Source organism: Erwinia sp. S38, from assembly GCF_016624545.1.
Classification (GTDB): domain Bacteria; phylum Pseudomonadota; class Gammaproteobacteria; order Enterobacterales; family Enterobacteriaceae; genus Erwinia; species Erwinia coffeiphila.
On record NZ_JACVTS010000023.1, the window covers coordinates 55,519 to 103,467 of the forward strand.

At 53.8% G+C, this 47,949-nt stretch carries 42 protein-coding genes and 7 tRNA genes (1 of these 49 only partly in view); 19 read left to right on the top strand and 30 right to left on the bottom strand.

Features of this window, described 5'->3' with window-relative positions; genetic code table 11:
• Positions 1-336, bottom strand: partial view of an LPS assembly lipoprotein LptE gene (gene lptE / locus IBT46_RS21605; protein WP_200547368.1) — the 5' portion only. 261 nt of this gene lie to the left of the window's left edge; only the first 336 of its 597 coding nucleotides appear in the window; the start codon lies at positions 334-336; its stop codon lies off the left edge, out of view.
• Positions 337-350: 14 nt separating this feature from the next.
• A complete protein-coding gene (leuS, locus tag IBT46_RS21610; RefSeq protein ID WP_200547369.1) occupies positions 351-2,933 on the bottom strand; it encodes a leucine--tRNA ligase in 2,583 nt (860 codons plus the stop codon).
• Positions 2,934-3,161: 228 nt separating this feature from the next.
• Between leuS and IBT46_RS21615 the strand changes: the two genes are divergently transcribed.
• A complete protein-coding gene (locus IBT46_RS21615) occupies positions 3,162-3,644 on the top strand; it encodes a zinc ribbon-containing protein (RefSeq protein WP_105591040.1) in 483 nt (160 codons plus the stop codon).
• A gap of 91 nt (positions 3,645-3,735) precedes the next feature.
• Here IBT46_RS21615 and IBT46_RS21620 read toward each other — a convergent pair whose 3' ends face one another.
• From IBT46_RS21620 to miaB, 9 genes are all read right to left on the bottom strand, one after another.
• Positions 3,736-4,461: an amino acid ABC transporter ATP-binding protein gene (locus IBT46_RS21620; RefSeq protein ID WP_105591041.1), complete on the bottom strand. Its 726-nt coding sequence runs from the start codon at positions 4,459-4,461 to the stop codon at positions 3,736-3,738.
• Positions 4,462-5,139 carry a glutamate/aspartate ABC transporter permease GltK gene (gene gltK / locus IBT46_RS21625; RefSeq protein WP_200547370.1) on the bottom strand — a complete coding sequence of 226 codons (678 nt, stop codon included), beginning with the start codon at positions 5,137-5,139 and terminating at the stop codon, positions 4,462-4,464.
• A complete protein-coding gene (locus tag IBT46_RS21630) occupies positions 5,139-5,879 on the bottom strand; it encodes an amino acid ABC transporter permease (protein WP_123336620.1) in 741 nt (246 codons plus the stop codon). The genes gltK and IBT46_RS21630 overlap by 1 nt, the downstream gene beginning before the upstream one ends.
• 193 nt (positions 5,880-6,072) lie before the next feature.
• Positions 6,073-6,993, bottom strand: a complete 921-nt coding sequence (locus IBT46_RS21635) for an amino acid ABC transporter substrate-binding protein (protein WP_105591044.1) — start codon at positions 6,991-6,993, stop codon at positions 6,073-6,075.
• A 589-nt stretch (positions 6,994-7,582) separates the two neighbouring features.
• On the bottom strand, positions 7,583-9,124 hold the full coding sequence (gene lnt, locus IBT46_RS21640; protein WP_200547371.1) for an apolipoprotein N-acyltransferase: 1,542 nt from the start codon (positions 9,122-9,124) through the stop codon (positions 7,583-7,585).
• A gap of 7 nt (positions 9,125-9,131) precedes the next feature.
• Positions 9,132-10,010 carry a CNNM family magnesium/cobalt transport protein CorC gene (gene corC / locus IBT46_RS21645; RefSeq protein ID WP_105591046.1) on the bottom strand — a complete coding sequence of 293 codons (879 nt, stop codon included), beginning with the start codon at positions 10,008-10,010 and terminating at the stop codon, positions 9,132-9,134.
• A gap of 83 nt (positions 10,011-10,093) precedes the next feature.
• Complete coding sequence (ybeY, locus tag IBT46_RS21650; protein WP_200547372.1) at positions 10,094-10,561, bottom strand: rRNA maturation RNase YbeY; 468 nt, start codon at positions 10,559-10,561, stop codon at positions 10,094-10,096.
• Positions 10,558-11,622, bottom strand: a complete 1,065-nt coding sequence (locus tag IBT46_RS21655) for a PhoH family protein (RefSeq protein WP_105591048.1) — start codon at positions 11,620-11,622, stop codon at positions 10,558-10,560. Before IBT46_RS21655 ends, ybeY begins: the two co-directional genes overlap by 4 nt.
• A gap of 203 nt (positions 11,623-11,825) precedes the next feature.
• Positions 11,826-13,250, bottom strand: a complete 1,425-nt coding sequence (miaB, locus tag IBT46_RS21660; protein WP_200547373.1) for a tRNA (N6-isopentenyl adenosine(37)-C2)-methylthiotransferase MiaB — start codon at positions 13,248-13,250, stop codon at positions 11,826-11,828.
• A gap of 179 nt (positions 13,251-13,429) precedes the next feature.
• Between miaB and ubiF the strand changes: the two genes are divergently transcribed.
• Positions 13,430-14,608 carry a 3-demethoxyubiquinol 3-hydroxylase gene (ubiF, locus tag IBT46_RS21665; RefSeq protein ID WP_200547374.1) on the top strand — a complete coding sequence of 393 codons (1,179 nt, stop codon included), beginning with the start codon at positions 13,430-13,432 and terminating at the stop codon, positions 14,606-14,608.
• A gap of 131 nt (positions 14,609-14,739) precedes the next feature.
• Here the strand turns inward: ubiF and IBT46_RS21670 are convergent.
• The 12 genes from IBT46_RS21670 to nagB form a co-directional block, all read right to left on the bottom strand.
• Positions 14,740-14,814 (bottom strand) — tRNA-Gln (locus IBT46_RS21670).
• Between the two features lie 68 nt (positions 14,815-14,882).
• Positions 14,883-14,957 (bottom strand) — tRNA-Gln (locus tag IBT46_RS21675).
• A gap of 6 nt (positions 14,958-14,963) precedes the next feature.
• A tRNA-Met gene (locus IBT46_RS21680) sits at positions 14,964-15,040 on the bottom strand.
• Between the two features lie 28 nt (positions 15,041-15,068).
• Positions 15,069-15,143 (bottom strand) — tRNA-Gln (locus IBT46_RS21685).
• A 55-nt stretch (positions 15,144-15,198) separates the two neighbouring features.
• Positions 15,199-15,273, bottom strand: a tRNA-Gln gene (locus IBT46_RS21690).
• Positions 15,274-15,299: 26 nt separating this feature from the next.
• Positions 15,300-15,384 (bottom strand) — tRNA-Leu (locus tag IBT46_RS21695).
• A gap of 11 nt (positions 15,385-15,395) precedes the next feature.
• Positions 15,396-15,472, bottom strand: a tRNA-Met gene (locus IBT46_RS21700).
• Positions 15,473-15,690: 218 nt separating this feature from the next.
• A complete protein-coding gene (gene asnB, locus IBT46_RS21705; protein ID WP_105591051.1) occupies positions 15,691-17,355 on the bottom strand; it encodes an asparagine synthase B in 1,665 nt (554 codons plus the stop codon).
• Positions 17,356-17,621: 266 nt separating this feature from the next.
• Positions 17,622-18,374: an HAD-IIA family hydrolase gene (locus IBT46_RS21710; RefSeq protein WP_105591052.1), complete on the bottom strand. Its 753-nt coding sequence runs from the start codon at positions 18,372-18,374 to the stop codon at positions 17,622-17,624.
• A 17-nt stretch (positions 18,375-18,391) separates the two neighbouring features.
• A complete protein-coding gene (locus IBT46_RS21715; RefSeq protein WP_200547375.1) occupies positions 18,392-19,612 on the bottom strand; it encodes an N-acetylglucosamine repressor in 1,221 nt (406 codons plus the stop codon).
• A gap of 7 nt (positions 19,613-19,619) precedes the next feature.
• Positions 19,620-20,768 carry an N-acetylglucosamine-6-phosphate deacetylase gene (gene nagA / locus IBT46_RS21720; protein WP_200547376.1) on the bottom strand — a complete coding sequence of 383 codons (1,149 nt, stop codon included), beginning with the start codon at positions 20,766-20,768 and terminating at the stop codon, positions 19,620-19,622.
• Between the two features lie 100 nt (positions 20,769-20,868).
• Positions 20,869-21,669 (bottom strand): glucosamine-6-phosphate deaminase, encoded by an 801-nt coding sequence (gene nagB, locus IBT46_RS21725; protein WP_200547377.1) that lies wholly within the window; start codon positions 21,667-21,669, stop codon positions 20,869-20,871.
• A gap of 332 nt (positions 21,670-22,001) precedes the next feature.
• On the opposite strand from nagB, the gene nagE reads away from it, so the two are divergent.
• The 4 genes from nagE to IBT46_RS21745 all read left to right on the top strand — a co-directional run bounded on the left by nagE (position 22,002) and on the right by IBT46_RS21745 (position 30,146).
• Entirely contained in the window at positions 22,002-23,957 is a 1,956-nt protein-coding gene (nagE, locus tag IBT46_RS21730; protein WP_200547378.1) for a PTS N-acetyl glucosamine transporter subunit IIABC, read from the top strand.
• 157 nt (positions 23,958-24,114) lie between these two features.
• Entirely contained in the window at positions 24,115-25,782 is a 1,668-nt protein-coding gene (gene glnS / locus IBT46_RS21735; RefSeq protein ID WP_200547379.1) for a glutamine--tRNA ligase, read from the top strand.
• Between the two features lie 254 nt (positions 25,783-26,036).
• Positions 26,037-27,440 carry an OprD family outer membrane porin gene (locus IBT46_RS21740; protein ID WP_200547380.1) on the top strand — a complete coding sequence of 468 codons (1,404 nt, stop codon included), beginning with the start codon at positions 26,037-26,039 and terminating at the stop codon, positions 27,438-27,440.
• Positions 27,441-27,485: 45 nt separating this feature from the next.
• Entirely contained in the window at positions 27,486-30,146 is a 2,661-nt protein-coding gene (locus IBT46_RS21745) for a beta-N-acetylhexosaminidase (protein ID WP_200547381.1), read from the top strand.
• Positions 30,147-30,153: 7 nt separating this feature from the next.
• Here IBT46_RS21745 and IBT46_RS21750 read toward each other — a convergent pair whose 3' ends face one another.
• The gene (locus IBT46_RS21750; protein WP_200547382.1) at positions 30,154-31,050 is read right to left on the bottom strand and encodes a LysR family transcriptional regulator; all 897 of its coding nucleotides are present in this window, start codon (positions 31,048-31,050) and stop codon (positions 30,154-30,156) included.
• A gap of 92 nt (positions 31,051-31,142) precedes the next feature.
• On the opposite strand from IBT46_RS21750, the gene IBT46_RS21755 reads away from it, so the two are divergent.
• From IBT46_RS21755 to mtr, 3 genes are all read left to right on the top strand, one after another.
• A complete protein-coding gene (locus IBT46_RS21755) occupies positions 31,143-32,492 on the top strand; it encodes an MFS transporter (RefSeq protein ID WP_200547397.1) in 1,350 nt (449 codons plus the stop codon).
• Entirely contained in the window at positions 32,489-32,878 is a 390-nt protein-coding gene (locus tag IBT46_RS21760; protein ID WP_200547383.1) for a hypothetical protein, read from the top strand. The genes IBT46_RS21755 and IBT46_RS21760 overlap by 4 nt, the downstream gene beginning before the upstream one ends.
• A 116-nt stretch (positions 32,879-32,994) precedes the next feature.
• Positions 32,995-34,242, top strand: coding sequence for a tryptophan permease (gene mtr / locus IBT46_RS21765; protein ID WP_105591063.1), 1,248 nt, complete (start codon positions 32,995-32,997; stop codon positions 34,240-34,242).
• A 55-nt stretch (positions 34,243-34,297) separates the two neighbouring features.
• Here mtr and fur read toward each other — a convergent pair whose 3' ends face one another.
• The 4 genes from fur to ybfF all read right to left on the bottom strand — a co-directional run bounded on the left by fur (position 34,298) and on the right by ybfF (position 37,004).
• Positions 34,298-34,741, bottom strand: coding sequence for a ferric iron uptake transcriptional regulator (gene fur / locus IBT46_RS21770; RefSeq protein WP_105591064.1), 444 nt, complete (start codon positions 34,739-34,741; stop codon positions 34,298-34,300).
• Between the two features lie 394 nt (positions 34,742-35,135).
• Entirely contained in the window at positions 35,136-35,666 is a 531-nt protein-coding gene (gene fldA, locus IBT46_RS21775; RefSeq protein ID WP_123336569.1) for a flavodoxin FldA, read from the bottom strand.
• Between the two features lie 145 nt (positions 35,667-35,811).
• Entirely contained in the window at positions 35,812-36,093 is a 282-nt protein-coding gene (gene ybfE / locus IBT46_RS21780) for a LexA regulated protein (protein ID WP_105591066.1), read from the bottom strand.
• Positions 36,094-36,239: 146 nt separating this feature from the next.
• Entirely contained in the window at positions 36,240-37,004 is a 765-nt protein-coding gene (gene ybfF / locus IBT46_RS21785) for an esterase (protein ID WP_200547384.1), read from the bottom strand.
• 261 nt (positions 37,005-37,265) lie between these two features.
• Between ybfF and seqA the strand changes: the two genes are divergently transcribed.
• Together seqA and pgm are read left to right on the top strand one after the other, a co-directional pair.
• On the top strand, positions 37,266-37,802 hold the full coding sequence (seqA, locus tag IBT46_RS21790; RefSeq protein ID WP_200547385.1) for a replication initiation negative regulator SeqA: 537 nt from the start codon (positions 37,266-37,268) through the stop codon (positions 37,800-37,802).
• A 24-nt stretch (positions 37,803-37,826) separates the two neighbouring features.
• On the top strand, positions 37,827-39,467 hold the full coding sequence (pgm, locus tag IBT46_RS21795; protein WP_105591069.1) for a phosphoglucomutase (alpha-D-glucose-1,6-bisphosphate-dependent): 1,641 nt from the start codon (positions 37,827-37,829) through the stop codon (positions 39,465-39,467).
• A gap of 69 nt (positions 39,468-39,536) precedes the next feature.
• On the opposite strand, the gene kdpE is transcribed toward pgm, so the two are convergent.
• Complete coding sequence (kdpE, locus tag IBT46_RS21800) at positions 39,537-40,220, bottom strand: two-component system response regulator KdpE (RefSeq protein ID WP_200547386.1); 684 nt, start codon at positions 40,218-40,220, stop codon at positions 39,537-39,539.
• A 300-nt stretch (positions 40,221-40,520) separates the two neighbouring features.
• Between kdpE and IBT46_RS21805 the strand changes: the two genes are divergently transcribed.
• The 8 genes from IBT46_RS21805 (at position 40,521) to nei (ending at position 47,449) form a co-directional block, all read left to right on the top strand.
• Positions 40,521-40,727 carry a YbfA family protein gene (locus IBT46_RS21805; protein WP_105591071.1) on the top strand — a complete coding sequence of 69 codons (207 nt, stop codon included), beginning with the start codon at positions 40,521-40,523 and terminating at the stop codon, positions 40,725-40,727.
• A 184-nt stretch (positions 40,728-40,911) separates the two neighbouring features.
• Positions 40,912-41,889 carry a 2-thiouracil desulfurase family protein gene (locus IBT46_RS21810; RefSeq protein ID WP_200547387.1) on the top strand — a complete coding sequence of 326 codons (978 nt, stop codon included), beginning with the start codon at positions 40,912-40,914 and terminating at the stop codon, positions 41,887-41,889.
• 18 nt (positions 41,890-41,907) lie between these two features.
• Positions 41,908-43,338, top strand: a complete 1,431-nt coding sequence (gene phrB, locus IBT46_RS21815) for a deoxyribodipyrimidine photo-lyase (RefSeq protein ID WP_200547388.1) — start codon at positions 41,908-41,910, stop codon at positions 43,336-43,338.
• A 2-nt stretch (positions 43,339-43,340) separates the two neighbouring features.
• Positions 43,341-44,084 carry a type 2 GTP cyclohydrolase I gene (locus IBT46_RS21820; protein ID WP_105591074.1) on the top strand — a complete coding sequence of 248 codons (744 nt, stop codon included), beginning with the start codon at positions 43,341-43,343 and terminating at the stop codon, positions 44,082-44,084.
• Between the two features lie 122 nt (positions 44,085-44,206).
• Complete coding sequence (gene pxpB / locus IBT46_RS21825) at positions 44,207-44,863, top strand: 5-oxoprolinase subunit PxpB (RefSeq protein ID WP_200547389.1); 657 nt, start codon at positions 44,207-44,209, stop codon at positions 44,861-44,863.
• Positions 44,857-45,783 carry a 5-oxoprolinase subunit PxpC gene (gene pxpC, locus IBT46_RS21830; protein ID WP_200547390.1) on the top strand — a complete coding sequence of 309 codons (927 nt, stop codon included), beginning with the start codon at positions 44,857-44,859 and terminating at the stop codon, positions 45,781-45,783. Before pxpB ends, pxpC begins: the two co-directional genes overlap by 7 nt.
• Positions 45,780-46,532, top strand: a complete 753-nt coding sequence (pxpA, locus tag IBT46_RS21835; protein ID WP_200547391.1) for a 5-oxoprolinase subunit PxpA — start codon at positions 45,780-45,782, stop codon at positions 46,530-46,532. The genes pxpC and pxpA overlap by 4 nt, the downstream gene beginning before the upstream one ends.
• A gap of 128 nt (positions 46,533-46,660) precedes the next feature.
• Positions 46,661-47,449, top strand: coding sequence for an endonuclease VIII (nei, locus tag IBT46_RS21840; RefSeq protein ID WP_200547392.1), 789 nt, complete (start codon positions 46,661-46,663; stop codon positions 47,447-47,449).
• Here the strand turns inward: nei and IBT46_RS21845 are convergent.
• A partial coding sequence (locus IBT46_RS21845) for an IS3 family transposase (RefSeq protein ID WP_200547393.1) occupies positions 47,450-47,949 on the bottom strand: 500 nt, incomplete at its 5' end.

Sequence of the window (47,949 nt, forward strand, 5' to 3'; positions counted from 1 at the left end):
CGGCACCAGTACCTGAGCGCTGACGACCATCATCATTGAGTATTCAGCCGTTTTACCATCCTGGAAGATCGACGCGGTATCGCGATTGATACGCTCGCCCTGAAGACGTAACGATGGCACCTCGGTATTTTTATCCGTGCTATCCAGAATCTTCACATCATTCAGGCGCAGCTGTTCACGCACCGAACGAGCCAGCGGACCATAAGGATCGGACGAATCCAACACCAGCGTTTTCATCTCAGCAGGTACAGAGGTCGTACCGCGAAGATGGTAGCCACAACCAGCGGTGATCAACACCGCCAGGCCAACAAGCAGAGAGACTATCGGATGTCGCACAATTCCTCCTGACATCAACCCACAACCAGGTTAAGCAGTTTACCCGGCACGTAAATAACTTTACGAATGGTAACGCCGTCGAGATATTTCGCCACCAGATGCTCCTGTGCTGCGCGAGCCTGCACCTGCTCCTGAGTCGCGTCTGCTGCAACGGTCACTTTACCGCGAACTTTACCATTAACCTGAACAACCACCAGCAGCGAGTCTTCAACCATCGCTGATTCATCAGCCTGCGGCCATGGTGCATTATCTACTTCGCCTTTACCGCCCAGCGCCTGCCACAGCACGAAGCTGGCGTGCGGGGTAAACGGATACAGCATACGGACAACGGCCAGCAACGCTTCCTGCATCAGCGCGCGGTCCTGGGCGGTTTCCTGCGGCGCACGGAGCAGTTTGTTCATCAACTCCATAATCGCAGCGATAGCGGTGTTGAAGGTCTGACGACGGCCAATATCATCGCTGACTTTGCTGATGGTTTTGTGCAGGTCGCGGCGCAGCGATTTCTGCTCGTCGTTCAGTGAAGCGATATCCAGCGCTTCGGTTGCGCCTTTTTCACTGTGCTCAAAGGCCAGTTTCCATACGCGCTTGAGGAAGCGGTTCGCCCCTTCAACGCCGGATTCCTGCCATTCCAGAGTCATATCTGCCGGAGAAGCAAACATCATAAACAGACGAACGGTATCTGCACCGTAGCGCTCAACCATCACCTGCGGGTCGATGCCGTTGTTTTTCGACTTCGACATTTTGCTCATGCCCGCGTAAATCAGCTCATGGCCAGCGGCATCGGATGCTTTGGTGATACGGCCTTTCTCGTCGCGCTCAACGGTCACATCAACCGGAGAGACCCAGTTACGTTCGCCGTTGTTACCGGTGTAGTAGAACGCATCGGCCAGAACCATCCCCTGGCACAGCAGGCGTTTAGCCGGTTCGTCGGACGTCACCAGACCTGCATCGCGCAGCAGTTTGTGGAAGAAGCGGAAATAGAGCAGGTGCATGATTGCGTGCTCAATCCCACCGACGTACTGATCGACCGGCAGCCAGTAGTTGGCCGCGGCCGGGTCCAGCATGCCTTTATCATAGTCCGGGCAGGTGTAGCGCGCGTAGTACCAGGATGACTCCATAAAGGTGTCAAACGTATCGGTTTCACGCAGCGCAGGCTGGCCGTTAACCGTGGTTTTAGCCCACTCAGGATCGGCTTTAATCGGGCTGGTAATGCCATCCATCACCACGTCTTCCGGCAGGATAACCGGCAGCTGATCTTCCGGGGTTGGCATCACGGTGCCGTCTTCCAGCGTCACCATTGGAATTGGTGCACCCCAGTAACGCTGACGGGAAACCCCCCAGTCGCGTAGACGGTAGTTGACTTTACGCTCGCCGACGCCTTTCTCAGCCAGCTTATTGGCAATCGCGTTAAAGCCGTCTTCAAACGACAGGCCGTCAAACTCACCGGAGTTGAACAGCGTACCTTTTTCGGTCATTGCCGAAGCGCTCAGGTCCGGCGCCGTGCCGTCTGCGGCCAGAATAACCGGCTTAACGGTCAGACCGTATTTGGTAGCAAATTCCCAGTCGCGCTGGTCGTGGCCAGGCACTGCCATCACTGCACCTGTGCCGTACTCCATCAGTACAAAGTTAGCGACCCATACAGGAACCTGCTCGCCGGTCAGCGGGTGTACCGCAAAGCGGCCGGTGGCCATGCCTTTTTTCTCCATGGTGGCCATATCCGCTTCGGCAACCTTGGTATTCCGGCATTCAGCAATGAAGTCAGCCAGCGCCGGGTTCGATGCGGCAGCGGCAGCAGCCAGCGGATGACCTGCGGCCACGGCCAGGTAGGTTACACCCATGAAGGTATCAGGGCGGGTGGTATAAACGCTGAGTTTTTCTTCGCTGTCCGCAACGTTGAACTCGATTTCCACGCCTTCAGAGCGGCCAATCCAGTTACGCTGCATGGTTTTAACCTGCTCAGGCCAGCTTTCCAGCGTGTCGAGGTCGTTCAGCAGTTCGTCAGCGTAGGCGGTGATTTTCACAAACCACTGCGGGATCTCTTTACGCTCAACTTTGGTGTCACAGCGCCAGCAGCAGCCGTCGATCACCTGCTCGTTGGCCAGCACGGTCAGATCGTTCGGGCACCAGTTCACCGCGGAAGTCTTTTTATAGACCAGGCCTTTTTCGTACAGCTTGGTGAAGAACCACTGTTCCCAGCGATAGTACTCAGGCTGACAGGTCGCCAGTTCGCGGCTCCAGTCGTAGCCAAAGCCGAGCAGCTTCAGCTGGTTCTTCATGTAGTCGATATTGGAGTAGGTCCACGGAGCCGGAGCGGTATTGTTTTTTACCGCCGCGCCTTCCGCAGGCAGACCGAATGCATCCCAGCCGATAGGCTGCAGCACGTTTTTACCCAGCATGCGCTGGTAGCGAGAAATCACATCACCGATGGTGTAGTTTCGCACATGGCCCATATGTAGGCGGCCAGAAGGATAGGGTAGCATTGAGAGGCAGTAATACTTCTCTTTACCTTCCTCTTCGGTCACTTTGAACGTTTGCTTCTCATCCCAGTGTTTCTGGACGTGGGATTCTATCTCTTCCGGGCGGTATTGCTCTTGCATGGCTGCCAGTGGTCCTTTTTGAATAGCGCTAAGCTTATTTCTGATTTCATTTAAGATCCGCATAGCATAGCTGATCCCCCCCCAACGCAACAACAGTAAGCGAGCGGCGAGGCGGCATTTCTCTTTAAGCTGGAAGCGCTGCGGCAAATTTGTGCAATGAAAAGCCGGATTTTTTGTACAGGAACTAGAATGATAGGGAAATGCTTTCGTTATCAATAAGGAGAGTCCATGAACAAGGTTGCTCAGTACTATCGCGAGTTTATTTCATCCTTAACGAAGCGCCTGGAGCAGGGCGAGCGTGACATTGATGCGTTGGTAGAAAGCGCACGGCAGCGGATGAATAACCGTGGCGAACTGACCCGCAGCGAAATTGATGACGTTACGCGAGCGGTTCGCCGCGATCTGGAAGAGTTCGCGCGCAGCTATGCTGAAAACGAACAGGAACTCGGCGACAGCGTGTTTATGCGCGTTATTCGCCAGAGCCTGTGGAAAGAACTGGCTGATATTACAGATAAAAGCCAGCTTGAGTGGCGTGAAGTGTTTCAGGATCTGAATCATCACGGTGTGTATCAAAGCGGTGAAGTGGTGGGGTTGGGAAATCTGGTATGTGAGAAATGCCAGTACACTCGCGCCATATATACGCCGGAGGTATTAACCCGCTGCTCAGAGTGTGGGCACGATCAGTTTCAGCGTCAGCCGTTTGAACCGTAGGCTGCGAGCCTGAAAAGGGTGAAATCGGTATCCGGATAAAGTGAAAATATCATTCTCCGGATACCGTTTTTTCAGCTATGAAAAGCCCGTCTTAATGCAGGATTTTCGCCAGGAACTCTTTTGCGCGCTCCGACTGTGGGTTGTTGAAGAAGTCATCCTTCGGTGAATCTTCCACAATTTTACCTTCGTCCATAAAGATCACCCGGTTAGCCACTTTGCGGGCAAAGCCCATTTCGTGCGTCACCACCATCATGGTCATTCCTTCATTCGCCAGCTCGACCATCACATCCAGCACTTCGTTGATCATTTCCGGGTCCAGCGCTGAGGTGGGTTCATCAAACAGCATGGCGATCGGGTCCATGCACAACGCGCGCGCAATGGCCACGCGCTGCTGCTGGCCGCCGGAAAGCTGCCCCGGGAACTTGTTTGCGTGTGCTCCCAGCCCGACGCGCTCCAGCAGCTTCAGTCCTTTCTGACGCGCCTCATCTTTATTACGTTTAAGAACCTTGACCTGGGCCAGCGTCAGGTTTTCAACGATGGAAAGATGGGGAAACAGCTCAAAGTGCTGGAACACCATGCCAACGCGTGAACGCAATTGTGCAAGATTGGTACGTTTATCATTCACCGCAGTGCCGTTCACTTCAATCACGCCCTGCTGGATAGGTTCCAGACCGTTGACGGTTTTAATCAGCGTGGATTTACCGGAGCCGGAAGGGCCGCAGACCACCACCACTTCACCTTTCGTCACTTCCGTTGAGCAGTCGGTCAGCACCTGAAATTGACCATACCACTTAGAAACATTTTTCAGGGTAATCATTTAAACAGTCCTTTTTTTCTTTAAGTAGCTGACCAACAGCGAAGCACTGAGGCTGATAACAAAATAAACCGCGCCGGCAAACAGCACCATCTCAATTTCCGTACCGTTGTTGATTCCAATGGTATCGGCAGTTCGGAAGAAATCGGCGAGGCTCAGAACGTAAACCAGTGAGGTATCCTGGAACAAAACGATACCCTGGGTGAGCAGCAGCGGCACCATCGCGCGAAACGCCTGCGGCAGTATGATCAGCTGCATTGACTGCCACTTGGTCATCCCCAACGCCAGCGCTGCGTTGCCCTGACCACGAGCAATACTCAGTATCCCGGCGCGGATAATTTCGGAGTAGTATGCGGCTTCAAACAGTGAGAAGGCCACCATGGCTGAAATCAGGCGGATATCCGTTTTGGGCGACAGCCCCAGGACCTGCTGAAGGAAGCTCGGTACCACCAGATAGAACCACAGCAGTACCATCACCAGCGGCACTGAGCGGAACAGGTTGACGTACAGGCGGGCAAACCAGCTGACAACGGTAATCGACGACAGCCGCATTACCGCCAGCAGGGTGCCCCAGATGATGCCAAAAATCACCGCCGTAATTGTGATTTTCAGGGTAACAACCATACCGTTCCACAGGAACGGCAGGTTGGGCACGATGGTGCTCCAGTCAAATTCGTACATTATTTTCCTCCCGTATTGCCGGGCAGGCGCACTTTACGTTCAACCAGGCTCATCAGCAGCATAATCACCGCATTGATGGCGATATAGGCCAGCGTAATAGCCGTAAATGATTCATAGGCGTGCGCGGAGTAATCCAGCAGTTTGCCCGCCTGCGCCGCCATATCCACCAGACCAATGGTTGACGCGATCGCCGAGTTTTTCACCAGGTTCAGCATTTCAGAGGTCATTGGCGGCACGATAACGCGATAGGCATTAGGCAGCAGGACGTAACGGTAGGTTTGTGGCAGCGTCAGCCCCATCGCCAGACCGGCGTTTTTCTGCCCGGACGGCAGAGACTGAATGGCGGCACGGACCTGCTCGCACACGCGCGCGGCGGTAAACAGCCCCAGGCAGAGTACCGAACAGGTGAAGAACTGAATATTCGGGTCCAGCTCTGATTTAAACCACATACCGATGCTTTCGGGCAGCAGCTCCGGGATAACCAGATACCAGATAAAGAACTGGACGATCAGCGGTACGTTGCGGAAAAGCTCAACGTAGCAGGTGCCCAGCGTAGACAGCCATCGGTTAGGAACGGTGCGCAAAATGCCAAACAGCGATCCAACCAGCAGAGCGATAATCCAGGCGCAGACTGAGACGGCAACGGTGACCTGGAAACCAGACCATAGCCAGCCAAGGTAGGTGGTATTACCGAACGGGGCCTGTTGCAGGAAGATACCCCAGTTCCAATCAATTGACATAAACGACTCCGGTAAAAAAAGGGTAGCGGCTGCTACCCTGAAGATTGATGAGAGGCCCTGATGTACGCTACGGGGAACGACCGCTTAATACCTTAGCCAGGCTGCGTGACTGAGTGCCACATCAGCCAGGCCGTGTCTGTCCGGGCCTGTGTTCAACAATCGTAGGGCAGCAGACTGCCCTTTATTTTCGTTATTAATTCATTGCCTTGTCGTTAGGAGACTTGAACAGCGCTTTCATATCGTCAGACAGATCGAAGTCCATGGTCATGTTTTTCGGTGGGATTGGCTGTTTAAACCATTTATCAAACCATTTTGCCGCTTCGCCGGACGTCTGTGCCTGCGCGATGGTGTCATCCATCAGCTTCTTAAATTCGCCATCGCCCTTACGCAGCATACAGCCGTAGGCTTCGTGTGACTGTGGCGTGCCGAGGATTTCCCAGTTAGACGGTTTCTTCGCTTTTGCGCGTTCGCCGGCCAGCAGTGCGTCATCCATCATAAAGGCCACCGCGCGGCCGCTTTCCAGGGTACGGAAGGAGTCACCGTGGTCTTTCGCGCTGATAATGCGCATGTCCATTTTCTGCTCATCATTCAGCTTGTTCAGCAGAATTTCAGACGTTGTACCCGAAGTCACTACGACACTTTTCCCTTTCAGGTCAGCGAAGTCTTTAATCGGGCCACCTTTTTTCACCAGCAGGCGGGTACCCACAACGAAGATGCTGTCAGAGAACGCGGCCTGTTTCTGGCGTTCCAGGTTGTTGGTGGTGGAACCGCACTCGAAATCGTAGGTGCCGTTTTGCAGCAGCGGGATGCGGTTCTGTGACGTGATTGGCAGCAGTTTAACCTGCAGGTCAGGCTTGTTGAGTTTCTTTTTGATAGCTTCAACGATGGCGTCGGAGTATGCCTGAGAATAACCCACCACTTTTTGCTGATTATCGTAGTAGGAGAACGGGACGGATGATTCACGGTGGCCCACGACGATGACGCCGTTTTTAGCAATTTTTTCCAGGGTCTGAGTTTGTGCATCAGCGGCCTGTGGTGCAGCGTCTTCCGCATGTGCAATACCGGAGGCAAAACCAGCCAGTGCAAGGCAAAGCCCCAGTTTCCGTAATTTCATGTTCCAACTCCTTTGCAGTTGTGGCGTTAATTAAACTACGCCGACGTGATGTTGTGTGTATTTCCAGCTGTTTATCTGTTTTATGTACAGCGGTTAACGTGGTCTTTCTCAAATAACATAGCCGAATGTTAACGGCAGGATACGAAAAAGTTTCCTTTTTGCGAGTTATGCCGCACCAATCTGGCGCCTGACGGTTCGGGTTGCCTCATGGTGGTGCGCTAAATGCCCTGTTTTAGTGCGCTCGGCGTTTCATCGTGACTTTATTGAGGGCGACACACGTTTTCACGGAAATATTTTGCAATCATCGTGCCAACGGCGGTTTTTTAACAAAAGTGCAGCATAAACGGCGAGCAGGATGATGCATGCGATCGAGAGGGCTACGGCCAGCCAGAAAGCGGAAGGCAGATCGTTGGTGAAGAGGATATATGCGTTTGAAGAACAGAATGTGAAAATCGCAGAGATGGAAAGTAAGAAGTGGTTAAGGCAAAAAAGATCTGGCGAGGGAAAATGTCGCGAAGGTAACAGTAGGAGAGTAATGTGAGTAAGGCACAAAATATGGAGCCAGCGTTGAAGACTGGCTCCGTAAGATTTAACGTTGAGACCCGCGCGAGCGCCAGCAGCGCAGCCCACCCACCGCTGCGAAGAGCAGCGTGATAAACCACACGCCCCAGTTACCGATACGCGCGTAAGGCGTCAGGCCCGTAGTCGGCGTGACTTTTGCGGAGAGTACCTCGGCAGTGAACTGAGGGATAATCTGGCTGATATCCCCTTTGGCGTCCACGATAGCCGTTACACCATTATTGGTGCTGCGCAGCAGAGGACGACCCAACTCCAGCGCGCGCATCTGCGCCATTTGCAGATGCTGCCATGGGCCAATGGAATGGCCAAACCAGGCATCGTTTGAGATTGTAAGCAGGAAGTTAGTATCCGGCTGGAAGTTATCCCGCACCTGCTGGCCCAGTACGATTTCGTAGCAAATCGCGGCGGTCAGATTAAAGCCCGCCACTTTGAGCTGCGGCTGAACGTAGCTGCCACGGCTGAAAGAGGACATCGGCAGATCGAAGAACGGCGCCAGCGGACGCAGCAGCGATTCCAGCGGAACGAATTCACCAAAAGGCACCAGGTGATTCTTCTGGTAGCGGTTGCCGCTGAAGTAGTTGTAAGGCTCTGGACCACCCAGCACGATAATCGAGTTGTAATCGTGGTAGCGATTATTTTCGAGGCGTGAGTCAACAATACCGGTAATCAAGCTGCTGCCGCCGTTGCGAAGCTGCTCATCAACTTCTTTCAGGAACGGCTGTTGGCGCGTTTCCAGATCGGGAATGGCTGACTCAGGCCAGATAATAATCGGCGCTTTACCAACGTATGGACGGCTGAGCGCGGTATAGGTTTTTAGCGTATTAACCAGCTGGTTAGGGTCCCATTTCATCGATTGTGCGATGTTGCCCTGTACCAGCGCCACGTCAACGGTGCGTTCCGGCAGCGGCTGGAACCAGTTGATCAGGCGCAGCGGCCACGGCAGTAAAAGCAGGGCCAGGGCGATGATACCCGCACTCAAGCGCCGCTGATTGGCGGCGAAGACCAACAGACCCGCTATTATCATCAGCAGGAAAGTGATGCCTTCCACACCGAGCAGCGGTGCCAGCCCTTTTAAAGGGCCGTTAATCTGGCTGTAGCCGAACTGCAGCCACGGGAAGCCGGTTAAGATCCAGCCGCGTAAAAACTCTGTTACCTGCCAGAGCACCGGCGCTGCCAGCACCAGGCGCAGCAGCGTGGTTTTTGGGAACAGGCGGTTTAGCAGGGTGGTAAACAGCATCGGATACAGCGACAAATAGGCCGCCAGCAGAACCACAAGGAAGATATTCACCGGCCCTGGCATACCGCCAAAAGTGGCGATACTGACATAGACCCAGTTAATACCGCTGCCGAACAGGCCGAAGCCCCATGCGAAGCCAATTGCGCAGGCCTGCCGCGTTGTGCGGTTCAGCGTCAGCGCCTGGAGCCCGATTAGAGAAACAAGGGCGGCAGGCCAGAAATCATAGGGTGAGAAAGAAAGGGTGCCAGCGGCACCCGTTAACAGCGCGAGCAGCAGGCGAACCCGCTGGCGCTGGCAAATTGAGGCAATTGCCATAAGGTAATTACTCTTCCAGAGTGGGCTGTGGCGAGTTTTCCGGAACCCTGACATGGACCTGGATGATACGGCGGCTGTCGGCCATGGCGACTTTAAACTGGTAGCCGTCGATTTCGATGCTCTCTCCGCGTGCCGGGAGGTGGCCGAAGCCCTGCATCACCAGTCCACCAATGGTATCCACCTCTTCATCGCTGAAGTGGGTGCCGAATACCTCATTAAAGTCTTCAATCGGGGCTAACGCACGCACGGTATAGGTATGACGGCTCAGCTGACGGATATCACGATCTTCCTCATCGTCATATTCATCTTCAATTTCACCGACGATCAATTCGAGAATATCTTCGATGGTCACCAGACCGGAAACGCCACCAAACTCATCAATGACGATCGCCATGTGGTAGCGCTGCGAGCGGAACTCTTTTAGCATGCGGTCAACACGCTTACTTTCCGGCACCACAACGGCCTGGCGGAGAACTTTTTCTATACTGAACGGCTCGGAACTGCTGCTCATAAACGGCAGCAGATCTTTCGCCATCAGGATGCCTTCAACATGGTCCTTGTCTTCACTGATCACCGGGAAGCGCGAGTGGGCAGAGTCAATGATCACCGCCAGGCACTCTTCCAGCGTTTGATTACGCTTGAGCGTGATCATCTGCGAGCGGGGGATCATAATATCGCGTACACGCTGTTCGGCGATGTCCATCACCCCTTCCAGCATATCCCGTGTATCCGGATCGATCAGTTCGTTCTGCTCGGAATCACGGATTAGCTCAAGCAGGTCATCACGGTTTTTAGGCTCACCGTGGAAAAGCTGGTTGAGGATCAGGCTAAAAAATCCCTTTTTACTACTGGGACTGTCGTTATTCTGTGAATGGTCATCGCTCATGGCGTTTTTGAGTTAGTCTCTCTGTTAAGGGATCGGCTGCCCCCGCAGGGGCAAGGCGTACAGCAAGCTGGATACGCCAGTACTTATTCTTTCTCCGAAATGTACGGATCGGGATAGCCAAGAGCAAGCATTATCTCGGTCTCCAGCGATTCCATCTCTTCGGCTTCGTCATCTTCGATGTGATCATAACCTAATAAATGCAGGCTACCGTGGATCACCATGTGCGCCCAGTGCGCCTCCAGCGCTTTTTCCTGCTCCAGCGCTTCCTGTTCTACAACCTGACGGCAGATAATCAGATCGCCCAGCAGGGGCAGCTCTATCCCCGGCGGTGCTTCAAACGGGAAAGAGAGCACGTTGGTAGGCTTGTCCTTGCCGCGATAGGTATGGTTTAACTCATGGCTTTCGGCTTCATCCACCACGCGAATGGTGACTTCACTTTCCGGCTGAAACTGCGGCAGCACCGCTTCCAGCCAGCGGCGGAAATCGGCTTCCGGTGGCAGCCCCTGCTCACTTTCACAGGCTAACTGCAGGTCAAGAATGACTGTACTCATTTGGGCTCCTGTGAAGCAGCCTGCTGTAGGGCGAGCGCTTCACGTTTACGTTCTTCTGCCAGGGCATCGCGCCGTTTTTGATCGGCACTTTCCCAGGCTTCATAGGCAATAACAATTCGGGCAACGACCGGGTGGCGCACGACGTCTTCACTGTGGAAGAAGTTGAAGCTCAGTTCCGGTACGTCAGATAACACTTCAATCGCGTGGCGCAGGCCGGATTTCAGGTTGCGCGGCAGATCGATCTGGGTCACGTCACCGGTAATCACCGCTCTTGAGTTGAAGCCAATACGCGTCAGGAACATCTTCATCTGTTCGATGGTGGTATTCTGACTTTCGTCCAGAATGATAAACGCGTCATTCAGGGTACGCCCGCGCATATAGGCCAGCGGAGCCACTTCGATTACGTTGCGCTCAATCAGTTTCTCTACGCGCTCAAAGCCCAGCATCTCAAACAGGGCGTCATACAGCGGACGCAGATAAGGATCGACCTTCTGGCTGAGATCGCCGGGCAGGAAACCCAGCTTCTCGCCGGCTTCCACTGCCGGGCGGGTCAGCAGGATACGGCGTATTTCCTGTCGCTCAAGGGCGTCTACTGCTGCGGCCACAGCAAGGTAGGTTTTACCGGTACCCGCAGGTCCGATGCCAAAAGTAACGTCGTGGTCGAGAATATTGGCAATATACTGCGCCTGATTAGGCGTACGTGGCTTGATGACGCCGCGCTTGGTCTTAATGTGAATCGCTTTACCAAAGTCAGGCACGCTCTCAGCGGTCTGCTCCAGTACCCGGCTCTCTTTGATTGCCAGGTGGATCTGCTCCGGGTCGATATCCGGGATATGGCCACGTACGGGGGCCGTATCCACGTAGAGATCGCGCAGGATATCCACGGCGGCATTAACGCAGAGCGCACGGCCTACCAGCTTAAACGCATTATCGCGGCGATTTATTTCAATCCCAAGACGGCGCTCCAGCTGCTTAATGTTGTCGTCGAACGGACCACAGAGGCTCAACAGCCGGGTGTTATCGGCCGGTTCTAAAGTAATTTCACGTGTTTCAATATTCAAACTAATCCTTTGGGTCACTCAGGGCCAGGTTGAGAAAATGGGCTTCACCGACTTAAGCGCCAGTGCCATAAGGGAATTATTTATGGCGTGGCGCAAAGGTGCAAGCGTCTCAAGCGATATTTGGGCTGAGATTTCAGAAACCAACCGTTGTTACATGAAATAATGCGGCGAACTGGAAGCCTCGCCGCATTTAAAAGGCGGGATCAGGGCTGGAATGACCCTACGCCCAGCTCGTTTTCCTTACGGGTACGAGCAATCACCGAGGCAGGGGATTCAATACTGCGCAGGCCCATCTGTTCTTCGCTGCGCACCAGCACGCCGCGCAGTGAGTTGGTGTAAACATCCACGATTTCGACATCAACGAATTTGCCGATATGCTCAGGTGTACCTTCAAAGTTGACCACGCGATTATTTTCCGTGCGGCCTGAAAGCTCCATCACATTCTTACGCGAGGTGCCTTCGACCAAAATTCGCTGGACGGTACCGAGCATGCGGCGGCTCCACGCCATCGCCTGCTGGTTAATGCGGTCCTGCAAAATGTACAGGCGCTGCTTCTTCTCTTCTTCTGACACATCGTCAGGGAGGTCGGCGGCAGGCGTACCGGGGCGCGCGGAGTAAATAAAGCTGAAACTGACGTCGAAGTTGATATCGCCAACCAGCTTCATGGTCTGTTCAAAGTCGGCCTGCGTTTCACCAGGGAAGCCGATGATAAAGTCGGAGCTCATCTGAATATCGGGTCGTGCGGCCAACAGCTTACGGATAATTGCCTTATATTCCAGCGCGGTATGTGAACGCTTCATCAGTGTGAGTATGCGGTCGGCACCGCTTTGTACCGGCAGATGCAGGAAGCTGACCAGTTCAGGCGTATCGCGATAGACGTCAATAATGTCGTCAGTAAATTCAATCGGATGACTGGTGGTGAAACGAATGCGGTCAATACCGTCAATGGCGGCGACCAGGCGCAGCAGTTCGGCGAACGTGCAGATTCCGCCGTCGTAAGTTTCGCCCCGATAAGCGTTAACGTTTTGACCCAACAGGTTGACTTCACGCACGCCCTGGGCGGCGAGCTGAGCAATTTCAAACAGAATGTCATCGGAAGGTCGGCTGACCTCTTCACCACGCGTATAGGGCACCACGCAGAACGTACAGTACTTATTGCAGCCTTCCATGATAGAAACAAAAGCGGTTGGACCGTCCGCGCGCGGTTCTGGCATGCGGTCGAATTTTTCAATTTCCGGGAAGCTGATATCCACCACCGGGCTTTTGGTGCCGCGAACGGTGTTGATCATCTCCGGCAGGCGATGCAGGGTTTGCGGGCCAAAAACAATATCCACGCAGCTGGCGCGCTGACGAATATGTTCACCCTCCTGCGATGCCACACAGCCACCCACGCCGATAATGACGTCCGGTCGCGCTTCTTTCAGTTTTCGCCAACGGCCAAGCAGATTGAAAACCTTTTCCTGGGCCTTTTCACGAATTGAGCAGGTGTTGAGCAGCAGTACGTCAGCGTCTTCCGCTTCTTCGGTCAGCGTATAGCCGTGGGTGCTGTTTAACAGGTCAGCCATTTTGGATGAGTCATACTCATTCATCTGGCAGCCCCAGGTTTTAATATGCAGTTTTTTTGTCATCGACTTGCCATTTGTCATGCAGAAAAGAGTGCAGGGCGCGTATCCTAGTGTTTCGCGACCAGTGAAACTGAGGTAACGGGGTTAAAATCCGGTACACTTACTAACTATCAGGATAACAGAATTCGCCCGGCGAGGTGTAGCTGTAGAGCATATTTGGCAACGCCGGTGAAGGAAAAACAATGACAGAAAATGAGCAGAAGATAGATGTGGCCATTGTGGGCGGTGGCATGGTTGGCGCCGCGCTGGCAAGTGGTCTGGCACAGCATGGGTTTGAGGTAGCGGTTCTGGAGCAGGAAGCCCCGGTGGAATTTGATCCGGCCAGTCCTCCCGATGTGCGTATCTCAGCTATTGGTGCTGCATCCGTCGCTTTACTCAAACAGCTTGATGTCTGGCCAGCGGTTACCGCGATGCGCTGTGTGCCCTATCGTCGGCTGGAAACCTGGGAGTGGCAGACGGCTCAGGTGTCCTTTGATGCCGCCTCGCTTGGACTGCCGGAACTCGGCTATATGGTGGAGAACAGCGTGCTGCAGCGGGCGCTGTGGCAGCGCTTGCAACAGCAGCCCGTGCGGATAATCTGCCCCACGCGGTTGCAGAGTTTACAACCGGTCAACGGTGGCTGGCAGCTAACGCTGGACGGCGGCCAGCGGCTGAATACCCGTCTGGTGATCGGTGCTGACGGGGCTAATTCTCAGGTGCGCCAGATGGCTGGTATTGGTATTCGCGGCTGGAATTATGCTCAGTCCTGTATGTTAATCAGCGTGCGCTGTGAGCATGATGCGGGAGATACCACCTGGCAGCAGTTTACTCCGCAGGGGCCACGTGCTTTTCTGCCGTTGTTTGATAACTGGGCATCACTGGTCTGGTATGACAGCCCGGCGCGCATTCGCCAGCTACAGGCGATGCCGATCCCTCAGCTGCAAAAAGAAATTGCTGCACATTTCCCGGCGCGGTTAGGCAAAGTGACTGCCGTAGCGGCCGGATCGTTCCCGCTGGTGCGCCGCCATGCCATTGATTACGTCAAGCCAGGCCTTGCACTGGTGGGGGATGCGGCGCACACCATTAATCCGCTGGCAGGGCAGGGTGTAAATCTTGGCTATCGCGACGTGGATGCGTTGATTAACGTGCTGAGTGAATCACGTTTGCGTGCTGAAGACTGGGCTTCTGAAGCGGTTCTGCTGCGCTATCAGCGTCAGCGTCAGAAAGATAATCAGCTGATGCAGAGCGGCATGGATCTGTTCTATTTCGCCTTCAGCAACCAGCTGGGCCCGTTGAAGCTTGTGCGTAACCTGGGATTGATGGCGGCACAGCATTCCGGCGGGCTGAAGCGACAGGCGTTGCGGTACGCGCTGGGACTGTAGTTTTACTCCGGGTAGGTTAACCGCCTGCCCGTTAATCCATAGCGCGGTCTGTTTTAAGAGTGCTGTATGCGATTGGAATTTCATGATCGACAGACGTAAAAAAGCCCGCTTGCGCGGGCTTCTTTACTTTATGGCTGGGGTGCAGGGATTCGAACCCCGGAATGCTGGTATCAGAAACCAGAGCCTTACCACTTGGCGACACCCCAATTTTTACTGCGACTGGCGAACCAGGCGACTTTTACTTTGCGACTTAATACAACCAGCCGTCTTTATATGGCTGGGGTGCAGGGATTCGAACCCCGGAATGCTGGTATCAGAAACCAGAGCCTTACCACTTGGCGACACCCCAATAATTTGGTGGCTACTACGGGAATCGAACCTGTGACCCCAGCATTATGAGTGCTGTGCTCTAACCAGCTGAGCTAAGTAGCCGTACATTATTGCTTTACAACTTTCTGACTGGCTGGGATACCTGGATTCGAACCAGGGAATGCCGGTATCAAAAACCGGTGCCTTACCGCTTGGCGATATCCCAATGTCCGCATCGTGATAACACGACAGTCAGAACTACACATTCTACTACAAAAAACTGGCTGGGGTACCTGGATTCGAACCAGGGAATGCCGGTATCAAAAACCGGTGCCTTACCGCTTGGCGATACCCCATCCTTGCTGCAAACCTCTGTCGGAAATGGTGCGGGAGGCGAGACTTGAACTCGCACACCTTGCGGCGCCAGAACCTAAATCTGGTGCGTCTACCAATTTCGCCACTCCCGCGCAAAAAGAAGTGGTGGCTACTACGGGAATCGAACCTGTGACCCCAGCATTATGAGTGCTGTGCTCTAACCAGCTGAGCTAAGTAGCCTTCTTTTTTTGCGTAACCTTCATCGGCGTTGCGGGGCGCATTATGCGGAGTTGGCCCAAAAGCGTCAACTAGTTTTTTCCCGTTTTTTGCCATAAACGTGTTGTTTGCATGGCTTGTGACCATTATGTCGATAAAATCGACGAATTCTGAGTCTAAACAGCGTTATGGCAAAAAAAACGGGCCATAAAGGCCCGTAAGTATTTGTGAAACGGTGAGGATTAGTAGGCTGCCTGATGCACGCCAACCGCACGTCCTGACGGATCGTCCATGGTTTTGAACGCTTCGTCCCATTCGATGGCTTTAGCCGACGAGCAGGCCACGGATGGACCGCCTGGAACGCACTCAGCCGCGCTCGGTACCGGGAACAGCTCTTCAAAGATTTCACGGTACAGATACGCCTCTTTTGAGGTTGGCGTGTTGTACGGGAAGCGGAAGTGCGCGGTTTGCAGCTGCTGGTCGCTAATCTGCTCTGCCGCAACTTCTTTCAGGGTATCAATCCAGCTGTAGCCAACGCCGTCAGAGAACTGCTCTTTCTGGCGCCATGCTACGCTTGCCGGCAGGTAGGATTCAAAACACTCACGCAGGATGTGTTTTTCCATTTTACCGTTGCTGCCGCACATTTTATCTTCCGGGTTGATGCGCATTGCCACATCAAGGAATTTTTTGTCCAGGAACGGTACGCGAGCTTCCACGCCCCAGGCTGACATCGCCTTGTTGGCACGCGCACAGTCAAACATGTGCAGCGCATGCAGCTTACGCACGTTCTCCTCGTGGAACTCCTGCGCGTTTGGTGCCTTATGGAAGTACAGGTAGCCGCCGAAGACTTCGTCCGCACCTTCGCCGGACAGCACCATCTTGATGCCCATCGCTTTGATCTTACGTGACATCAGATACATCGGGGTGGATGCACGAATGGTGGTCACGTCATAGGTTTCAATGTGATAAATCACATCGCGAATCGCATCCAGACCTTCCTGCACGGTGAAGTGAATCTCATGATGCACGGTACCCAGATGCTCAGCCACGGCTTTTGCGGCTTTGAGGTCCGGTGAACCTTCCAGGCCCACAGCGAAGGAGTGCAGCTGTGGCCACCAGGCTTCGCTCTTGTCGTGATCTTCTACTCGCTTGGCAGCAAATTTTTTGGTCACCGCGGAAATGATGGAGGAATCCAGACCGCCGGACAGCAGAACGCCGTAAGGCACATCTGACATCAGGTGGCTTTTTACTGACTCTTCCAGCGCGCCTTTCAGAGCCGCTGCATCGGTGGTGTTGTTAGCCACTGCGGCATAGTCGAACCAGTCACGCTGCCAGTAGCGTTTGATTTCACCGTCGGTGCTGGACATATAGCTGCCCGCCGGGAACTCTTTGATCGTGCGGCAAACCGGCACCAGCGCCTTCATTTCAGAAGCGACGTACAGGTTACCGTGCTCGTCGTTGCCCATATACAGCGGAATGATGCCGATATGGTCACGGCCGATCAGCCAGGTTTTCTTCTCTGTGTCATACAGAATAAAGGCGAACATGCCCTGCAGATCGTCGAGGAAGTCGATGCCTTTTTCCTGATACAGCGCGAGGATCACTTCGCAGTCGGAATCCGTCTGGAATTCATAGCGATCGCTCAGTTCAGCGCGCAGTGCCTGATGGTTGTAAATCTCGCCGTTAACCGCCAGAACGTGGGTGTGCGCAGCGTTGTACAGTGGCTGTGCGCCATTGTTCACGTCAACGATCGACAGACGCTCGTGTGCCAGGATGGCATAGTCATCGGCATAAATGCCAGACCAGTCCGGGCCACGGTGGCGCATCAGTCGAGAAAGCTCCAGCGCTTTCTTACGCAGTTCAGTAGGATCGGTTTTCAGATCGAGTACACCAAAAATAGAACACATACACAGCTCCCTAAACGACTACCTTGCGGTATTGATATTGGTTTGAGGCGAGAGTTGCCGCCTGATGTATAAGAAAATGCGCTAACAGAGCAGACTATGCAAGCAATTTAGCCAATACCTGAAAAATAGCCCGTTGACCTGGCCTTATCTTTGATGATTATTCAATTAATGGGTGTTTTTATTGTTGAATCAGCAAAAGATGGCAAAAAGCGGATGAATTTTGCGCGATATGAAAATATAAAGCCCGGCGTGAACCGGGCTGGGGATTAAAATATGTCGATATCCGCGACGGAGGGATAAACCCATGTCGGTCGGAAGGGCATGGCGTCAATATCGCTGAGGCTGGAAACACCGCTAAGCACCAGTATGGTTTCCAGTCCGGCCTGGAATCCGGCCAGAATATCGGTGCGCAGGTTATCGCCAACGATAACCGTTTCCTCTGAATGGGCCTGCATCTTATTTAGTGCGGCACGCATAATCCACGGGCTGGGCTTACCGACGTAGAAAGGCTGCCGGCCGGAGATGCGTTCAATCCCGGCGCAAAGTGCGCCGCAGGCAGGGGAGTGCCCGTGACCATGGCTGTCGGGGTTGGTGGCAATAAAGCGCGCACCGTTAGCCACAAAGAAGGCGGCTTTGTGCATCATGTCCCAGTTAAAGGAACGCGTCTCGCCGACGATCACAAAATCCGGGTTGATATCAGTAATCGTAAACCCGGCTTTATACAGCTCATGAATCAGTGCGCCTTCGCCGACGACATAGGCTTTTTTCCCTTCCTGGCGCTTAAGAAAATCGGCGGTAGCCATCGCGGAGGTATAAAACACGCTGTCCGGAAGATCGATACCCGCGGAGGCAAAGCGGTTGGCCAGATCCATAGCGGTTTGTGATGGGTAGTTGGTCAGTACCACCAGCGGCATATTATTTCCCATGATCCGCTGCAGGAACTCGCGAGCCCCGGGTACGGCAGTATTGTCATGCATTAATACGCCATCAATATCGCAAATTACGTTCTTAATCGTCATGCACTTACTGTCCTTGATTACGCTTCCAGAAGTCGCTGCAGCAGGATGCCGTTAAGCATCGCCCGTTTTGCCAGCGCAAAGGCACCGATAGCCGAGCGATGATCGATCTCAGAGCGAACTACCGGCAGATTTTTTCGGAACGCTTTTAGCGCCTGAGTATTGATGCAGCTTTCTATCGCAGGTAGCAGGACCTTATCGGCCTCGGTTATTTCACCGGCGATAACAATTTTCTGCGGGTTAAACAGGTTAATCGCAATCGCAATCGCTTTACCCAGATGGCGGCCCACATGTTCGATAACCTCGGCGGCCAGCGCATCGCCGCGATTGGCGGCACTGCAAATATGCTGGATCTGGCAATTATCCAGACTCAGAGTGCTTGGGTAGCCCTGCGTCAGCAGATGCCGTACGCGGTTTTCAATTGCGCTATTCGCGGCAATGGTTTCCAGGCAGCCAAAGTTGCCGCAGTGGCAGCGCTCTCCCAGCGGATCGACCTGAATATGCCCCAGCTCACCAACGTTGCCGTTACTGCCAAGGAAAATATGACCGTTGGCGATGATCCCCGCCCCCGTTCCACGATGAACACGCACCAGAATGGAATCTGCGCAGTCGCGCGAGGCACCAAAATAGTGCTCCGCCAGCGCCAGGCTACGGATATCGTGGCCGACAAAACTGGTGACGTTAAAGCGTTTTTCGAGGTTGGCGACCAGCGGCCAGTGACTGACGCTGATATGCGGCATATAGCGGATCACGCCGTTCTTCGGATCGACCAGGCCGGGAAGAATCACGGAGATCGCGATGAGTTCGCGCAGCTTGCGCTGATGCTGCTCATGGAAGGCGGCGATGGCATTAAACAGCGCATTTTCCAGCGTTTCCTGGCTGCGCTCTGGCAGAGGGTAGTGCTCTTCCGCCAGCGATTTGCCGCTGAGATCGAACAGGGTCAACGTGGCATCGTTGCGGCCAAGGCGAACGCCGATAGTGTTGAAGCCACGGGTTTCGCTGATAATCGATATTGCCCGGCGGCCGCCGGTTGAGGCCTGTTGCTCAACTTCTTTGATCAGCCCGCGTTCAATGAGCTGTCGGGTGATCTTGGTAACGCTGGCGGGTGCAAGCTGGCTGTGTTCGGCAATCTGAATGCGCGATATCGGCCCTTGCTGATCGATGAGCCGGTATACGGCTGCGCTATTCAGTTGTTTAACAAGATCAACATTTCCAATTTGGGCCTGGCCGCCAGTGGTCATTAAATATCTACTCGCTAAAGACCTCGTTACCATTAACGATGGTCCGGGTGATTTTATAGTCGCGGGTGAATACCGTCAGGTTCGCCACTTTTCCGGCTTCAATTGACCCTAACTGATTATCAACCCCCATTGCACGGGCTGGATAAAGCGTTGCCATACGGAGCGTTTCATCCAGAGCGATACCAACATGTTCGACGCTGTTCTCGACAGCTTCAATCATAGTCAATGCAGAACCGCTCAGTGTACCGTTCTCATCAACGCACAGCCCGTTACGATAGTATATTGTTTTGCCAGCAAAAATGAACTGGTCAATATTAGCGCCTGCCGGTGCGGTGGCATCGGTTACCAGTACCAGCTTGTCGCCTTTGATACGTTTTGCATTCCGAATGTTGGCGAAATGAACGTGTAAACCGTCGGCAATCACGCCACACCAGACGTCCGGTGAATCAAACAGTGCACCGATCAAACCCGGCTCACGGCCGGTGGTGGTTGGCATTGCGTTGTAAAGGTGGGTCGCAAAACTGACGCCCGCGGAGATGCCGCTGCGCGCTTCGTCATACGTGGCGTGCGAATGCCCGGCGGAAATCACGATTCCGGCCGCGCGCAGCTGGCGGATCACTTCCGTGCCCACTTTTTCAGGGGCGAGGGTGATCTTGGTAATGACATCCGCATTGTCACACAGGAAGTCGACCAGCGCTTTATCCGGTGCACGAATCAGGGCCGGATTGTGCGTACCTTTCTTCAGCGGATTCAGCCACGGACCTTCCAGGTGCAGACCCAACGCCTGATGACTGTTTTGTGCCAGCCAGGCCCGCATCACTTCAACCGCACGCTTCATCAGCTCGTCCGTGCTGGTGATAAGCGTTGGCAGGAAACTGGTGCAGCCTGATTTTTCATTCGCTTTCTGCATAATATTCAGCGTTTCAACGCTGATTGCAGCAGGATCATCATTGAACTGCACGCCGCCACAGCCGTTAAGCTGCAGGTCGATAAAGCCAGGGGCAATAATGGCACCGTTGACGTCACGGATTTCAATACCGGCAGGCACTTCGCCCTGCGGGCAAACACGGTCGATCAGGCCGTCAGCGATCACCACTGCGTGCCCGTCGAGGACTTCATGGCCGGTATAAATGCGACCCTGAGTTAAAGCGTACATAGTCATTCTCCTGACTTTTAATGCTGGTACGATCCGGCCAGCGTTAAGAAACTGCGTTTGGCCGGATGCGATCGGTGAAGGGGAGGCTTACCTCCCGGCATCACAGACCGGTGATATTTTCCGCTTCCATTTCGCGGAAGTACTTCACGGTCTTCACTTTCAATTCCATGGTCGCTGGCTCATCGCAGACGACAACGGATTTCGCATGCAGCTGCAGGCAGCTGATGGTCCACATATGATTCACGTTGCCTTCGACAGCCGCTTTCAGTGCATGAGCCTTCAGGTGCCCGGTAACCAGAATCATCACTTCCTCTGCATCAAGCAGCGTACCGACGCCCACGGTCAGCGCGTATTTAGGTACCTGATCCACATCGCCACCGAAGAAACGCGAGTTGGCGATACGGGTATCGTGGGTCAGCGTTTTTATGCGGGTACGTGAAGCCAGAGAGGAAGCGGGTTCGTTAAAGGCGATGTGTCCGTCGTTGCCTACGCCACCCATAAACAGATGGATTTTGCCGTAAGCACGAATTTTTTCCTCATACTGACGACATTCTGCGTCAATATCAGGCGCATTACCATTGAGAAGGTTGATGTTTTCACTTTGAATATCAACATGATCGAAAAAGTTACGGTGCATAAAGCTGTGATAGCTTTCAGGGTGCTCTTTTGGCAGACCCACATATTCGTCCATATTGAACGTAATAACATGCTTGAAGCTAACCTGGCCCGCTTTATGCATATCAATAAGGTGTTTGTAGGCTTCCAGCGGGGTGCCACCGGTCGGCAGGCCGAGAACGAAAGGGCGCTCTGCGGTAGGCTTAAAGTTATTAATGCGGTTAACAATGTGGCGTGCTGCCCACTTGCCGACCTGAGGAGATGTTGCCAGTGGAATCAGTCTCATGATGAACCTCGTCAATTGCGCAATATGAAATAGGTCTGAAAACGCTGCTCTGCTAGTTAAGAATTATCGTAACGTGATTACGAACAGATAACAGAGGGATAAGTCCGTTTTGATTTTTCGTATCATAAAATAAGTTTGTTCTGTTGACCAGTGTAATGGTTGCAAAAATGCTGTTTTTGGTGATTTTAGTCACATAAGCAGCGATATAATTTGCGAAGCGAATTAATTTTTTTTTACACTTATGGCTGTGGTGTATACTGTCACTCAGACTGCAGAAGACCGTAAAAAAATAAACGATTTCTGGCACCTTAACGGGTTCAAAGGGGGAAAAGGTGAATATTTTAGGATTCTTTCAACGATTGGGGCGCTCGCTTCAGCTGCCGATAGCCGTACTACCGGTTGCTGCACTGATGCTGCGCTTTGGTCAGCCTGATTTACTGAATATGCCGTTCATCGCGCAGGGCGGCGGTGCAATCTTCGATAACCTGGCGCTAATCTTCGCTATCGGGGTGGCGTCAACCTGGTCAAAAGATAATGCCGGTGCGGCAGCACTGGCTGGTGCAGTGGGTTATTTCATCCTGACTAAAGCGATGGTCACCATCAATCCCGCGATTAATATGGGCGTGCTGGCCGGTATCATCACCGGTCTGGTCGCGGGCGCAACCTATAACCGCTGGGCCGACATCAAACTGCCTGACTTCCTCAGTTTCTTCGGCGGCAAGCGCTTTGTGCCAATCGCGACGGGCTTCTTTTGTCTGGTGCTGGCAGCCATTTTTGGCTATGTCTGGCCGCCGGTTCAGAACGCGATTCACGCCGGTGGTGAGTGGATTGTGGCTGAAGGTGCATTCGGGGCAGGCGTGTTCGGCTTCGTTAACCGTCTGTTGATCCCTACCGGTCTGCATCAGGTGCTGAATACCATTGCCTGGTTCCAGATTGGTGAATTCACCAACGCAGCAGGCACCGTCTTCCACGGCGATATCAACCGTTTCTACGCCGGTGATGGCACCGCAGGGATGTTTATGTCGGGCTTCTTCCCGATCATGATGTTCGGTCTGCCGGGCGCTGCGCTGGCGATGTATATGGCCGCGCCAAAAGAGCGTCGTCCAATGGTTGGCGGTATGCTGCTGTCCGTTGCGGTAACCGCTTTCCTGACCGGTGTAACCGAGCCGCTTGAATTCCTGTTCATGTTCCTGGCACCAATGCTGTATCTGATCCACGCATTGCTAACCGGCATCAGCCTGTTTGTCGCCACGCTGCTGGGTATTCATGCCGGTTTCTCCTTCTCTGCGGGTGCCATCGACTATGCGTTAATGTACAACCTGCCTGCCGCCAGTAAGAACGTTTGGATGCTGCTGGTGATGGGTGTTGTTGCCTTTGTGGTCTACTTTGTGCTGTTCAGCGCCGTCATTCGCATGATGAACTTGAAAACGCCTGGGCGCGAGGATGCATCTGACCTGGTGGTAGAAGAAGAGGCAAACAGCAATACCGAAGAGGGTATGGATCAGCTTTCCCGTCAGTACATTGCTGCGATCGGTGGCTCTGATAACCTCAACGTGATTGATGCCTGTATTACCCGTCTGCGCCTTTCCGTTAAAGATGCCGGGCTGGTTAACGATGCCGCCTGTAAGCGTCTGGGCGCATCCGGTATTGTTCGGCTGAACAAACAGACGATTCAGGTGATTGTCGGCGCGAAAGCGGAATCCATTGCAGAAAGTATGAAAAAGCTGATTGCTAAAGGACCTATCGCGGCGGCAGCGGCTACCGCTACGCCAGTCGCACCTGCGGCACCTGCTGCTGCGCCACAGGCCGTGCCAAACGCCAGCAAAGGGATTGTTGGTACCCTGGTGGCACCGGTGAGCGGTACCGTTGTAGCCATTGACCAGGTGCCTGATGAGGCCTTTGCGAGTAAAGCGGTAGGTGACGGTCTGGCGATCAAACCGACCAGCAGCACCGTTGTTGCGCCGGTCAGCGGTACGCTGGTGAAAATCTTTAACACCAATCATGCCTTCTGTCTTGAAACGGTAAAAGGGGCGGAAATTGTGGTGCACATGGGACTGGATACCGTTGCGCTACAGGGTAAAGGCTTTACCCGCCTGGTGGAAGAGGGTGCTCAGGTCGTTGCCGGTCAGCCAGTGCTGGAGATGGATCTGGCCTTCCTTGAGGCGAATGCCCGCTCGATGATAAGCCCGGTCGTGGTCAGCAACATCGAGGACTTCTCCGGATTAACGCTGCTGGCAGGCGATACCGTGGTTGCCGGTGAGAGCCGTATCTACGAGATTAATGGCTAAAATTCGATACTAGCGTAAGCAGAAAGGGCGGCGAGCAATTCCCGCCCTTTTTTTATTGGATTTCCGTAACAAACGGTTGTCTCTGTCCCCCGCTTTGTGGATCATACTCCGTTATTTCGTAGCGAATTTATTCCAGGCATTAATTGAGGAAATTGAGATGAGTGAGGCTGAAGCCCGCCCAACGAACTTTATTCGTCAGATTATCGACGAAGATCTGGCGTCCGGTAAGCACAAGAGCGTGCATACCCGCTTCCCGCCTGAGCCAAACGGCTACCTGCATATTGGCCACGCTAAGTCGATCTGCCTGAACTTTGGTATCGCCAATGATTACCAGGGCCAGTGCAATCTGCGTTTTGATGATACTAACCCGGTGAAGGAAGACCTGGAGTTCGTTGAGTCAATTAAACGTGACGTGCAGTGGCTCGGCTTCGAGTGGAGCGGCGAGGTGCGTTACTCATCTGACTATTTCGACCAGCTGCACAACTATGCGGTAGAACTGATAGAAAAAGGGCTGGCGTATGTGGATGAGCTCTCACCGGAGCAGATCCGTGAATACCGCGGCAGTCTGACCGCACCGGGCAAAAACAGCCCTTATCGCGATCGCAGCGTAGAAGAGAACCTGGCGCTGTTCGAGAAAATGCGCAGTGGCGGTTTTGAAGAAGGGAAAGCCTGCCTGCGTGCCAAAATCGATATGGCGTCAAACTTTATCGTAATGCGCGACCCGGTGCTGTACCGCATTAAATTCGCTGAGCACCATCAGACCGGCTCAAAGTGGTGCATCTATCCGATGTACGACTTCACGCACTGTATTTCCGATGCGCTGGAAGGGATCACCCACTCCCTGTGCACCCTGGAATTCCAGGACAACCGCCGCCTTTATGACTGGGTGCTGGATAACATCACTATCCCGGTTCACCCGCGCCAGTACGAGTTCTCTCGTCTGAATCTTGAATACGCCATTATGTCGAAGCGCAAGCTGAGCCAGCTGGTGAGCGAGAACGTGGTTGAAGGCTGGGACGATCCGCGCATGCTGACTGTTTCCGGTCTGCGCCGTCGTGGTTATAGCGCGGAGTCAATCCGTGAGTTCTGCCGCCGTATCGGCGTGACCAAGCAGGATAACAATGTTGAGATGGCCGCTCTCGAATCCTGTATTCGTGACGATCTCAACGAAAACGCCCCGCGCGCGATGGCGGTGCTGGACCCGGTTAAACTGGTGATTGAAAACCTGCCTGCTCATCATGAAGAGATGATTAGCATGCCGAACCACCCGAGCAAGCCGGAAATGGGCACCCGTGAAGTCCCGTTCAGCCGTGAGATCTATATCGATCGCGCCGATTTCCGTGAGGAAGCGAACAAGCAGTATAAGCGTCTGGTGCTGGGTAAAGAAGTTCGCCTGCGTAACGCTTATGTGATTAAAGCCGAGCGCGTGGCGAAGGATGAAGACGGCAATATTACCTGCCTGTTCTGCACCTGCGATGTTGATACCCTGAGCAAAGATCCCGCCGATGGCCGTAAAGTAAAAGGCGTGATCCACTGGGTTTCCGCCGTGCATGCGCTACCGGCAGAGTTCCGCCTGTACGATCGCCTGTTCAGTGTGCCAAACCCGGCGGCAGCGGAAGATTTCCTTGCCAGCATCAACCCGGAATCTCTGGTGATCCGTCACGGTTTCGTCGAGCCGGGTATGCAGAACGCGGAAGCTTCAGCGGCGTATCAGTTTGAGCGTGAAGGCTATTTCTGTGCCGACAGCGTTTATTCTTCAGCCAATAATCTGGTATTTAACCGTACCGTAGGCCTGCGTGATACCTGGGCTAAAATCGGCGACTAACCGATTCTGTTTTAATAAAAGGGCGATGATTCGCCCTTTTTTTTCGCCTTAACATCCCCATCATTGATTTACATTCATTAAATGTGCTGTCGATCATACTTTGCACTTTTTGCTGTTTTAATCGATTGATAATTCGCGATGCGAAAAATATCCTAATCCAATAATTAGCCGGTTCTGGATTCAGCTGGCTGAGATTTAACTTGTTGTAATTCACTGACGTAAATGGATTTTTTCTGGGATAAAAGGATTTTTCAATGCAGCGCAAAGCCGTGCTTACTAAAGCACTAAGTACTATTTTAGCTATTATCTCTGGTTCCAGCGGCATTTTGCTGAATTCGCCTGCCCTTGCCAGTGGTTTCATTGATGACTCTTCGCTGGCTGGCGGCGTTTATTACTGGCAGCGCCATCGCGAACGCAAAGATCTTCAGCCCGATAGCGAAAAATATAAACAGTACACCTCAAATCTTCATCATTCGACAATTAACGCCAACCTCGATTTTTCTTCAGGCTTTGCCGCAGACTGGATCGGTATTGATCTGGCGGCATTTACCGCTGTAGAGCTTTCTAACAAAGGGCCAGGTGCACCGAACGAAATCGGTTTCAGCGACGGTGACAGCCGTTGGGATGAGCCGTGGAGCGGTGACAGAAACGGCGTAAGCCTCTATAAAGCTGCGGTAAAAATGAAATACAACGATAGCTGGCTGCGTACCGGATATCTGCAGCCCAGTGGGCAAACGCTAATGTCGCCGCACTGGAGCCTGCTGCCGGGTACCTATCGCGGGATAGAAGTAGGGACAGCAAGCCACTTTGCTTCTTTGGGCAATCTGTCCGTTTCCTATATGTGGTCCGATAAATATAAGGCGCCGTGGTATCAGCATATGTATGACTTCCGCAAGGCGGACGGCACAACGAAACTGAACTACATGCATTCGCTGGGTGCTAAATTTTCTTCGGAAAATAAGTGGCAGCTGGAAGCTGCTGTTGGCCAGGCCGATGGCTATATGGAGCAGTTCTTTACTAAAGCCAGTTATGCCGTTCCGCTGCTGGGTAACGATCTGGAAACCAGCTGGCAGTTTTATGGTGCACACGATCGGGAGCACGGCGGTGCAGCAAACGTTAACGATGTCTATTCCGGTCTTGCCTGGCTGCAGGCGCTCACCTTGGGTTATCGCACCGGTCCGTTTAAATTCCGCCTGGAAGGCACCTGGGTCAAAGCTGACGGTAATCAGGGGTATTTTCTTCAGCGTATGACCCCATCCTATGCCAGTTCGAATGGTCGCCTGGATGTCTGGTGGGATTCGCGTTCTGACTGGAATGCCAACGGTGAAAAAGCGGTGTTCGCCGGCGTGATGGTCGAGCTGGATGGCCTTCACCTGCCTGGATGGGAAACGGGGACTTCATTTGCCTGGGGATGGGATGCCAAACCCAGCAGCAACCCGGCATTTGACCAAAATCAACGCGTACGCGAATCGGCGTGGAATCTGGATTTACTCTATACGCTTCAGCAGGGCTGGGGCAAAGGGACCCAGTTCAGGTTGCACTACACCCACTACGATAATCACAGCAGTATTCCGAGCTACGAAGGGGGCTACGGCAATATGTTTCAGGATGAAAAGGACGTGAAGTTTATCGTCACCGCGCCGTTTACCATTTTTTAAGCGGAGCCTGGGTTAATGGAAATCAGAACATCAAAGGGGAACAGGATGAGATTTATTGCAACAACGATCGCGGTAGCAACGCTGGGGCTGGCAGGGTGTAGTCACGGCGTTAACGATCAGCAAACCGTCCACCGCATCAGCCAGTTTGGCGTCAGCTATCAGGTAACGCAAAATGATGCGGCGGCACACGGTGTGGACTGCGCTTTGCTGGGAGCGGACTGGGCGGCCTGTAACCGCGCCACCATCAGATTGACCAACCCCGGACCGGCAGTGAACAGTAAAAACTGGGCTATCTGGATGAGCAACGTCCACCAGACGATCAAAGTAGACAGTGACCAGTTCCGTATCGTGCATATTGTCGGCGATCTCAGCCGCCTGGAGCCGACCAGTAAGTTCAAAGGATTTGCCGCCGGGGAATCCGTTGAGATACCGATTATTAACGAATACTGGCAGCTGTTTATTACCGATATCATGCCTCGCTGGTACGTTACTGCCGGTAAGGCGGAACCGGAGATTATGGTCAGTACCAATACGGAAGATCTGACGACGTTTGTTGAGCCGTTTGGCGATAACTGGAAGCGTTTCGCCGGGGATAAAAATGTCCTGATGACGGCCGAAAGCCGCTTTGCCAAAAATGCGGACGTGAGTTTGCTGCCTGCTGCGGCGCTACAGGCTGAAATTTTTCCGACTCCGTTGAAAGTAAGCCGCTTAAACGGGAATGCCGATCTCAGCCGGGGTGTGTTGCTCAATTTGTCTGGATTAAACACCGATGAGGCTCGCGCCGCCGAGCAGCGTTTTGCGCTGATGGGCATTAAGGTTAATTCTCGCGGTTATCCTGTTTCTACTCGCATCGATTCGCGTGGATTTAGCGACAGCATGGCGGTATCCGGTGCCTATCGTCTGGAAGTCCTGCCGGGGGGCGCCACCATCGTGGGCTATGACAGTGCGGGCATTTACTACGGTCTGATGTCTGTGCTGTCTCTGGTCCCCGCTTCTGGCCCGCAAACAATCACTGCGCTGCGGGTGGAAGATGCGCCGCGCTTTGCGTATCGCGGAATGTTCCTGGACGTTGCGCGTAACTTCCACAGCAAGCAGGTGGTGCTGAGGCTGCTGGATCAAATGGCGGCGATGAAAATGAATAAGTTCCACTTCCACCTGTCCGACGATGAAGGCTGGCGTATTGAAATCCCTGGTCTACCGGAGCTGACGGAAACCGGGGCAAAGCGCTGCCACGATCTTACCGAGCAACAGTGTCTGCTGCCGCAGTTGGGGTCCGGCCCGTTCAGCGACAACAATGGCAGCGGCTATTTCACACGTGCCGATTACATCGAAATCCTGAAATATGCCAGCGCAAGAAATATTGAAGTGATCCCGGAAATTGATATGCCTGCCCATGCGCGTGCGGCGGTGATCTCTATGGAAGCCCGTTATCAGAGGCTGATGCGGGAAGGCAAGCCGGATGAGGCCGGTGAGTATCGTTTGCGCGATCCCAGCGATACTTCAAATACCACATCGGTACAGTTTTACAACCGCACCAGCTACCTGAATCCGTGCCTGGATTCATCGCTGCGTTTTGCCGATAAGGTCATCACCGAAGTCGATTTGATGCACCAACAGGCTGGCGTGCCGCTGACCACCTGGCATTTTGGTGGCGATGAGGCGAAAAATATCTATTTTGGAGCGGGTTACACCGATATCAGACATCCTGAGGCCGGAAAGGGCATTAAGGATATGAGCCACGAAGACAAGCCATGGGCAAAATCTAAAGTCTGCCAGCGTATTATTAAGGAGGGCAAGGTTGAGGATCTGTCACATCTGCCCAGCTATTTTGGCCTGAAGGTCAGCCGGATCGTTGCCGAAAAAGGTATTGGTGATATGCAGGCCTGGCAGGACGGCCTAAAGGATGCTAAAACCGCGAGCGATTTTGCCACTCAGCACGTTCGTGTGAACTTCTGGGATACGCTGTTCTGGGGTGGAGCTTCCAGCGTCAACGACTGGGCCAATAAGGGATACCAGGTGGTAATTTCCAACCCGGACTATGTCTACCTCGATTTCCCTGCAGAGGTTAACCCGCTGGAGCGCGGTTACTACTGGGGCACTCGCTATAACGATGAACGTAAGGTCTTTAGCTTCGCGCCGGATAACCTGCCGCAGAATGCTGAAACCTCGGTTGACCGCGACGGCAATACCTTTGATACCAAATCGGAACAGCCGTGGCCGGGTGCTTACGGTCTGTCGGCGCAGCTGTGGAGCGAAACGGTTCGTACCGACGGTCAGGTTGAATCGATGATTTTTCCACGGGTGTTGGCGGTAGCCGAACGCAGTTGGCACCGCGCCGCGTGGGAGCAGGATTACCAGCAGGGCAGGGAGTATCAGGGGGGGAAAACGCATCAAGTTGACCAGCGGGCTCTGCATCGCGACTGGCAGCGTTTTGCTAACCTGCTGGGGCAGCGCGAACTGGCCAGGCTCGACAAGGCCGGTATTGCCTGGCGCCTGCCGCAGCCGGGTGCGGTAATTGTCGATAGCTATCTGCAGGCAAATACCGCGCTACCGGGGATTCTGGTGGAATATTCCATCGATGAGGGGCGTAGCTGGCAGCGCTACAGCGACAGCCATCGCCCACTTATTAACGGTGAAGTCTGGGTGCGCACCAGTAGCACTGACGGCAAGCGCTTCAGCCGTACAGAACACGTTATGCCTCTGTAGGTCTGATCTAACCCGGCTGTATCGACAGTTTCTGAGAAAGAAAATCGATAAACAGCCGGGTTTTTCGCTGCATTTCCCCCTGCCCGGAAAATACGGCACTGACAGGTTGATCCGGCAGCTGCCACGCCTTAAACAGATGCTGTAGCCTACCCGCGGCAATATCTTCGCGCACCAGCCATTCCGGCAGTACCGCGACGCCCATCCCGGCCAGTACCATCTGGCGGACGATTTGCGCGGAGTTGGCGGTATAAGCAGCATCGGACTTCAACTCGGACAAACGATTATCCGCTCCACGAAACGTCCAGCGGCCGGGATGAGCCAGGTTGCTGTTGTGTATCCAGGGCAGGGCGGAAACCTCCTGCAGATCCTGCGGGTGATAGCGATTTACCAGAGCAGGTGAAGCCACCAGTAAAATGGCATAGTCTGCCAGCCTGCGGCTTTTTAATGATGAGTCGCGCAGTGCACCCAGTCTTATCGCCACATCCAGTTTATTACTGACCAAATCATCCAGTGACGCCCCCACGCTGTAGTTCAGTTTCAGCAACGGGTGGCGCTGGCAAAATTCGCTGACCAGCGGCATCAGGAACTGTTGGCCGTACTCCCACGTGGAGGTGATGCGCAGTTCCCCTGAGAGGGAGTGATGCTCTGTGGCGACTCGCGAGACCGCCCGGTCAATATCAGCGAAAATCAGCTTAAAATCCTGATAAAACTGCCGTCCGTGGCCGGTGAGGGCGAGGCTACGGGTATTGCGTACCAGCAGTGTGACGCCAAGCAGCTGTTCCAGGTTTTTGATATGCAGGCTGACCATCGCGCGGCTCAAGCCGAGATTACTGGCGGCCCGGGTAAAGCTGCCGCTGTCGACAATGGCAAAGAAGGTGTGGATCTTATCAAGATGGGCGTGCATGGGATTATTCAGTTTAATCAAACAATCATTTAAATTTATGCGTCTTTATTTGTCAGGTCAACCATCGCTATGCTGCGCGTGGAGGTATGACAATGCACTATGGGTATCGGGTTGCAGCGATCTTTCTGCTCGGCTTTTTCATTGATTGTATTAATATTTTTATGTCAGCCATTGCGCTGCCGTCGATTGCGGCGCAGATGTCCGTGGCGACGGAATCCCTCAGTTGGGTGGCTAATAGTTATATTTTGGGGTTGACGCTGATCGTGCCGTTGAGCGGCTGGCTGGCTTCACGTTTTGGCACCCGGCAGACCATCGTTGCCTCAATGCTGATTTTCAGCATCGCCGCACTGGGCTGCGCGCGGACCGACTCTTTTAGCACGCTGGTTGCATGGCGCTTTATCCAGGGTGCGGGTGGAGGGCTGCTGATTCCGGTAGGCCAGGCGCTAACCTTTAATTTATTTCAGGGGCGGCAGCGCGCCGCTATTTCAACGTTGATCATGTGCGTAGCGCTGATGGCCCCGGCGCTGTCCCCTCTGTTGGGGGGCATGTTGGTGGATGTGCTTTCCTGGCGCTGGATCTTCTATAGCAATATTCCTTTCAGCCTGCTTGCGGCGCTGCTGGCGGCGATATGGATTCGCCCACAGGCAATGAAGCGCACACGTGCAGATATCACCGGAATCATTCTGGTCTGCGGCACTTTGGGTACGCTGTTGAGAAGCCTGTCGCTGTTTAGCGAGCAGCACGCTGTACCGCAGGCTGCATTTTGGCTGGGCGTTTCTTTACTGCTGGGGTGGGGCTATCTACGGTACTACCGCCATCAGCCGACGGCCATTCTCGATCTCAGCCTGCTGCGCAATCCTCAGTTGAATCTGTCCATCGCCGTTTACTATGCCGTTCCGGGCGTGTTTACCGGGGTTAATCTGCTTAACATTTTCTACCTGCAGCAGGTTTTGCATTTCAGTGCCGGGCATACCGGTAGCTTTATGCTGCTTTACGGCGTCGGCGCGCTGGCGGCGATGCTGGTGGCCGGGCGGATTTATTATCGCGCAGGCGCACCTCGCTTATTCACCTGCGGCATGTTGCTGCATAGCGGCGGCATTGTGCTGCTGTCCTTAGTCAGTGATACAAGTAGCAGTGGAATCCTGTGTGCGGCCTATCTGCTGATGGGGATTGGCGGCGGAATTGCCGCAAACTGTGCGCAGACCACAGCGTTAATTGAACTGAACGAGCAGCAAATGAATGGGGGAAGCACGCTGTGGAATATTAACCGGCAGCTGACGTTCAGCCTCGGCACCGCGTTGTTTACGCTGCTGCTGGCGGTGCTGAGCCGTTATTTTCCTGGTGAACTGGCGTGGCATCTGGCATTTATTATTGCAGCCGTGAGCGGTTTACTACCGCTGTGGCTAATTTATCAACGACGTTTTCATAAGGAAATCCAATGATCGATCTTACTAACAAGGCATCACAGAGCGTCATTGTTCTGCATCAGCTGATTGAGGCTGTCTTTCACGGCGACGGCAGCAAGACTGCTGAGCTGCTCACGCATTTTGCCGACGATTTTGTGATGGTCACCCCGACCGGTAAAAGCCTGGCGCTGGCAGACGTAGGAGACTTATTCAACCGCTTAACCGGCGCGCGTCAGGGGATGACGATAAGCATTGAGCAGTTCAACGTCATTTCGCAGCGGGGGGATGAGGTGGTCATCCAGTATCACGAGCTGCAACAGCAGCAGAATAATCATTCGCATCGTATTTCACTGGCGGTCATCAACTGTTCCACCCAGCCGCCGCGCTGGCGTTATCTGCAGGAAACCATGGTAACAAACTGATTATCGTACTAGTTCGCGGGTGCGGTCTGGTGTAGAATGTGCGGCGTTAATGCCGTGCATCCAGTGAATAATTCCGGGGATGGCGGTGAGTTTCCGTTTTTTGCTAAGGATTAGTCATGGATTTACCGGTTTCCACCGCCCGCCTGCCTTCTACTCTCTGGGGAACGCTAATTATTAGCGGCACGATTATCGGTGCCGGGATGTTCTCGTTACCGGTGGTGATGTCCGGTGCATGGTTTCTCTGGTCGTCAGCATTACTGATTATCACCTGGTTCTGCATGCTGCTTTCCGGGTTGCTGTTTTTGGAGGCCAGCCTGCATTATCCGGCCGGTTCCAGCTTCGACACGATCACTCGCGATCTGTTGGGAAGGGGCTGGAATCTGATTAACGGTCTGTCCGTTGCCTTTGTTCTGGGGATACTGACCTATGCTTATATCTCCGCCAGCGGAGCGATTATTCAGCACACGCTGAGCCAGCTATCATTGCCGGTTTCTGCCCGCAGCGCTGGGTTCGCTTTTACGCTACTGGTAGCGCTGTTTATCTGGCTGGGTACGGCAATGGTCAGTCGTATGACGCTGATTTTTCTCGGCGCGAAAGTGATTACGTTTTTGATTATCTTTGGCGGACTGCTGTGGCATATCGAACCGGTGAAACTGCTGGACAGCCATGGGGAGGAAAGCCACTACCTGCGCTATCTGTGGATGGTGATCCCATTTTGCCTCGCTTCATTTGGCTATCACGGTAATATCGCCGGGCTGGTCAGCTACTATCAAAAGAACGGCAGCCGGGTTTGTCGCTGTCTGGTGTTTGGCACACTGCTGGCACTGGTCATCTACTTTATCTGGATTATTGGCACGATGGGCAATATCCCGCGCCATGAATTCAAAGCGATTGCAGCTCAGGGCGGAAATATCGACGTGCTGGTCGCCGCACTGTCTGGTGTGCTGCACAGCCCCTATCTGAATCTGCTGCTGGATATTTTCTCGAACTTTGCCGTCGCCTGTTCATTCCTTGGCGTCAGTCTGGGTTTCTTCGACTATCTTGCCGATCTGTTTAAGTTTGATCGTTCAGCCTTCGGTCGGTTAAAAACGACGGTGGTCACGTTTATTCTGCCGCTGACGGCGGCGATGATCTGGCCAAACGGCTTTCTTGTGGCGATTGGTTATGCCGGGCTGGCGGCTACGCTGTGGGCGGTGATCACTCCGGCAATGCTGGCGCGAAAGGCTCGACAACGTTTCACCAACGCGGCCTGGCAGGTGAGAGGAGGGACGGCACCGATCGTTCTGGTACTGATCTTCGGCGCGGTGAATGCGCTGGTTTCCATACTTTCGTACTGGAACATCCTGCCGGTCTATGCCGGATAACGCGCAAAAAAAAACCGGTGGGTAGCCACCGGTTTCATACTGATTTCAGAATGGATTACTCGTCGTGCAGCGTATCGTCTTCGCGGCAGTCGCCCTTAGAGCAATGGCCATAGAGATACAGGCTGTGATTGCTCAGCTTGATTCCGTGGCGAGTCGCGATTTCACGCTGACGTGCTTCGATATACTCGTCGCGGAACTCAATAACTTTACCGCAGTCCAGGCAGATCAGATGATCGTGGTGGTGCTGCTGAGTCAGTTCGAAAACGGATTTACCGCCTTCAAAGTTATGACGGGTAACGATCCCTGCGTCATCAAACTGGTTGAGCACGCGGTACACCGTGGCTAAACCGATTTCTTCGCCCATATCAATCAGGCGCTTATACAAGTCTTCCGCACTGACGTGATGGCCTTCTGGTTCCTGAAGCACTTCCAGAATTTTCAGTCGTGGAAGCGTGACTTTCAGGCCGGCCTTCTTTAATGCGGTATTGTTGTCAGTCATGCGGATATTGTCCTGTTACTTTGCTAGTCACTTAGTGGCTGAAAAGCCCTGAACATCGGTTGACGCTAGAGTTGGATGCGTCACAGTATAGAACTCATACATCGAAATGAAAACAACAAGGAATGCCTGAAGCCACTGTTGGATGTAAGGATTAATGTCATTACGCCCAGTGAGGCCTGCGTCCAAATCTTACAAAGTTAACATTTCGCTCTATCTCACTCCGCCGCACGGCGATCGCAAAAGATCGTTTAGAGAGGCTGAAGGATGAGAAAGCGGGTAACCGATAGGGTTATTGTACATTTTTACAGGTGGAAGTTACAAATACGTATCTATTACTTCTATAGGAAAAATCACTGGCCTGATGTGAGATGTCTCTCACATCAGGCCGTTTGGCTTAGGCTTCGATGATTTCTTTCAGCTGAAGTTCATCAAAAATTTGCTTAACCCACTTATCAACGCGTTCGTTGGTCAGTTCTGGCTGACGATCTTCGTCAATTGCCAGACCCAGGAAGTGGTTGTCATCCGCCAGGCCTTTAGAAGCTTCGAAATTGTAGCCTTCGGTCGGCCACTGGCCCACCAGGATCGCACCGTTTGGTTCAATGATGTCGCGGATAGTGCCCATCGCATCGCAGAAGTATTCTGAGTAGTCTTCCTGATCGCCACAGCCGAACAGGGCTACCAGCTTACCGTTGAAGTCGATCTCTTCCAGCGTAGGGAAAAAGTCATCCCAGTCACACTGGGCTTCACCGTAATACCAGGTGGGAATGCCCAGCAGCAGAATGTCGAAGGCTTCAAGGTCTTCTTTGCTGCTTTTGGCAATATCACGAACTTCTGCAACGTCTTTACCCAGCTGTTTCTGGATCATCTTTGCAATGTTTTCCGTATTGCCTGTATCGCTGCCAAAGAAAATGCCTACGATTGCCATGAGTTTAATAACCTCTTGAATCTTAATGATATGGTGGCTGCCAAAATTTTTGCAGATAGCCGTAATAATAGCAGACCGCCGTCAATGGATAAATGAGTAATCCTGCGGCATTTGTCGCTTTGTGCGTTGATAGCACGCGGTGTATTCAGGACTGAAGGTGTTTTAACTGGTTTAGCAACATCTCTTCAATCAGTTCACTGCGGCTCATATTGCGCGCTTCGGCCAGCTGGTTAAGTGCATCAACGGCTTCACTGTTCATTTTCAGCTCGACACGCTTAAGCCCGCGAACTTTATCGCGTTTAAGCTGATTACGTTTATTGATGCGCAGCTGCTCATCACGCGTCAGCGGATTAGTTTTCGGTCGTCCCGGGCGACGTTCATCTGCGAACAGATCGATCGTTGTGCGGTCCGTGTTCTCTTTTGCCATAGATTAGTGATACTGAAAGGCTGGATTTCTGATGTGTCAGGCCGTTATCCGCCGTAAAAATCACCAGCGGAAAAATGTCAGCGCGCATCATACCCCAGTGAAAGTGATGACGACAATGTTTTAACAACATAGGGAAATAATTGTTTTTACAGCACAAAAAATCGACGAATTGCGCGTAAAACTGCATCAGGTTTTTCAGCGTGAACCCAGTGACCGGCCCCGGCCACAACATGCGCCCGCGCCTGAGGAAACTGTGCCAGCAGTGCGTCACGATATTCATCGGCCAGGTAGGGGGATCGCTCACCGCGAATGAACAGCGCAGGATGTGGCCAGGCAGGCACTGGCTGCCAGCCAATAATCTGGTCGTAACATTGATACAGCACCGGGACATTAAAACGCCATTCACCTTCGTGGAAAGATTTTAACAGAAACTGGATCACGCCCTCTTCCGCCAGTGTCTGGCGCATGAGCGCTGCGGCCTGACTACGCGAGGTGATGCCTGCATGGGTAACTGCCTGGAGCGCGGCGAAGATATCATCATGATGGCGGGTGGGGTAGGCGACCGGTGCCATATCAATTACCACCAGTCCTGCCACGCGGTCCGGTGCCAGTGCGGTTAACATCATGGCGATTTTTCCGCCCATTGAATGGCCGATAACGCCGAAACGCTCAATGCCCAGCCCGTCTAACGTTTCCAGCACGTCCTGTGCCATCAGCGCGTAGCTCATTTCGTTCGAGCGTGGAGACAGACCATGATTGCGCACATCAATCTGAATCAGCCGACGGTACTGAATGAGGTCACGAGCAAGGATACCCAGGTTATCAAGGCTGCCAAAAAGCCCGTGGATCAACACCAGAGGCAGATCGTCTGTTGCAGATTGTTCAGATTGCAGGCGGACATTCAAATTCATAGCAAAGTTCTTACAGTTGGAACGAAGGCTTAGGGTATCATGGATTTTACATTTTCTGCCGGGGGTAGCACAGGCGCAGCCAACGATCTTTTTACGGCAAATTCTGACTTTTGCTGGCAAAGAGGGCTTAGGCTACACCCGGGCTGGATTTAACTTTATAATCCTGAAGTTAGGATACGGGTTCCAGAAAGCCGACGATCCTGAAGATCGTATCTTTTTTTCGCTCGATTCTGATAGAAGCAACAACCGTACTGGATAAAGATGAAAACGATAGAAGTCGACGAAGAGCTATACCGCTATATTGCCAGCCATACTCAGCATATTGGGGAAAGCGCATCGGACATTTTACGCCGTATGCTGAAGTTCACTGCGGGGCAGACCGCGCCTGCGGCACCCGTTGCCCAGGTGGCTAAAGAGCCCGCTGTCGTGAAATCTGAACCTCGCCCGCAGGATCGCGTTCGCGCCGTGCGTGAACTGCTGCTTTCTGACGAATATGCCGAGCAGAAGAAAGTGGTGAACAGGTTTATGCTGATTTTATCGACTTTATACACCCTGGACGCCAAAGCCTTTGGCGATGCCACCGAGTCGCTGCACGGCCGCACGCGGGTCTATTTCGCGGGTAACCAGCAGACGCTGACTCAGAATGGTACGCATACCAAGCCTCAGCATATTCCGGGCACCCCTTACTGGGTAATCACCAACACTAATACCGGCCGCAAGCGCAGCATGGTGGAACATATCATGTTATCGATGCAGTTCCCGGCGGAACTGACCGAGAAAGTTTGCGGTACCCTTTAACCGAAGCGTCAGGGAGAAGCGCCAATGGCCAATCACCCCCGTGCCGGGCAGCCAGCCCGGCAGAGCGATTTAATTAACGTTGCACAGTTAACATCGCAGTACTACGTATTGCAGCCTGAATTGGGTAATGCTGAACATGCAGTAAAATTCGGCACCTCAGGCCATCGCGGTAGCGCGGGTCGTCACAGTTTCAATGAAACGCATATCCTGGCTATTGCTCAGGCTATTGCCGAAGAACGTAAAAAGAACGGCGTGACCGGGCCTTGCTACGTCGGTAAGGACACCCATGCGCTGTCTGAACCGGCGATTATCTCGGTTCTTGAAGTGCTGGCGGCAAACGGTGTGGATGTGATTGTGCAGCAGGATAATGGCTATACGCCGACCCCTGCGATTTCCAACGCCATCCTTGAGCATAATAAAGCCGGGGCTGCACTGGCGGACGGCATTGTGATTACACCTTCCCACAATCCACCGGAAGATGGCGGCATCAAATACAATCCGCCAAACGGCGGACCAGCGGATACCAACGTCACCAAAGTGGTGGAAGATCGTGCCAACGCCTTAATTAAGGACGGTCTGAAAGACGTTAAGCGTATTTCTCTCGATCAGGCATGGGCCAGCGGCCATCTGCAGGAGCAGGATCTGATCCAGCCGTACATCGAAGGCCTGGCGCAGATCGTTGATATCCCGGCAATCCAGAAAGCGGGCCTGAAAATTGGCGTCGATCCGTTGGGTGGCTCCGGCATTGCCTACTGGCAGCGTATCGCTGAGTTCTACAAGCTCGATCTGACCATCGTTAACGATGCAGTCGATCAGACTTTCCGCTTTATGCACCTTGATAAAGATGGCGTGATCCGTATGGACTGCTCATCCGAGTGTGCAATGGCGGGCCTGCTGGCGCTGCGCGACAAGTTCGATCTGGCGTTTGCTAACGACCCGGATTATGACCGCCACGGTATTGTCACGCCTGCCGGATTGATGAATCCTAACCACTATCTGGCGGTTGCGGTGAACTATCTGTTCCAGCATCGTCCGCAGTGGGGCAAAGATGTTGCAGTCGGCAAAACGCTGGTGTCCAGCGCAATGATTGACCGTGTGGTTGACGATATCGGCCGTAAGCTGGTGGAAGTGCCGGTGGGCTTTAAGTGGTTCGTTGATGGTCTGTTTGACGGGACCTTCGGATTCGGCGGTGAAGAGAGCGCGGGTGCATCCTTCCTGCGCTTCGACGGCACCCCATGGTCGACCGACAAAGACGGTATCATCATGTGTCTGTTGGCGGCAGAAATCACCGCCGTAACGGGCAAGAATCCGCAGCAGCACTATGACGAACTGGCCGCACGTTTTGGTGCCCCAAGCTACAACCGTATCCAGGCAGCGGCAACGTCTGCTCAGAAAGCCGCGCTGTCGAAGCTTTCCCCGGAAATGGTGAGTGCAGACACGCTGGCAGGCGATCCGATCACCGATCGTCTGACCGCCGCGCCTGGCAACGGAGCCTCCATTGGTGGCCTGAAAGTAATGACCAAAAACGGCTGGTTTGCCGCGCGTCCTTCCGGTACTGAAGATGCCTACAAAATCTACTGTGAAAGCTTCCTCGGTGCCGAGCATCGCGAGAAGATAGAGAAAGAAGCAGTAGAGATCGTTAGCGCGGTGTTGAAAAACGCCTGAGTCTGACGTTATTTTTGCAATAAATATGAAAAGGCCATTCACTGAATGGCCTTTTTTTGTTGCCGTGATTCAGGGAATAAAGCGATAGCCAACGCCGGTTTCCGTCAGCAAATGCTGCGGCTGGGCAGGATCGCGTTCCAGCTTTTGGCGAAGGTGCCCCATATAGATCCGCAGATAGTGGCTGTGCTCAACCGCATTCGGTCCCCAGACCTGAACCAGCAGCTGGCGCTGGGTCATCACTTTGCCTGGATGATTCAGCAGGCTGACCAGCAGACGAAATTCAATCGGTGTCAGATGCAGATCGCTGCCATCGCGTGTGACTCGCCGGGCAGCAATATCTACGCTGACCTCGCCAAAGGTAATTTGTGCCTGTTCACTGCTGCTGGTGGAACTCGGACGGTGGCGCAGGGCAACACGCACTCTCGCCAGCAGTTCACCCACGCCGAAAGGTTTCGTCAGGAAATCATCCGCACCGGCGTCCAGCGCGTTGATTTTATCCTGTTCGTCACTGCGGGCTGACAGGACAATCACCGGCATACTGCTCCACTGACGTACCTCGCGAATAAACTGAATACCGTCGCCGTCCGGCAATCCGAGATCGAGGATCGCCATCTCAGGCTTGCGTGTAGCGGCCTCAATTAACCCGCGGCTGAGCGTATCGGCATCAACCACGCGAAAGCCTTCGCCTTCAAGTGCCACGCGCAGAAAACGGCGGATCTCTTTTTCATCTTCAACGATCAGAATAGTGGTCAAGGTTCCTCCGCACCGGCAGCCAGAGAGCCTTGCCGGAAAACGTCATTATGGCGGCTAATTTAGCAAAAGATGATGCGGCTCGCCCACCGCAGTTTTACTGGAGGGTAATTGTTAATTATTCGATCTTATTAACGGCTTTTTTAAGCCTTAATTAACCATTCTGTAACAGAATTACAGTCAGAGCAAAAACAGCACAATTTTTCGTCAAAAAAGTGGTCCGATCAGTAGTTTAATTACATTAAAGGCGGTATTATTTTGCTCAGATTACAGACAATCTTTTAGCCGATTTGAGGAGGACGTATGAATCTTTATCACTCTTATTCTACTACGCGGATTTTCATGCGTCGTGCAGCGGTAGTGCTCGCCGGTGTGCTCGCGCTACCGGTTATGCTTTTCCGCGCCGACCGTGCCCGATTTTACAGTTATTTGCATCGTGTTTGGGTAAAAACCAGCGATAAGCCCGTCTGGCTGGCCGAGGCTGAATCGGTCTGCTGCGATTTTTATTAAGCATCGCTTTAATGTTACGGCTCTGAAGCTAACTCCAACGTTTTCAATGAATTTGTTCTGTTTACTATCCCGCCGGAGTGCGGGATTTTTTTTGCGAAAAATTCAGCGATTAAGGTTTTAAGAGAAAAAATAGCGAAATTGATCTACACTCAAACCTGTACAATAATTATTTGGTTGTATAGATATGAGCAAAAAAATTCCTGTTGGCATCAGTGCCTGCCTGCTCGGTGAGCGGGTAAGATTCGACGGTGGGCATAAGCGTTCCGTTTTTGCGGCAGAAGAGCTGGCCCCTTATCTTCACTACGAACCGGTCTGCCCGGAAATGGCGATAGGCCTGCCTGCTCCCCGACCCGCACTGCGTTTGACTCAAGTTGAAGGCGGGGATGTAGCCCTTCGCTTCAGTAACGGCAAAGAGTCTGCCGTCAGCGGGAAGACCTCTGCCGTCACAGAAAATATGCAGGCGTTTTCCGCTGAAAAGGTGGCCCGGCTTCACCACCTGTGCGGCTACATTGTTTGTGCCAAATCGCCCAGCTGCGGCATGGAACGCGTCCGTGTCTATCAACCTGACAATAATAATAATCAAAAAGAGGGCGTCGGCATTTTCACCCGCGAGCTGATGGCACAGCTGCCGTGGCTGCCGGTGGAAGAAGACGGGCGGCTGCACGACCCTATCCTGCGGGAGAATTTTGTCGCGCGCGTTTACGCGCTGCATGAATTTAACCAGCTGTGGGCAGGTGGCCTGACCCGGGCAAAACTGATGGACTACCACAGCCGATACAAACTGCTGCTGCTGGCCCACTCCCAGCCAAAATACCGGGAAATCGGCCCGTTCGTGGCAAAAATGGATCGCTGGGAATCGCTGGAGGCGTTCGCTTTTGCCTACCGTCAGCTGCTGATGGATTTGATGAAGCTGCCTGCCTCGCGCAGCAATCACACCAATGTGCTGATGCATGTTCAGGGCTATTTCCGTCGCGAGCTGAATTCGCCGCAGCGCCAGGAGCTGTCCACGCTAATTGACAGCTATCGTCGCGGCATCCAGCCTTTACTGGCACCGATTACCCTGCTGAAACACTATATGGCGCAGTATCCGCATCCCTGGCTGACCGGGCAGCGCTACTTCTCTCCTTATCCCGAAGCCCTGCGGCTGCGTTATGGATACTAATTAAATTCAGGGAGCATTATGACAACCCACCTTGTCTGGCTGCGTAACGATCTGCGCATCAATGACAATCATGCCCTTTATGCCGCCTGCCGCTCGAACAGCGCAAAAGTCATTGCGCTATTTATCGCCACGCCGAAACAGTGGCACAGCCATGATATGGCCGCGAAGCAGGCGGAGTTTATCTGGCAGAATTTGCAGGACCTGCAGCAATCGCTGGCGCAAAAGGGCATTGAGCTGCACCTCGCCGAATGCGATGATTTTGGCGCTTCCGTAGATGTGCTACTGGACTTTTGCCGGAAGAACCGTGTTGACCGGATGTTCTATAACTATCAGTACGAGGTCAATGAGCGCCAGCGTGATGCGGCAGCCGAACGGGTGCTGTTTGATAATGACGTGATGGTGCAGGGTTTTGACGATAGCCTGCTATTACCTCCCGGCAGCGTACTGACCGGTAATCGTGAGATGTATAAGGTGTTTACACCGTTCAGCAAGGCCTTTGTTAAGCGCCTGCAGGATGGATTACCTGAATGCTTTACCGCACCTGCCGCACGAGAAAACGGGCCGATAAAAGACGTTTCTCCGCTGAAGCCGTTTAACTATCCACGAGAGTCCGTCGACAGCTCGCTGTTTCCCGCTGGTGAGAAGGCCGCGATTGCCAGGTTGCGGGAGTTCAGCCAGCAGCCTGTGACACACTACCCCGACCGGCGAGATTTGCCTGCGCTTGACGGCACCAGCCGCCTTTCAGTCTATTTGACCATCGGCGTGCTGTCTCCGCGTCAATGCCTTTACCGACTGCTGAAAGAACATCCGCGCGGTCTGGAAGACGATAAGGTTTTTGTCTGGCTGAATGAGCTTATCTGGCGCGAGTTTTATCGCCACTTAATCGTGGCTTATCCGGCGCTGTGCCGCCATCAGCCTTTTGTTCGCTGGACGCGAAAAGTCGCCTGGCGCGATGAACCCAGGCATCTTGCCGCCTGGCAGGAAGGCAAAACAGGCTATCCGATTGTCGATGCCGCTATGCGCCAGCTAAACAGCCTTGGCTGGATGCACAACCGGCTGCGGATGATCACCGCCAGTTTTCTGGTGAAAGATCTGCTCATCGACTGGCGCGAGGGCGAACGCTACTTTATGTCGCAGCTGATCGATGGTGACCTGGCGGCTAACAACGGCGGCTGGCAGTGGGCCGCGTCTACCGGCACCGATGCCGCACCCTATTTCCGCATTTTTAACCCGACCACACAGGGTGAACGTTTCGATGCGGCAGGTGAGTTTATCCGCCGGTGGCTGCCAGAGCTGCGGCAGGTGCCGGAAAAATATATCCATCAGCCCCACGAGTGGGCAAAGAAAACTAACCAAAAGCTCGATTATCCTGTGCCGATCGTGGAACATAAACAGGCACGCCAGCAAACGCTGGACGCCTTTGAAGCTGCACGAAAACAGATGGATTAATTATGCGCAATAGTGAACTCGAACAGCTGGTTAACCAGTTACTGAATGCCGCCGCCTTCAAAGACTACGGCCCGAACGGGTTGCAGGTTGAAGGCAGAAGCGAAATTAAAAAAATCGTCACCGGCGTCACCGCCTGCCAGGCACTCCTCGACGAAGCCGTGCGGCTGGAAGCCGATGCTGTACTGGTGCATCACGGCTATTTCTGGAAGAACGAACCTTCTGTTATCAAAGGGATGAAGCGCCAGCGCCTGAAAACGCTGCTGGCAAACGACATTAACCTGTTTGGCTGGCATCTGCCGCTGGATGCGCACCCTGAACTGGGCAACAACGCGCTGCTGGCGAAGCTGTTTGGGATTGAAGTTAAAGGTGAAGTGGAAGAACTGCTGTTCTGGGGCGAATTTGCCCAGCCGGTTAGCGGTGAACAGCTGGCGAAGCGTATTGAAGATACGCTGGGGCGCACTCCTCTGCACTGTGGCGACAATGCACCGGCACTGATTAAACGCGTGGCGTGGTGCAGCGGCGGCGGACAGGGCTTTATTGATGCCGCCGCCGCGTTCGGCGTCGATGCGTTTATCAGCGGCGAAGCTTCCGAACAGACCATTCACAGCGCGCGCGAGCAGGGGCTGCATTTTTATGGCGCCGGTCACCACGCCACCGAACGCTGCGGTATACAGGCGCTCGGCGAGTGGCTGGCAGAAAATCACGGGCTGGATGTCACTTTTATCGATATCAATAACCCGGTCTGATCCCAGATAAGCAACCTGCCGGGTGCCATCGTCGCTGCCCGGCAGGTTGACACCGTTATCGCAATCTCGCATAACTATTTTCCTGTCCGTCAATGGCTATCACGTCCGCTCAGGAGGCTTGAGTGCAGCGAGCACGATGTTATTTGTTAGGAGAACGCACGGTGGTGCTGGAACTGGACCCGCCGGTTTCACTCAGCAGCCAGCAGCGAATATGGGGACTGGCTCAGCGCCTTCACGATCGTCCTGAAGTTATCGATGTTGTCCCCGGGATGAATAATATTACCGTCGTGTTAAGCGATCCGCAGCAAACCGCACTGGATGCCATCGAGTGGCTGCAGCAGTGGTGGGAAAATAGCGAGGTTCAGGTACCGGCGTCACGGTTAATCGAGATACCGGTTATCTACGGTGGAGCGGCAGGCCCCGACCTGGATCAGGTTGCACATCACTGTGAAATGAGTGCCTCACAGGTGGTTGAATGCCACAGCGCTGTGGAGTACGTCGTCTACTTCATTGGTTTCCAGCCTGGTTTTCCTTATCTTGGCGGCCTTGACCGTCGTCTGTACACTCCACGGCGTGCCGATCCCCGGCTAACGGTTCCTGCTGGCTCGGTTGGTATCGGCGGGGCACAAACCGGTATTTATCCTCTGGCCACGCCCGGTGGCTGGCAGCTGATCGGTCAGGCGAAAACGATGCTATTCACCCCAGGACATCAGCCGCCGGTGTTGTTGCGGTCCGGCGATCGGGTGCGCTTTGTGCCACAGAAGGAGGGGGTATGCTAAACATCATTCGTGCCGGGATCAGCACCAGCATCCAGGACGCCGGTCGGCAGGGCTGGCGCCAGTACGGCATCAGCCGCTGCGGGGCGCTGGATAATCCGGCGATGCAGACGGCGAATATGCTGGTAGGAAACCCGGCGGAGGATGCGGTGCTGGAAATCACTCTTGGGCAGTTTACTGCGGAGTTTGGCCGCGACGGCTGGCTGGCACTGACCGGCGCGGGCTGTAACGCAAAACTGGACGGAAAGACCGTCTGGACCGGCTGGCGAACCGCAGTAAAGCAAGGCCAGCGGCTGACTTTAAGTATGCCGCAGCGTGGTATGCGCAGCTATCTGGCCATCAATGGCGGTTTTGCTGTTGAACCGCAGCTGGGGTCGATGAGCACCGATCTGAAAGCGGGATTTGGCGGGCTTGACGGTCGAAAGATTCAGGATGGCGATCGGCTTCCTCTGAGGGCCGCGACGCGTGATTTTCGTGAACCCGCAGGCGTACGGCAATTACTGTGGGGTAACCGGGTACGCGCATTACCTGGGCCGGAGTATCATGAATTCAGTGCCGAGAGCCGTGAGGCCTTCTGGCGCACTGCATGGCGGCTCGATCCGCAAAGTAACCGGATGGGATACCGCCTGCAGGGGCGTAAGCTACAGCGCGATGCCGATCGTGAACTCCTTTCCCACGGGCTGGTTCCCGGCGTAGTCCAGGTTCCCGCCGGAGGGCAGCCAATCGTGCTGCTGGCCGACGCACAAACAACCGGTGGCTATCCGCGCATTGCCTGCGTCATTGAAGCGGATCTTTATCATCTGGCACAGCTGCGGCTGGGAGAGCCGATCCACTTTGTGCACTGTACTCTGGAAGAGGCGTTGCGGGCCAAAAGGGAACAGCAGCGAGTTCTTGATCAGATCGCCTGGGGGTTACGTGCATGAAGATCGATCTGAATGCTGATATCGGTGAAGGATGCTCCGGCGAGCGTGAGCTGCTGACGTTGGTCACCTCGGTGAATATCGCCTGCGGTTTCCACGCAGGCGATGCTTCCACCATGTTGCAGTCGGTACGACAGGCGCTGGAGGCTGGCGTGGCGATTGGCGCACATCCCAGCTTTCCGGATCGGGAAAACTTTGGTCGTACGGCAATGCATCTGCCGCCGGAAGAGGTCTATGCGCAGGTGATCTATCAGGTTGGCGCGCTGAAGGCGCTGACCGAAAGCCTCGGCGGCAGGCTGGTTCACGTCAAACCTCACGGTATGTTGTACAACCAGGCGGCGAGAGAAGCACCGCTGGCAGAGGCGATAGCTCAGGCGGTAAAAGCTGTCGATCCGGCACTGGTGCTGGTTGGGTTAGCCGGTAGTGAATCCATTCGTGCTGCGCGGTCGCAGGGGCTGGTAACCTGTGAAGAAGTGTTTGCCGATCGCGGCTATCAGTATGATGGTTCACTGGTGCCGCGCGGCCAGCCAGGCGCATTAATCGAAGAGGTGGAGCTGGCGATTCGCCAGACGCTGGATATGGTACAGCGTGGCGAAGTGCAGAGCGTGACGGGGGAGTGGGTGGCCGTTCGGGCTGAAACGGTCTGCCTGCACGGCGACGGGCCCCACGCGCTTAACTTTGCACAGCGGCTCCGGCAGGCTTTTCGTGCGCATCAAATCGATGTTACCTGCCATGAGATCCGCCATTCTTAGTCAAGATACTCTCTTTTTATAACGGCGCAGCGTTCCCGATCATAAAGCCTTACAAGCTGATTATTCCACGGTCGTCGTCAGAAATGTTTCTGTCGCCGGTTTTTTCTTACAGACGCAACGGAGTTTGCATGCCGGAAGGTCCTGAAATTCGCCGGGCGGCGGACCGCCTGGAAGAGGCAATTCAAGGTAAAGTGCTGACCGAGGTTTGGTTCGCCTATCCTGCGCTGCAGGCCCGTCAGCATGAGCTGGTGGGGCAGCGGGTGACGGCAATTGAGACGCGCGGTAAGGCCTTACTGACTCACTTTTCCAATGGGCTGACGCTATACAGCCACAATCAGCTTTACGGTGTATGGCGCGTGGTGCCAACCGGCAAAGAGCCTGACAGCAAGCGTGTGCTGCGGGTCAAACTGTCAACGGCGGACAAAACGCTGCTTTTATATAGCGCATCGGATATCGAACTGCTGGATGCCAACGGCGTGGCCGCCCATCCGTTCCTGAACCGAGTCGGGCCGGATGTGCTGGATATGAAATTGACGGTTGAGCAGGTACGCGAGCGTTTGCTGTCGAAGCGCTTTCGCCGTCGTCAGTTTAGCGGGCTGCTGCTCGATCAAAGCTTTCTCGCGGGATTGGGTAACTACCTGCGGGTTGAAATTCTCTGGCAGGCTGAGCTGGCGGCGAGTCATCGGGCCGAGGACCTGAGTGATGCGCAGTGTGATGTACTGGCGGAAGCACTGCTGGCCATACCGCGACTTTCTTACCGAACCCGCGGTGAAGCCGATGAAAACCGCCATCACGGCGCGATTTTTAGTTTTAAGGTGTTTCATCGTGCAGGGCAGGCCTGCGAGCGCTGCGGAGAAACCATTGTGAAAACGACGCTATCGTCCCGGCCGTTTTACTGGTGCCCCGGTTGCCAGTGACTAGTCCTGATTTAGGTTGACAACGTTCTGCCTGTAAAACGCCCGATGAACCTCATCGGGCGTTTTGTATTTCAGGGCCAGATGCGGCCGCTCGTGGTTATAGATTGCCACCGATTCTTTTACCATCTTCCTCGCCTGCGCCAGATCTGCCGGGCGTGTGAGTAAAAACTCATTTTTCAGGATTCCGTTTATTCGCTCAGCCAGCGCATTCTGATAGCAGTCATAACCATCTGTCATTGAACAGGTTATCCCGTTTCTCTCATGAACCGACTGGTAAAGCGCTGAACAGTATTGTTGCCCTCTGTCTGAATGATGTATCAGGGGACCTGCCGTTTTTCTCCTCCGCAGCGCTTCTCTGTACGCTTTTATGACATTGTCAGTCTGCAGATTTTCCCCCACATGGTAACCCATAATTTTTCTGGAACAGGCATCCGTGACCAGACTCAGACAGGCCACGCCGCTGCGTAGCGGAAGGTAAGTAATATCGGCGACCCAGACCT

Coding starts and splice junctions, on each gene's coding strand:
- leuS (WP_200547369.1), bottom strand. CDS start 2,933: ATGCAAGAGCAATACCGCCCGGAAGAGATAGAATCCCACGTCCAGAAA.
- IBT46_RS21615 (WP_105591040.1), top strand. CDS start 3,162: ATGAACAAGGTTGCTCAGTACTATCGCGAGTTTATTTCATCCTTAACG.
- IBT46_RS21620 (WP_105591041.1), bottom strand. CDS start 4,461: ATGATTACCCTGAAAAATGTTTCTAAGTGGTATGGTCAATTTCAGGTG.
- gltK (WP_200547370.1), bottom strand. CDS start 5,139: ATGTACGAATTTGACTGGAGCACCATCGTGCCCAACCTGCCGTTCCTG.
- IBT46_RS21630 (WP_123336620.1), bottom strand. CDS start 5,879: ATGTCAATTGATTGGAACTGGGGTATCTTCCTGCAACAGGCCCCGTTC.
- IBT46_RS21635 (WP_105591044.1), bottom strand. CDS start 6,993: ATGAAATTACGGAAACTGGGGCTTTGCCTTGCACTGGCTGGTTTTGCC.
- lnt (WP_200547371.1), bottom strand. CDS start 9,124: ATGGCAATTGCCTCAATTTGCCAGCGCCAGCGGGTTCGCCTGCTGCTC.
- corC (WP_105591046.1), bottom strand. CDS start 10,010: ATGAGCGATGACCATTCACAGAATAACGACAGTCCCAGTAGTAAAAAG.
- ybeY (WP_200547372.1), bottom strand. CDS start 10,561: ATGAGTACAGTCATTCTTGACCTGCAGTTAGCCTGTGAAAGTGAGCAG.
- miaB (WP_200547373.1), bottom strand. CDS start 13,250: ATGACAAAAAAACTGCATATTAAAACCTGGGGCTGCCAGATGAATGAG.
- ubiF (WP_200547374.1), top strand. CDS start 13,430: ATGACAGAAAATGAGCAGAAGATAGATGTGGCCATTGTGGGCGGTGGC.
- asnB (WP_105591051.1), bottom strand. CDS start 17,355: ATGTGTTCTATTTTTGGTGTACTCGATCTGAAAACCGATCCTACTGAA.
- IBT46_RS21710 (WP_105591052.1), bottom strand. CDS start 18,374: ATGACGATTAAGAACGTAATTTGCGATATTGATGGCGTATTAATGCAT.
- IBT46_RS21715 (WP_200547375.1), bottom strand. CDS start 19,612: ATGACCACTGGCGGCCAGGCCCAAATTGGAAATGTTGATCTTGTTAAA.
- nagA (WP_200547376.1), bottom strand. CDS start 20,768: ATGTACGCTTTAACTCAGGGTCGCATTTATACCGGCCATGAAGTCCTC.
- nagB (WP_200547377.1), bottom strand. CDS start 21,669: ATGAGACTGATTCCACTGGCAACATCTCCTCAGGTCGGCAAGTGGGCA.
- glnS (WP_200547379.1), top strand. CDS start 24,115: ATGAGTGAGGCTGAAGCCCGCCCAACGAACTTTATTCGTCAGATTATC.
- IBT46_RS21740 (WP_200547380.1), top strand. CDS start 26,037: ATGCAGCGCAAAGCCGTGCTTACTAAAGCACTAAGTACTATTTTAGCT.
- IBT46_RS21745 (WP_200547381.1), top strand. CDS start 27,486: ATGAGATTTATTGCAACAACGATCGCGGTAGCAACGCTGGGGCTGGCA.
- IBT46_RS21750 (WP_200547382.1), bottom strand. CDS start 31,050: ATGCACGCCCATCTTGATAAGATCCACACCTTCTTTGCCATTGTCGAC.
- IBT46_RS21755 (WP_200547397.1), top strand. CDS start 31,143: ATGCACTATGGGTATCGGGTTGCAGCGATCTTTCTGCTCGGCTTTTTC.
- IBT46_RS21760 (WP_200547383.1), top strand. CDS start 32,489: ATGATCGATCTTACTAACAAGGCATCACAGAGCGTCATTGTTCTGCAT.
- mtr (WP_105591063.1), top strand. CDS start 32,995: ATGGATTTACCGGTTTCCACCGCCCGCCTGCCTTCTACTCTCTGGGGA.
- fur (WP_105591064.1), bottom strand. CDS start 34,741: ATGACTGACAACAATACCGCATTAAAGAAGGCCGGCCTGAAAGTCACG.
- fldA (WP_123336569.1), bottom strand. CDS start 35,666: ATGGCAATCGTAGGCATTTTCTTTGGCAGCGATACAGGCAATACGGAA.
- ybfE (WP_105591066.1), bottom strand. CDS start 36,093: ATGGCAAAAGAGAACACGGACCGCACAACGATCGATCTGTTCGCAGAT.
- ybfF (WP_200547384.1), bottom strand. CDS start 37,004: ATGAATTTGAATGTCCGCCTGCAATCTGAACAATCTGCAACAGACGAT.
- seqA (WP_200547385.1), top strand. CDS start 37,266: ATGAAAACGATAGAAGTCGACGAAGAGCTATACCGCTATATTGCCAGC.
- pgm (WP_105591069.1), top strand. CDS start 37,827: ATGGCCAATCACCCCCGTGCCGGGCAGCCAGCCCGGCAGAGCGATTTA.
- IBT46_RS21805 (WP_105591071.1), top strand. CDS start 40,521: ATGAATCTTTATCACTCTTATTCTACTACGCGGATTTTCATGCGTCGT.
- IBT46_RS21810 (WP_200547387.1), top strand. CDS start 40,912: ATGAGCAAAAAAATTCCTGTTGGCATCAGTGCCTGCCTGCTCGGTGAG.
- phrB (WP_200547388.1), top strand. CDS start 41,908: ATGACAACCCACCTTGTCTGGCTGCGTAACGATCTGCGCATCAATGAC.
- IBT46_RS21820 (WP_105591074.1), top strand. CDS start 43,341: ATGCGCAATAGTGAACTCGAACAGCTGGTTAACCAGTTACTGAATGCC.
- pxpC (WP_200547390.1), top strand. CDS start 44,857: ATGCTAAACATCATTCGTGCCGGGATCAGCACCAGCATCCAGGACGCC.
- pxpA (WP_200547391.1), top strand. CDS start 45,780: ATGAAGATCGATCTGAATGCTGATATCGGTGAAGGATGCTCCGGCGAG.
- nei (WP_200547392.1), top strand. CDS start 46,661: ATGCCGGAAGGTCCTGAAATTCGCCGGGCGGCGGACCGCCTGGAAGAG.